Consider the following 41,341-nt stretch of genomic DNA (forward strand, 5'->3'; position numbering starts at 1 on the left):
CGCCGAGGAACAGCCCGGCTGGTCCGAGGGGCACCCGTTGTCCGAGGCCGCCAACCAGCTCATCGGCTCCATGATCCGCAAGGTGGGCGGGTTCTCCTTCCAGGAACTGAACCTCACCATCGACGACATCAAGGCAACCTCCGAATCCGGGCCTGACCTCTCCTACGACTTCATCACCCGGCCGGCGTACCACTACTCCCTGGTCACCGCCGACACCGAATTCCTGCGGCTGACGCTTCGCCTGTCCATGGAGATCGGGGTGGACCAGGCCTCGCTGGTCCACGCCCTGCAGAACCACGACGAACTCACCTATGAGCTCCTCCACTTCGCCGCCGGGCACCGGGATGAGATATTCGAGCTCAACGGCGAGGAACTCACCGGCGGGGAGCTCGCCGAACAGGTCCAGCAGACCCTGCGCGACAGGCTGACCGGCGAAAACGGGCCGTACAACGCCGTGTTCACCACCAACGGCATCGCCTGCACCACGGTCAGCTTCATCATGGCCGCGCTGGGGATCAAGGATCCTGCCGCTGTATCCCCCGAGCAGGAAGCCCGGATCCGGGACGTCCACCTGCTGCTGGCGATGTACAACGCCCTGCAGCCCGGCGTCTTCGCGCTGTCCGGCTGGGACCTGACGGGCATCATGGCCCTGGACCGCAGCAGCGTCCGGGAACTGACGGCGCAGGGCGACACCCGGTGGATCAACCGCGGCGCCCACGACCTGATGGGAACCAGCCCGGACGCCACCACGTCCTCGGCGGGCATGCCCCGCGCGCGGAGCCTCTACGGACCGTTGCCGGAGCAGCTGCAGGACCCCAACTCCTTTGCCCGGCGGCTGCAGCGGATCCTCGCCGTCCGCGAGGAGAACGGCATCGCCACCGGCACGCTGCTCGATGTTCCGGAGGTTTCCAACCGGGGTGCGCTGGTGCTGGTCAACCGGCTGAAGGACGGGGCCCTGCAGGTTACGGCGCTGAACTTCTCCGGGCAGGACATCGCCGGCAGCATCCAGTCCAACGAGCTGCCCTCCGGCACCAACGTCCGGGACCTGTTCAGCGGCGAAGCCGTGGGGCAGGTGGACGACCTGCACAGCTTCTTCCTCGAACTGCCCGCCTACGGCGGCACCGCGCTGCTGCTGACCGAGGCGCCCGCACCGGACGCCGAAGCCCAGGAGCCCCGAAGCCTGGGAGCGCCAAAGCCAGCCTAAGGGCGCGGAACCTGGCGCCCGGGCGGAAAGGCCCGGGTGTCAGCCCGCCATGGCGCCGGCGAGCGTGGCTTCGATGACGGCCGGGGACAGGACGTGCTGGGTCACCAGCTGGCTCGCCCCCAGGACCGCCGCCTGGCTGCCCGCCCGGGAGACGCTGATGCGCAGGTGCGAGGTGGCCAGCGGCGGGGAGCGCCGGTACACCACCTCGCGGATGCCGGCCACCAGGTGCTCGCCGGTCTCGCCCATGCTGCCGCCCACCACAATGACGGACGGGTTGAGCAGGTTCACCACGGTGGCGAGCACCTCACCAATATCCCGGCCCGCCTGGCGCAGCGCCTGGATGGCCTGCAGGTTTCCGTCGGCGGCCAGCCGGAGCACGTCGGCGCCCCTGGACACGTCCAGCCCCTGGCCATGCAGGAAACGGGCGACGGCGGGCCCGGACGCCAGCGCCTCCAGGCACCCGTAGTTTCCGCAGGCACACAGGACATCACCGCCCCGCGCCACCTGGACGTGCCCCAGGTCGCCGGCCGTGCCGTTGGCACCGCGCTGCAGTTTGCCGCTGCTGATGATGCCGGAGCCGATGCCGGTGGCCACCTTCACGAAGAAGAAGTTGCCGTGCTCGGGCCAGTGCGCTGTCTGCTCCCCCAGCGCCATGATGTTGACGTCGTTGTCCACCAGGACATGGACCGGCAGCGACCGCTGGACGTAGCTGACGACGTCGAACCCGTCCCAGCCGGGCATGATCGGGGGCTTCACTGGCTTGCCGGTGCCGTGCTCCACGGGGCCGGGCAGCCCGATGCCGATTCCGGCGAGTTCGGCAACGCTGCGCCCCGCGGACGCCAGCAGCTCCTTGCCCTGCGCCACCACCTGGTCCAGGACCGCTTCCGGGCCGTCGGCCACCTGCTGGGCCAGCCGGTGCTCCGCCAGGATCTTCCCGCCGAGGTCGGTGACCGCCACGATCACGTGCGTCGCCCCCACGTCCACCGCCAGCACCAGGCGGGCGGACGGGTTGAAGGCAAAGCGCGACGGCGGCCTGCCGCCGCTGGAGAGCGCCTCGCCGGCGGGGCCCACCAGGCCCGAGGACATCAGCGCGTCGATCCGGGAGGCGACGGTGGAGCGCGCCAGGCCCGTGCTCAGGGCCAGCTCGGCACGGGTGCGGGCCTTGCCGTCGCGCAGGAGCTGGAAGAGGTCCCCGGCACGCGACAGGCTGCCGACGTCGGAGTCTTTTCCGGCCTGCTTACCTGTCCCTTGAGTCATGTCTAAGTCATAACATCCAAACTTCCTGCTGTCATCACGGCAGAACTGTAACGCGACACAAACAACTTTTGCTTGACGCCCGTCAAAAGTGGTTCTAGGTTGTGATTCAGGGCACATCGACGGTTCCGATGCCGGACATCAGCCGCAGTGATCCTGTAGGGGAGACCACCCGCCAGCGCCTGACCCCTCTTCCTCCGAACAACCACTCCACAAAGGAAACCGATGTCTTACTCGCTGCAGCTGTACACCCTCCGCAACGCCATCGCCGAGGACCTTCCCGGCACCATCAGGAAGGTGGCTCAGATCGGCTTTACCCAGGTGGAGCCCTACAACTTCGTTGCCACCGCCGCGGAGCTTGGCGCGGCCCTGAAGGAGAACGGCCTCACCGCGCCGTCCGGGCACGCCCCGCTGCTGAGCCAGGACCAGGACGAGATCTTCGCGGCGGCGAGGGAACTGGGCATCAGCACGGTGATCGACCCCTTCCTGCCGGCCGAGCACTGGCAGAACGCCGGGGACATCCAGGCCACGGCCGCAAAGCTGAACGCGGCCGCGAAGAAGGGCGCGGAGTACGGCATCCGCGTGGGATACCACAACCACGCCTGGGAGCTGGAGTCCAGCATTGAGGGCCGCAGCGCGCTGGAGTACTTTGAGAGCCTGCTGGATCCGGAACTGGTGTTGGAGGTGGATACCTACTGGGCTGCCGTGGGCGGCCAGGACCCCGTGGACCTGCTGGGCAGGCTGGGTGACCGGGTCAAGTTCATCCACATCAAGGATGGCCCGCTGAACAAGGACAACAAGGCGCAGCAGCCCGCCGGCCAGGGCAAGGTGCCCGTCCTTGACGTGATCGCCGCGGCAAAGTCCCTGGAGGTGGGCGTGGTGGAGTTCGACGACTACTCCGGCGACATCTTCGAGGGCATCGCCCATAGCCTGTCCTTCCTGACCAGCAACACTGGCAACACCACCACCGAAGGAGCAACGGCGTGAGCACCCCCGCAGCATCCGCCCGCAAGGGCCCCGTCGGCGTCGCCGTCATCGGCGCCGGGGTCATCAGCAAGCAGTACCTGGACAACCTCACCGTCTTCCCGGACCTGAAAGTCCACGTCATCGCCGACCTCTTCGAGGACGCCGCCGAGGCCCGCGCCAAGGAATACGGCATCCCCGAGTGGGGCGGGGTGGAGAAGGCACTGAACCACCCCGACGTCGAAATCATCGTCAACCTGACCATCCCCGCCGCCCACGTGGAGGTGGCCACCGCGGCGGTCAACGCGGGCAAGCACGTCTGGACCGAAAAACCGTTCAGCCTGGACCGGGAGTCCGGCCTGGGCCTGCTCAAGACCGCCGACACGGCCGGTATCCGCCTGGGCTGCGCCCCGGACACGTTCCTCGGCGCCGGGATCCAGACCGCCCTGCGGTTGATCCAGCGCGGCGACATCGGCACCCCGCTGACGGCGATGACCACGTTCCAGACCCCCGGCCCGGAGTCCTGGCACCCCAACCCGGCTTTCCTCTTCCAGCACGGCGCCGGCCCCCTGTTCGACATGGGTCCGTACTACCTCACCACCCTGGTCCAGGCCTTCGGCTCCATCCGCAAGGTGGCCGCCGTCGGATCCAAGGCCAAGGACGTACGCGTCATCGGTTCCGGCCCCAAGGCAGGCGAGGAATTCAGCGTCGAGGTACCCACCCACGTCTCGGCGATGGCGCAGTTCGAGTCCGGCGCCTCCTCGCACAGCGTCTTCTCGTTCGAGTCCCCGCGGACCCGGATGGGCTTCGTGGAGATCACCGGCACCGAGGCCACCCTCTCGCTGCCGGACCCGAACTACTTCACCGGCGACATCAAGCTGTGGCGCGCCGGCGACGAGGACTGGACCACGATCCCGGCCACCGGCCCGGCGAACGGGCGGGGCATGGGCGTGCTGGACATGGCACGCTCGATCCGCGCCGGGGTCCCGCACCGCGCCACCGGCGACCTCGCCTACCACGTGCTGGACACGATGGTCTCCATCAGCGAATCCATCGACTCGGGCACGTTCGTCGACGTCGAAAGCTCGGCACCGGCAGCCGCGGCCCTCCCCGAGGACTGGGCCCCGGAAACCGACACCCTCTGACCCCGCTACACCCCTCCAGCAAGCAGGAAGCACGCAGGAACGCATCATGACCACACCCGCACACCCGACCGAATCCCCGGCTTCGCGCCCGGCCTCCCGCCCTTTGGGTGTCGCCGCCATCGGTTACGCCTTCATGGGCAAGGCCCATTCCAACGCGTGGCGGAACGTGGCCAGCTTCTTCGACGTCCCGGCCTTCGAGCAGAAAGTCCTCGTGGGCCGGGACGCCGGGGCGGTCGCCGAGGCCGCTGCCCGGTACGGCTGGGCCGAGTCCGCAACGGACTGGCGCACCGTCATCAGCCGGGATGACATCGACATCGTGGACATCTGCGCCCCGGGCTGGATGCACGCCGAAATCGCCGTCGCCGCCCTGGAGGCAGGCAAGCACGTCCTGGTGGAAAAACCGCTGGCCAACACCCTGGCCGAGGCCGAACTCATGACCGCCGCGGCCGCCAAGGCCCGCGCCCGGGGAGTGCAGTCGATGATCGGCTTCAACTACCGCCGCGTCCCCGCCCTCGCCCTCGCGAAGGAGCTGATCAGCGAGGGCCGCCTGGGCACCGTCCGGCACGTCCGCGCCGCCTACCTGCAGGACTGGCTGGCCGACGCCCAGGCCCCCATGACCTGGCGGCTGCGGAAGGAAACAGCCGGGTCCGGCGCCCTCGGCGACATCGCCTCCCACGCCATCGACCAGGTCCTGTTCCTCCTCGGGGACCAGGTCACCGAGGCCAGCGGCCGGCTGCACACCTTCGTGGGCCGGCGCCCCGGAGCGGAGGGCACCGAAGATGTGACGGTCGACGACGCCGCCTGGGCCACGCTGTCCCTCGCCTCCGGGGCCATCGCCTCAGTCGAGGTTTCCCGGGTGGCCACCGGCAGGAAGAACTCCCTGCAGATCGAGGTCTACGGCGACAAGGGCACCTTCCTGTTCGACCTGGAAAACCTCAACGAACTCGGCTTCCTGGACGCCACCGCCCCGGTCCGGGAGCAGGGCTTCCGCCGCATCCTGGTCAACGAACCCGACCACCCCTACCTGGCAGCCTGGTGGCCGCAGGGGCACATCATCGGCTGGGAACACACCTTCACCCACCAGGTCCGGGACTTCCTCACCGCCATCCAGGACGGAACCCAGCCCTCGCCGTCGTTCGAAGAAGGCCTGAACGTCCAGTACATCCTCAACGCCGTGGAGGAATCGGCCGCCGCGAAAAGTGCCCTCATCCAGCTGCCCTCCCCCACCCCATCCGGCACCACCACCGACCCCCTAGGAGCCTGACATGCCCCGCCCGTTCACCCTGTTCACCGGCCAGTGGGCCGACCTGCCCTTCGAGGAAGTCGCCAGGCTCGCGTCCGGCTGGGGTTACGACGGCCTGGAGATCGCCGTCTCCGGCGACCACCTGGACGCCTGGCGCTGGGACGAACCCGGCTACGTCGAGTCCAAACTCGAGCTCCTGGACAAGTACAACCTCAAAGTCTGGGCCATCTCCAACCACCTCAAAGGCCAGGCCGTCTGCGATGACCCCATCGATTTCCGCCACCAGGCCATCGTCGGATCCAAGGTCTGGGGCGACGGCGACCCCGAAGGCGTCCGCCAACGCGCCGCCGAGGAAATGAAGCACACCGCCCGGCTCGCCAAAGCACTGGGCGTGGACACCGTCGTCGGGTTCACCGGCTCCTCCATCTGGCAATACGTCGCCATGTTCCCGCCCGTCCCCGAAAAAGTCATCGACGCCGGCTACCAGGACTTCGCGGACCGCTGGAACCCCATCCTGGACGTCTTCGACGAAAACGGCGTCCGCTTCGCCCACGAAGTCCACCCCTCCGAGATCGCCTACGACTACTGGACCACCGTCCGCACCCTTGAGGCCATCGGCCACCGCGAAGCGTTCGGCCTGAACTGGGACCCCTCCCACATGATGTGGCAGGGCATCGACCCCGTCTCCTTCATCTGGGACTTCAAGGACCGGATCTACCACGTGGACTGCAAAGACACCAAGATCCGCCAGACCGGACGCAACACCGTCCTCGGCTCCCACCTGCCCTGGGGCGACCCCCGCCGCGGCTGGGACTTCGTCTCCGCAGGCCGCGGAGACGTCCCCTGGGAAGCCTCCTTCAGGGCCCTCTCCGCCATCGGCTACAACGGCCCCATCAGCATCGAATGGGAAGACGCCGGCATGGACCGCCTCCATGGCGCCCCCGAAGCCCTCGCAGCACTCAAGAAATACGACTTCCCCGCCTCCCAAACCAGCTTCGACGCCGCCTTCAGTTCCAAGGACTGAACCGATGCGCAGGCTTCAACCGGGCCAGCGCTGCGAAGTGTGGATTGTCTCGGCCGCCGGGGAATCGAGGCTCTTCTACGCCACGGACCGGCTGCTGCTCGAGGCCCCCAACTGGACCGTCGACGGCCAGGCGCTGGTCCTCAACGGGAACGGCAAGCTCTGGCGGCTGGGCCTGGCCGACGGCTCGCTGGAGGAGGTCAGGCTCACCGGCGTCCCCGACCTGAACAACGACCACGTCCTGGCACCCGACGGCGAAACCATCTACCTTTCCGCGAACGACGGCCACATCTACCGCGCCCCACTCGCGGGCGGCGCCGCGACGCGCATCACCGCGGACGACGGTTCCTTCCACTTCCTCCACGGCGTCAGCCCGGACGGAAAGGAGCTGGCCTACGTGGGAATCGAGGACGGAGACTTCACCCGTCCGGGGCGCCTCATGACCATGGCTTCCGACGGCGGTGCTTCCGCCACCGTGGACGTCGGGCCCGGCCACTGTGACGGGCCCGAGTATTCCCCGGACGGAATATGGCTGTACCTGAACACGGAGTCCTTCAGCACGGAGCCGGGCCACGCCCAACTCGCACGCGTCCGGGTGGACGGAACAGGTTTCGAGCAGCTCCTCACAAGCGGCACCGTGGACTGGTTCCCGCATCTCTCCCCCGACGGCCGCCTGGCCAGCTACGTCCGCTTCCCCGCCGGGACGCAGGGCCACCCCGCGGACCTGCCGGTCGACGTCGTCCTCGTGTCAACCGGGGCCTGGGACATCCCGCTGCACACCTGGCCGCTGTTCGGCGGCCAAGGCACCCTCAACGTCAACAGCTGGTCCCCGGATTCGCAACATTTCGCCTACGTGGCCTACCCGCTGACCGGCGCGGCGGGGACTTGGAATTGACACCGGTCAGATGTAGTCCTGCTTCAGGACGACGTCGTACGCCTCCACCCGCCGGGCAGTGCCGTCCAGAAACTGAACCCGCCGGCGTCGAACAGGCCGGGCCGGTCCTGCTGCCGTGCCCATTGTTCCGAAGATCTCCTGCCCACAGCCCACCTTCCTCATCCCGGACGCGGCACCGAAGGGGCGCAGCGCAGCAGTCGCGGCACGGCAAAGGCCCCCGGCTCCTGCCCTGCGTGAACTGGTCCAGCGGGGCGGCGGAGGCGGGGGCGCTGGCCTTCGTGCGGCCTATCCCGCGTCGAAGCTTTCGTCCTCGTCATTGGGCGACTTTTCCTTCGGCAGGTCGTTGCCGCTGCCGTCCGGAATGCCCGCAGCCTCCTGGTCCGGTTCCGAGGACACCGGTGCAGACCCCTGGGAGTCGTCGTTCGATTCATCGATCTCGGCCGCGCTCGAGGGGACGTCCATATCGTGGGGCACCTGTTCCTGGCCCACGCTGGCCTGCGGTTCGTTGGTCTCGGCCCCGCCGTGCGATGCGCCGCCGGACTGGGCCTGGCCGCCCTGCGTTCCTGCCGCTTCCTGCTCGGCGGTGGGGGTGCCGTAGCCGCCCGGGGCCGTCTCGGGTTCAGCCTGCTGGTTTTCCTGCGTCATGCTTCCTCCTGTTGTGCGTTGCCGGTGTTGCTGGTCTGGTGGTCTTGCCTAGAGTCCCTTGCCGCCGGTGACGGGAAGGACCGCGCCGGAGATGTAGGAGCCGTCCTCGGACGCGAGCAGCACGTAGGCCGCCGCGAGTTCCGCGGGTTGTCCCGCACGCTCCAGCGGGGTGTCCTGGCCGAACGTGGGCAGCTTGTCCGGCCATTCGGTGGCAGGGATCAGCGGCGTCCAGATGGGTCCGGGAGCCACGGCATTGACGCGGATTCCCTTGGGACCCAACTCCTGGGCCAGGGCCTTGGTGAAGGCAACCTGCGCCGCCTTGGTCATGGCGTAGTCGATCAGTCCGGGCGAGGGGTTGAATGCCTGGATCGACGCCGTGGTGATGATGGAAGCCCCGGCCTTCAAGTGCGGTACCGCAGCCCTCGCGGTCCAGAGCAGGGAGTAGAGGTTGGTCCGGAAGACCCTGTCGAACTCCTCCGTGGGAAGGGTCTCCAGGCTTTCACGGTTCTTTTGGTAGGCCGCATTAAGGACCAGGACGTCGAGCCGGCCGAACTCGGACACCGTCTGCTCCACGAGGCCGGTGCTGAAGTCCTCCTCGCGCCCGTCGCCGGGAAGCAGGAGGACGCGGCGCCCGGCCTTCCGGATCCAGTCGGCGGTGTCCTGCGCGTCGTCTTCCTCCTCAGGCAGATAGGAAATGGCGACGTCGGCCCCTTCCCTGGCGAAGGCAATGGCTGCGGCCTTGCCGATGCCGGAGTCTCCGCCGGTAATCAGGGCGGCCTTCCCGTCGAGCTTGCCGTGCCCTTCATAGCTGAGTTCGCCGTGGTCCGGTTTCGGGTCCATCGGCGCCGTCAGGCCGGGCTGCTTTTGTTCCTGCTCCGGGAACGGGCCCGAATGGTAGCCGCCGCGCGGGTCCTGTGGCTGGCCTGTTTGCTTGCCGCTGTCGCTCATAGTCCGCCTCCCTGTGTCGGTGGGCCTGTATAGGTTGGCCTGTGTCAGAAGCAGCCGTACTCCGGCTCTTCGAAGCTATCCCGGCCGAGGGCCCAAGTCCACCAGCACGGGCAATAATCAGTAAACTTATCAAATGTTGCCGGATGCGCAACGTACGGCCTTGTTTCTGGGTACAGGGGGAGTAGAAAGAAGACGGAGGCCGGCTGCGAAACGAAGGAGGGCCGATGCCCGGGGTGGAGGACTACACCGGCAGGACGGGACGCAACGAAACCCGCGAGGAGCAGCTTGACCGCAACTGGGCGGAGCTGCTGCAGGAGTTGCGGGTCCTGCAGACCGGGGTGCAGATCCTGGCAGGCTTCCTGCTGACGCTGCCGTTCCAGCAGCGGTTCGAGGAGCTGGATAATTTCCAGGTGGCGCTGTACCTCACGAACGTGGTGGTCGCCGCCTTAACCACGGCCTTCATTCTCCTACCGGTCAGCGTGCACCGCAGGCTGTTCCGGAAACGGCTCAAGGAAACCCTCGTTTCCAGCGCCGATTCCATCACCAAGATCGCCCTCGCGGGGATCGCGCTGCTCAGCGCCGGAACCGCCGCCCTGGTGTTCGATGTGGCCGCGGGCCGGTCTGCGGGCGTGACGGCCGGCGGCGCGCTCCTGGGCGTCATGGTGGTCCTGCTGGTCTTCGTTCCCCTGCGCCTGAACAAGCAGGCCAGCGACAAGAACCACTCTTCATTGCCGGGTAAGGAGTAAAGCATGCGCAAATGGGCGAAAGAACACGGGCTGCTGCTGGCGAATCTGGGCCTCTTCCTGGCGTTCTTCATCGGCATGGTCCTTTCCGGGGCCGCCTCCTACAGCGAGGACCAGCAGGCACACGGGGAGCCGGCCGTTTCGGTGTTGCAGTTCCTCACCACCGGGGCGTTCGTGGAAGCCACGTTCGAAAACTGGGAGTCGGAATTCCTGCAAATGGGCATGTACGTGGTCCTGACGGTGTTCCTGTTCCAGAAGGGCTCGTCCGAATCCAAGCCGATAGGCAGGAAAGCGCCGCAGGACGAGGATCCGCGCCAGGCCAGGCTCAGCAGCGCGGCACCGTGGCCCGCCCGCCGCGGCGGAGCGGTCCTCAAGCTGTACGAGCACTCCCTGTCGATCCTGTTTTTCGTCCTGTTCCTGGCGTCGTTCCTCCTGCACGCGGCCGGCGGCGTGGACGAGTACAACCAGGACCAGCAAAGCCACGGCGAGCCCGGGGTCAGTTTCCTGCAGTACCTGGGTACCAGCCGCTTCTGGTTTGAGTCCTTCCAGAACTGGCAAAGCGAGTTCCTGGCCGTCGGCGTCCTGGTGGGCGCCTCGGTCTACCTCCGGGAAAAGGGATCCCCGGAATCAAAGCCCGTCGCAGAGCCGCACTACGAGACCGGCGCCTGAGGCCCGGTCCGGATAAACCTAGGCGCCTTCAAGCACCTGGCTGGTTGCCCACGCCAGGTACTTGCCGGCATTGGCGACGGCGTCTTCCGGGCTTGCCGCGACGTCCAGCAGCTGCGCGGCGGCCACCACCCCGTGCCCCGTGAGATCCTCGAGGGTCACCAGGATCCGGCCGGCCACCACGATGACCGGGATGCCCAGCTCCCGGGCGGCGTCGGCGAGCGCGATCGGCGCCTTGCCGGTGAGCGACTGGGAATCCATGGACCCTTCACCGGTGATCACCAGGTCCGCGCCGGCCAGTTGCCCCGCCAGGCCGGTCAGGCCGGCCACCAGTGCGAAACCGCCTTCCAGCGTGGCGTTGGTGAAGGCAAGGAACGACGCCGGGAAGCCGCCGGCGGCGCCAGCGCCGGGGACGTTCACGTCCCGGCCCGTGACTTCCCGCAGGATGGACGCCCAGTTGCGGAGCCCGGCGTCGAGCATCTCCTCCCCGTCCTGGTCCGCGCCCTTCTGGGGCCCAAAAACGTGCGCGGCACCCGCCGGCCCGTACAAGGGGTTGCGGACGTCAACGGCAATGCGGAACGTGGTTGCCGCAAGGCGCGGGTCCAACTCGCGTGTATCCAGTGACACGATGTCCGCGAGTGACCCGCCGCCCAGCGGCACCATGTTCCCGGCGGCGTCGAGGGGCTTGAGGCCAAGGGCGCGCAGGGCGCCGCTGCCGCCGTCCGTCATCGCCGAACCGCCAAGTCCCAGCACGATCTCGGTGGCCCCGGCGTCAAGGGCGGCCGCGATCAGCTGCCCGCAGCCGTAGGAGTGGGCCCGCAGGGCATTCTCCGGCGTCGGCTCCATGTCCGCCAGGCCGGACGCCTGCGCGGTCTCGATGACCGCGGTGACCTTCCCGTCGCCGGCCTTGTGGATGGCCCACGCCGCGCCGGTGGGGGTGAGGATCGGCCCCACCACAGCGTTCAGCCGTTCCTCGTAGCCCGCCGCGACAGCTGCCTCCAGGGTGCCCTCGCCGCCGTCGGCAATGGGGAACTGCGTGGTGACGGCATCCGGGTACACGCGCAGTGCGCCTTCCGCCATCGCGGCGGCGGCCTCAGCGGCGGTGAGGGAGCCCTTGAACTTGTCCGGAGCAATAAGAATGCGCATGCGCTCCATCATGCCAGCCCACAACGGGAAAGCGCTTGCCAAATCCGCCATGCGGACGGACGGCAGCGCGTTGGCCGTCGGGAGCAGGCTGCTTAGGCCTCCCGCCATTCATGGCTGGTGATGTGGGAGCCGGCCTGCGGTCCCATTTGCAGCATCCCGCCGTCCACAACCCACGCGGCGCCCGTGACGTAGCTCGACGCCGGGGAGGCCAGGAATGCGATGACCTCGGCGATCTCCCGCGCGTCCCCGGGCCTGCCCAGCGGCACCCCGGGGCGCTCCGTCATCCTCGGGTCCTGGTCCTCCTGCCCCGTCATGGGGGTGGCGATCTCGCCGGGGGCCACAGTGTTGGCCGTGATGCCGTACTGGCCCAGCTCCAGTGCCAGGGTCTTCATCAGGCCGCCGAGGCCATGCTTTGAGGCGTCATAGGCGGAGGAGCCGACGCGCGGCTGGAATTCATGCACGCTGGACACCGCCACCAGCCGCCCGCCCCTGCCGGCGCTGACCATCCGCCGGGCCGCGGCCTGCAGGCAGAGGAAGGCGCCGTTGAGGTTGGTGTCCAGGATGCGCATCCATTCGTCGATGCCCATGTCCAGGAACTTGGCGCTGGCCCCGGTGCCGGCATTGTTGACGAACACGTCCACGCCGCCCAGCTCGTCTGCAAGCCCGTCAATCACGCCGGCCACCGCCTTGAGTTCGGTGGTGTCCAGTTGCCGGACCACTGCCTTGCGCCCCGCGCCGCGGATCTCTTCGGCTGTCGCTTCCGCCCCGGCCTTGTCGGAGTGCCAGGTGACGCCCACATCCATTCCCGCCCGCGCGAGCGCGACGGCGGTGGCTTTCCCGATCCCCGAGTCGGAGCCGGTGACGATGGCGGTGGCGGGCGTGAAGGTGCTCGTGTCTGGCATGGTGCGGCCTTTCGGTTGGGTCAGGCTGGATGAGCTGGGTCAGGCTGGGCGGCGGAGTTCCGCCTCGTAGGGCCCCTCATCCGGCAGCCCGGCAGCTTCCCGCGGGGCAGGCGCGTCCGGAACCGCCGCCACGGGGGGCGTGTCCGGCACCATCAGCGGCACGGCGAAGGTCACCACGGGGCGGCCGGGATCGTCCGCCGCCCGGATGGTCAGGCTCCTGGTGCCGGGAGGCACCGACGGTGTGAACACCTGCAGGTTCCTCGAATCAACGATTGCGGACTCCTGCAGTGAATACGTGGTGCCGAAGTGGTCCTCCAGCGTCAGCCGGGGCGCGGGTCCGCCTTCCCTGGCCAGGTGGACGTTGACCACCAGGCCCGAGGCCCAGACCTCCACGGAGAGGATGGTGAATTCGCTGGCGGGGGTGACGTGCCGGCCGTAGGTGGGCGGCAGCAGCATCCGGCGCAGTGCGCCGGACGGGATGAGATTGCTCATGGTAGTTCCTGTAGGTCTTGCTCCAGCGGTCGGCGGAAGGCGCCGGGGGTGGCCGGGCGGCTTTGCCAAACGTTGGGGCGGTGCGGCTGGGGCGCGTTCCCGGCCGGGGTTCTCCCGGCGCAGGAAATGCGATGGCACGCCGTCGCTGCGTTGTTACTGGTGGATGACATTCAATGTCCGGGAGGCCCGTGGGCGAACCACTCCTCCCGGGTGACGCGGCGCAGCTTATCGCCACTGCCGCCGTCGCTGCGCAGCACCTTCCCTTCCCCGCTAGGTAGTAAGTCTACTTACCATGTAGCCTCCGGGCCCCGGGGCCTGTCAAGGGGCGCGGCGACACCTGCGGGGAGTCTGCGGGGAAGTCTGTGGTTCTGCGGGGCGGTCCAGGCTAAGCCCGCGGGCGGAGCACCGCGTAGTAGCCGGGAACGCGGTCCTGGCCCACGACGCCGGTCACCGGGTTTGTCTGGATGGCAACGTCGCCGTCCTCAAGCAGTTCCCAGGCCGACGGCGCGAACACCCTTTGGCGTTCTTCGGGACCGAAGTGGCCGGGCATCGGCAGCCCGCGGATCGCCAGCTCCAGGGGCGCCGGGATGCTGCGCGTGGTGGCGCCGAGATGGGAGACGTACTCCAGCGGATTCCCCTGGAAATTGGTTTCTGCCAGAAACACCGTGCCCCGCGCCCCGGCCAGGGTGCGCAGGTTCTCCACGAGGGCCGCCTGGTCGGCGTCGTCCAGTACGTGCAGCACGCCGCGGATGAAGACGTTGGCCCCCCCGCCGTCGACCAGACCCGAGGCCGCCGCTAGCGCCGCGCCCGCACCGGGCGCCGTCATGTCGCGTGCTTCGAACCTGATGTTGGCGATGCCCTGGGACTCCGACCGGGCCCGGGCCACTGCGTGCTCCGAAATGTCGACGCCGATGGCCTGCGGGAAGATCCCGGCGAGCGCCCGGGTGAAACTGCCGTGGCCGCAGCCGGCATCGACGACGGGAAGCCGGGGATCCACATGGCGCAACAGGGTTTCCTTGTAGCCGAGGAACTCATTGTCGGTGCCCGAGTCCCACAGGACCTCGCCGCCCTCGCCGGTCGCGGTGATGCCCGCCCAGTAGCGGTCCCAGGCCGTGGGCCGGTCCTTCGGAGCGCGCCGGGCAAGCCTGATGATTTTGGGCAGCATCAGGTACTTCTGCCAGGCCGGCTCCGCCGGTTTATCTGTGGTGGGCACGGCTCAAATATATGTTGCCCGGGTGAACGGCCGCCGGATCAGCGCGATATTACGCCGCGTGCCCTCCGCCGACGGGATAAGGGGCGGGAACCTGTGGAACCCCGGGCGCCGCATCCCCCTAGAATGTACACAACTGGGAGGGAAGGGGGCACTGTGACGGCTGTGCCAAGTGAGGTACCCGCACCGCGCACGGCGGTCGTCGCCGATCCCGACCAGCGCCGCCTGGCGATGAATGCCGGCGCGCTGCGCGACGCCGGTTACACCGTCCTTGAAGCCCGGGACGCTGACGGGCTCGCGGCCCTGCTCGAGGATGCGGAGCCCTCGGTCATCGTGGCCGACGCCTTCCTGGCGGCGGTCGCGTCGGAGGCGCCCGTCCTGGTGATGGTGGACCTGGACAACCCGGCGGAAATCGGGGCCGCCACCCCTCCGGGCATCCACGACTGCATCACCAAACCGCCGCTGCCCAGGGAACTGGTGCACCGCGCCACCCTGCTGATCGACCAAGTGGCCCGGCGGCGGGCGTCGCGGCAGGAGGCAGAGGGCCTGCGGGAGCAGCTGCGGGAAGTGTCCGCCGCCGTCCGCGCCACCAACGACCCCCAGGAAATTGCCGATCACGTCGTTTCCGGCTTCGGCCGGACCTTCCGGGCAGACCACGTTATCCTGGCCACCTTCGAGGACCCGAGGGTGCCCCCGATTGTGGCCTCATGGCATCGGTCCGGGCTGGCGGAACTCGCCCCGGGCGCCCTTCCCGGCGAGGAGGAGGCCCGGCAGTTGGCGGACGCCCTGTGGGCCGGGACGGAGACCCCTTCCGCGGACGGGCACGCAGCACAGCCCGGCCCCCGGGACAGGCCCGCCCCTGCCGTCGCGGGTGCGGCAGCTACCCTTGCCGTCCCGATCGGGGAGGGCAACTCGTCCCTGGGCATCATCTGGATCGCCATGATGGACGGGCCCCGGACCTGGTCCAGCGCCGAACTCGGCCTCATCCAGCACGTGGCGGGCAACGCAGCCTATGGGCTCATCCAGAGCCACCTCATCAGCAGCCAGCAGCAGGTGGTGAAGCGCCTCCGGGAACTCGACAAGGCCAAGACCGACTTCCTGGCCACCGTGAACCACGAGCTGCGCACCCCGCTGACCTCGATCATGGCGTACCTGGACATGATCCAGGAAAGCACCCAGCACCCCGTGTCCCAGGAGGTCCACCAGATGCTGGACATCGTGGTCCGCAACACCGAACGGCTCCGGACACTCGTGGAGGACATGCTCAGCGTCTCGCGCCATGGGCCGGACGACGGCACCATGCACCTGGCGCCGGTCCGCCTGGGACAGACGCTGGACCTCGTGGCGGCGGCGCTGCGCCCCCTGGCGACATTGCAGAACGTCACCATCGACGTGGACCCGGTCCCGGAGGATCCGGAGATCCTTGGCGACGAGGTGCAGCTGCAGCAGGTGTTCACCAACCTGGTGTCCAACGCCATCAAATTCACGCCCAGCGGCGGACGGATCGAGGTGGGCAGCGAATCGCATGCCGCGTCCGACGGTTCCAAGTGGGCCACCGTGCGGGTTGCCGATACCGGGATCGGCATCTCCAGCGACGAAATCGACCATGTGTTCACCCGGTTCTACCGCGCCTCCAACGCCATGTCCGGCGCCATCCCCGGGACCGGCCTGGGCCTGGCCATCTCCAAGGACATCGTGGACCGGCACGGCGGGCGGATCAACGTCGCCTCCACGCTGGGCGGAGGCACCACGGTCACCGTCAGCCTTCCCCTTGGCACCGACCGCATCCAGGCCAACTAGGCGGGCGGGAGGACAGCCGATGTTTGCCGACGACGACCCCCGGCTTTCGCAGCTGCTGGAAGGCATTGTCCGGCTTGCCTCCGGAGACTTGACCTCCCGGATCGAGGTCTCCCCCGCCCGGGATGAACTTGATGCCATCATCATGGGCACCAACCTGCTGGCCGAAGACCTGCAGGTCATCTACCAGGAACTGGAGCAGCGCGTCCAGGTCCGCACCCAGCTCCTGCATGAGGCGCATTTGGAAATGCAGAAGATGGCCATGCAGGACCCGCTCACCGGCCTGGCCAACCGTTCGGCGCTGATCGAGGCGCTGCGGACCGCCCTGGCTCACCACGCAGGGCCGGACGAGGCGGCGCCGGACGAAGGTCCGGCCATCCTGCTGATGGACCTTGACGCCTTCAAGTCCATCAACGACAGCATGGGGCACACCGCCGGGGACCAGGTCCTCGTGGCGGTGGGCGAAAGGCTCCGCGGCGCGGTGCGCACGTCCGACGTCGTGGCCCGGCTCGGCGGTGACGAATTCGCGATCGTCATGCCGACGACGTCGCCGGACCAGGCAGCGATCGTGGCATCGCGCATCCTCGCCGCCCTCAGCGACCCCATCGAGCTGCCGGGCCGGAGCGTGCGCTGCGGCGCCAGCATCGGACTCAGCATTGCCGACGACGGCCAAAGCCCCGAGGACATGCTGATGCAGGCCGACGTCGCCATGTACGCCTCCAAGGCCGAGGGCCAGAACCGGCTGCACCGCTTCGAGCCGGGGCTGCTGCTGATGCGGCGCCTGCGGAGCCAGCTGGTGGAGGACCTGCGCGCAGCCATCAAGGACGACACCCTGACGCTGTACTACCAGCCCGTCGTCGAGCTCGGCACCGGACGGATCGAAGGCGTGGAGGCGCTGATCCGCTGGAACCATCCCACCCGCGGATTCATCATGCCGGACGAGTTCATCCCGCTGGCCGAAGAAGCGGGCCTGATCTCGCAGCTCGGCCACTGGGTCCTGCAGACGGCGGTGAAGCAGTTGCGGGCCTGGATCGACGCCTCCCTGGTGGACCGCCGCTTCTCGGTCCGCATCAACATCTCCGCCACGGACCTGCAGAGCCTGCAGTTCATCGAGGACGTCCGGAACGTGCTGCAGGAAACCGGCGTGCAGCCCCACCAGGTGGTCCTGGAGCTGACCGAAGTGGCCATCGTCAAGGGCAACGAACTGGACCGATACTCGCTGGGCGGCCTCCGGGGGCTGGGGGTCGGCATTGAGATCGACGATTTCGGCACCGGCTATTCGTCCATCAGCTACCTGCGGCGGCTTCCGGTGGACAGGGTCAAGGTTGACCGCTCGCTGATCGCGGGGCTGGAAACCGACCCCAGCCAGCCGGCCCTGGTGGCAGCCGTCCTGCAGCTGGTGCGGGCGTGCGGGCTGGAGGCGGTGTGGGAAGGCGTCGAGACGGCGGAGCAGGCGGAAATCCTCCGCGGACTGGGGTGCCTCAGCGCCCAGGGCTACTACTTTGGCCGCCCGGTTCCCGCCGACCAGGTGCCCGGCCTGCTGGCCGGCCAGCCGGAAAGCGCTAACCAGTAGCGCCTAAACTACTGCGCTTTTAGTGCCGCCGATATACGATCAACGTGCGGTGTCTGGTTTTCGTCGCGCGGAAACCGGATGGTGCAGCAACAGCGGACTTTTATAGGGCGTTTGGAAAATTTGAACATTAATTGGGCCATAGGGTCATTACTTCGTCAACTGGGGGCGTAGCTAATGTCGGTTCGAGTACAGGCATGGGGAATTATTGCCGCCGTTTTGGCGGATACCGATCCCGCGGGTGCGGCCGTCCGGCAGCGCCTGAGCAACAGCCTCGATGAGAATCCAGGCGTGCCCGAAAGGGCATTGCTCGAATACCTCTTGGAATCCCGCGGGAGCAGCGCCAAGGGCGGGGACGCCGTGGAGAACACCCGGGAGACGCGCCTGGCACCGCCCGCCCTGCCGCCGCAGTTCGCCGAACAGCTCGATGCCATCCGCAGCCAGTCCCGCATCAGCGCCCTGCTCGAAAACCGGATGCTGATGACCGCCTTCCAGCCCATCTACGGCCTGGAAGGAAAAGGGGTGGTGGGAGCCGAAGCGCTCTCCCGCTTTGTCAGTGACGACGGCGCTGCCGCCGAGCTGTGGTTTGCCGAGGCAAATGCGGTGGGCCTGGGCGCCAACCTGGAATTCTCCGCCCTGGGCTCCGCCGCTGCCGCTGCGCGGGACCTGCCCGGGAACCTGTATGTGTCCCTGAACATTTCGCCGACGTCCTGCCTGGATCCGCGGCTGCCGGAGTTGTTCGACCATATCGAGCTCCCCATTAACAGGGTTGTCCTCGAATTGACGGAGGACATTCCCGAAGAGGAGTATCTGCAGTTTATCTCCGCGATCAATCCGCTCCGGGAAAGAGGGCTGCGGATCGCCATGGATGACACCCACAGCGGGGCCGGCGCGCTCAGCCGGATGCTCCACCTGCGCCCCGACTTCCTCAAGGTGGGCCGCAACGTCATCAGCGACGTCGACAACGACGGCCTGCAGCACGCCCTCGCGGCCTGCCTGGTGGACTTCACGGACCAGGTGGGAATCACGGTGGTGGCCGAAGGAATTGAAACGGTGGGCGAGCTCAAGGTCCTCACCGAGCTGGGGGTCAGCGCAGGGCAGGGATACCTGCTGGGGCGGCCTTCGGTGCGGCCGGAGGACTGGGCCAACTGGAACAGCAGGCTGGACCTGGATGGGCTCAAGCGGCACCTCCCCGGTCCCGATGAGTCGAGGACCGTCCGGAACGGCAAGGATTTTTCCTGATCTGCACGGGCGGAGCAACGGGCCCGGTTCCCGGCCCCGCCCGCACTTGACCCGTTATTCGGAGTGGCCCTGGTCCCGGCTCATCTGGCCTTCCGCGGGCGGCGTCTCCCCCGGCGGGACTCCCCCGCCCGGTTCCAAACCCGTGATGTTGCCTTCAGCAGGATCGGGGTTTGGCGATCCTCCGGCTTCCCTGCGGCGCTGCTGGTCGAGGCCGGCCTCGGCGCCCCCAGCGTCGTCCTTTCCCGGGCGGTCAGGGTTGGCGGGGTCTTTTTCCGGATGGTAAGTGCTCACGGCGCTGCTGTCCTTCCTCTCCGGCTGCGGTTCGGTTCCCCAGCTCTGGACTAATCGTAAGCATGCTGATAATTCTGGGTGAGTAGGGCCGCGCACCGCTGGGGTGCCGGCGGTGATCCCGGAAGGAGCAGTCACATGGGAATCGGCGACAGCATCGGCAAGGCAGCGGAGAACGCCATGGAGGACTTGGCCGGGACATCCAGGCCCACCGAGAAACTGGACGTGCCCGACCCCACGGACCCCAACGACGACGTCGAGGTCCACTCGTCCCTGAGCGAGGGCTCCAACGCCATGGAAGCGGAGAAGCAGAAGGCGCCGGGCCTCAAGGCTGGCCCGGCCCCGGGTCCGGTGTCCAGCATCCCGCTGGGCGGGGACACTGACGAGGCAGACGCCGGCGAAGGGAACGACGACGGCGGCCTGGCCGGGGACGCCACGGGACCGGCGAAGGGGGACCGGAGCTAGCCCTCCGGCCCGGCGGGCCACTCGCCCCGCTCCATGAGCACGCCGCGCAGCAGGTCCGCCCTGTCCGTGACAATGCCGTCGACGCCCAGGTGGAGGAGGCGGTGCATCTCGTCCGCCTCGTTGATGGTCCAGACGTGCACCACCAGGCCCAGGGCGTGGGCCCGCCGGATGAAGCCCGGCGTCACAACGGGGATGCGGCCGTAGCGGACGGGCACCTGCAGGGCATGGACGTCGTGCAGGATCCGGCGCATGAGCGGCCGGAAGAGCGGCGCGGGAAGCAGCGGGCCGAGGAAGGTGAACAAGGCGTTGGAGGCTACGCCCCCCGAAGACGCCACCGGCTGGCTCAGCAGCTTCAGCACCGCCCGCCGTCGCCGGTCCGAAAAGCTGGCAACCAGCACCCGGTGGTGCACCTGGTGCCGTTCGATGGCCGCGGCGGTGCTTTGGACCGAGCCCCAGTCCTTGACGTCGAGGTTCAGCCTGGCGTCGGGGAGCTCAGTGACCAGCTCATCGAACGTGGGGATGGGTTCGCGGCCGTTGATCCTGGCCCGTGCCACGTCCGCCGCCGCGAGTTCCGCCACGCGGCCGCGGCCGTCCGTGACACGGTCCAGCGTCTCGTCGTGGAAGAGCAGCAGAACGCCGTCTGCGGTGGTGTGCACGTCTGTTTCGAGGTAGCGGAAGCCGAGGTCGGCGCCGGCGCGGAACGCCGCCATGGAGTTCTCCAGCCCCTCAGCCGAAAACCCGCGGTGGGCCATGGCGATGGGAAGCCGCCGGCCGCCGTCGTCCGCATGGTCAAAGAAGGGCAGGGTCACACTGTGAGCGTACCCCGGGCCCGGGACGCCAGTCCCGGCACGTCAATCGCGGCAGTCGGTCTCGCCGCACGGAACGATGTCCACGCCGTCGCCGCAGTGCAGCAGGGTCCGGCCGCGGCCGCCGTCCAGGTGCACCCAGACGGCAGTGTGGTCCGCGGTGATGGTGTCCACGATGCCGCCGGCCTCAAAGCCGGGCGAGAGCACCACACGGACCCGGTCGCCCTGGCGCAGCTGCTTCCAGTGCGGAGCCGGAATTGCTGTGCGCAGCGGCGCATCCGCTGCATGCTGCCTGGTATTCCTTGCCATCGGTAACCCCCTTGAGCCGCAGGAAGGTGCCTGCTCCGGTTCACGCTACGGGGGAAAGGTAAACGCCAGGTGAGCGCCAGCTGGAAGTATGGTGGCGGGGTTCAGGAAGACTGGACCCCAAGGGAAGCGAGCCGTGCCTCCAGGACCTGCGCCACGCCGTCGTCATCAAAGTGCGGTGCCTGCAGGTTTGCCGCGCGGATGGCCTCAGGGTGGCCGCTGGCCATCGCGTAGCCGTGCCCGGCCCAGCGGAGCATCTCGATGTCGTTGGGCATGTCGCCGAACGCCACAACGTCGGCGGCGTCGATGCCCAGGGCCGCGGCGTACTCGGCCAGCGTGACGGCCTTGTTGACCCCCGGCGGGCACAGTTCGAGCATGGCGACGCCGGGCGAGGAGTGGGTGGCGGCGGCCAGGTGCCCGACGGCGGGACCCACCTCGGCGAGGAATTCGTCAGGCGTGCCGTCCCGGACAATGGCGAGGAATTTCACCACGGAATCGTCGTTGGCCAGGGTTTCCGCCAGCGGCGCCGGAGTGAATTGGGCCAGCAGCTCGCTGGATTCGTTCTCGATGAAGCCAGGTTCGAGGTGGAACCGGGTGAGCGTTTCGGCGGCGAACAGCGCGGCGGGGCGGAGCTTTTTGATGATGCGGCGCGTTTCCAGGACGGCGTCGAGGGAGAGAGTGCGGGCGGAGACCAGGCGGTCCGCTTCCAGGTCCCAGACCACGGCTCCGTTGGAGCAGATCACGCGGCCGGTGTGGCCCAGCTGTTCCTCCAGCGGGTGGAGCCACCGGGGCGGCCGGCCGGTGACGAAGACGAGTTCGACGCCGGCATCGCGGCAGGCGTGGAAGGCGCGGACGGTGCGGGGGCTGATTTTTCCATCGTGCCCGAGAATCGTTCCGTCAATATCGCTTGCAACCAGCCGCATCCTGCAAGTCTACGTGGGGTTCCGCCGCCGTGGCGCGGACAGCGCGGAAGCACCACGCCGTGGGGCCGGCCCGGGAAAGGCGGGGGTGGGGTGCCCGTTGTCGGGGCTCGGCGCTACACTGAACTTATCGAACAAATATTCGAATAAAGGTGTGTTGTGGGCGTTATTGTCGGTCCCCGCGTGATAGACGCGGGCGCCTCGCTGTTCTCGGTGCTGATCTCGCCAGTGGCGGTCGCGGCGGGCTTCCCCTCCCCCGCGCAGGACTATTTCGACGGCCGCATCGACCTCAACGCGCACCTGATCAAGGACATCACCAGCACGTACGTGGTCCGGGTGACCGGGAACTCGATGGAAGGTGCCGGCATCAGCGACGGCGACGAACTGATCGTCAACCGGGCGCTTGAGCCCAAGGACGGTTCGGTGGTGGTTGCGGTCCTGGACGGGGAGCTCACAGTCAAGCGGCTGCGGATCACGGCTGCTGGAGTCATCCTCCAGGCGGAGAACCCTCAGTATCCGGACATCCAGGTCGCAGCACTGTCGGAACTCACCATCTGGGGCGTGGCCACCAGGTGCCTGCACCATGTGTGAGGAGCATGATGGCTAAGCCTGCTCCCATGCGGCAGATGCCGCAGATCGCGCATGTTGACGTCAACTGCTTCTATGCCTCCGCGGAGCGGGCCTTCGATCCCTCCCTGGAGGGGAGGCCGCTGGTGGTGCTGTCCAACAACGACGGCTGCGCGGTGACCCGCTCGCCCGAGGCAAAAGCGCTCGGCATTGCCACCGGCGAGCCATGGTTCAGGCTCGCGCCCCGGGCCAGGGAGTGGGGGCTGGTGGCAAGATCCAGCAACTACGAACTGTACGGGGACATCAGCTCACGGGTGATGGAGCTGCTGGGCAGGTACTCGGCCTGGCTGGAGGTGTACAGCATCGACGAGGCCTTCCTGGGCGTCAAGGGCGGGCCGCCACAGCTGCTCGCCCTGGGCCGGCGGATCAAGGACGCCGTCCGCCGCAACGTGGGCGTGCCGGTCTGCGTCGGCATCGCCCCCACCAAGACCCTCGCCAAGCTGTGCAACAAGTGGGCCAAGAACAATCCCGCCTTCGGCGGCGTGTGCCTCTGGGACGCGGTCCCCGCCCCGGTCCGGGAAGGGCTGATGGCCCGGCTCCCCGTGGACGAGCTCTGGGGGATCGCTGGTCGGCTGTCCAGACGGCTCAACGCCATCGGCATCTTTACCGTCCAGGACCTGGTGCGCGCAGATCCTGTGGCCATCAGGGACAAGTTTTCGGTGGTCGTGATGCGCACGGTCCTGGAGTTGCGCGGCACACCCTGCATCCCCATGGAGGAGGAGCGCATCGGGCGGGACCAGCTCATCTTTTCCCGCTCCTTCGCCACGCCCGTAACCACCGCCGCCGGCCTCCGCGAGGTACTCAGCATTTACGGCCAGCAGGCAAGCGCCAGGCTCTCCAAGCATGGGCTGCAGGCGAAAGTCCTGACCGCCTACGCCGCCACGTCGCCGTTCAGGGACCATGAACAACATTTTCCGTCCGTGTGCGTGGCCCTTCCCATGCCCACGGCGGATCCGCTCCTGCTCACCAGGGCTGCACACGGGCTGCTTCCCAGCATCAGGGAGGGGCTCAAGTACGCCAAGGCGGGCCTGATGCTCACCGACCTGCGGCCCACCGGCAACCAGCCACCCCTGGAGCTGTTCGAAAACCGGCACGAGGAACGCGGCATCGGGCCCCTGCTTGAGGACGTGAGCCGCCGGTTTGGCCGGGGGTCCATCGGGCTGGGGCACGCGGGCATCAGGTCCGGCCTGGACTGGACCATGAAACGGGAGATGCGCTCGCCGCGGTACACCACGCACTGGGACGAACTGCCCCTGGTGAAGGCGGCCTGAACTCCTGACGCATCCCGCCGCTGCCGCGCCGGTCAGCGGCGGGAACCGGAGCGTGTTTAGACGCGGGTCCTCCCACGCAGGAAGTGGAAGATGAGGACGACCACCGCCACGACCAGGAGGATGTGGATCAGGCCGCCGCCGATGTTCGCGAGCAGTCCGAGGAGCCAGAGAACGGCGATGATGATAGCGATCCAAAGCAACATGAGCGTCTCCTTGCGTTAGTTTTCCATAGCCCCCATGCCGGATACGTACCCAGCGGTGCGCCAAACAATCAGGGCCGGCTTTCCGGAGGACGGCGCCGGCCGGCCCGGCACGAAGACGCCAAGCGACGATTCTTGACGCCCCGCGACGCCGCGTTGAGCGTTCGCGTCGCCCGGTGAACCACTGCGACAAGGACGATTGTGGGGGTGCCGGGTGCTCCGTAATCTCGTCTCAGCATCCGCCCAACAAAGGATTTCCCCATGGCAAACCCGCAGGACAAGAGTCCCCAAAACCAGCAAGGCTCCACCCGTATCGTCGCCGGCCAGGCGGCGCAGGCCAAGCGCCCCCTCGGGTTGAAGATCGGCATCGCGGCAGCCGTCGTCGCCCTGATTGGCGGGGGTGCCGCCGTCGCCTCCGCCGTCAACGGCGGCACGCCCGCCGCCGGCCGGGAGGCTGCCCCCGCCGGCAGCCCCGCCGCCGAGCTGAAGCTCGGCTACTTTGGCAACGTTACGCACGCCCCGGCCCTGGTGGGCGTCAGCATGGGCTTTATCGCCGGCGAGCTCGGCAGCACCAGGCTCAGCACCCAGGTGTTCAATGCGGGTCCTGCAGCCATCGAAGCCCTGAACGCGGGCGCCATCGACGCGACCTACATCGGTCCCAACCCGGCCATCAACTCCTTCGTGAAAAGCCAGGGCGAGTCCATCAACATCATCGCCGGGGCTGCCGCCGGCGGCGCCCAGCTGGTGGTCAAGCCGGAGATCAACTCCGCTGCGGACCTCACGGGCAAGACCCTCGCGTCGCCGCAATTGGGTGGCACGCAGGATGTCGCGCTCCGCGCCTGGTTGAGCTCACAGGGCTACAAAACCAATGTCGACGGCAGCGGTGACGTCGCCATCAACCCGACCGAGAACGCCCAGACCCTGAAGTTGTTCCAGGACGGAAAGCTCGACGGCGCGTGGCTGCCTGAGCCGTGGGCGTCACGGCTGGTGCTGACCGCGGGGGCGAAGGTGCTGGTGGATGAGAAGGACCTGTGGGACGGCTCCCTGTCCGGCAAACCGGGCGAGTTCCCCACCACCATCCTGATCGTGAACCGGAAGTTCGCGGCAGACCACCCGGACACCGTCAAAGCGCTGCTGAAGGGCCACGTGAAGTCGGTTGAATGGCTGGACAGCGCATCCGCCACGGAAAAGGCCACGGTCATCAACGCAGCGCTCAAGGAAGCGGCCGGCGCCGAGCTGAAGGCCGACGTGATAGACCGCTCCCTGAAGAACATCGTGTTCACCGTGGACCCGCTGGCCGGCACCTACCAAAAGCTGCTGGCCGACGGCGTAACCGCCGGCACCACCAGGCAGGCCGACATCAACGGCATCTTCGACCTCCGCGCCCTCAACAGCGTCGCGACGGAGAAGACTTCTGCCGCCGGACTCGGCAAGGAGTAGTCCCACCCCCATCGATTGCTCCGTAAATGTCCTTTTGAGCACCCAAAACGGCATCTACAGAGCAATCGATGGGGTTAGCCCTCCCGAAGCTATCCGCAGCACTGATAGTTGATATCGAAAAGGTCGCCTTCCCCGGATATATGAAGTGCCTCACTGTAGTTACAGGACCTGCACCAACAACCCGCAGCCAGTAACCCAGAAGGACTTCATCGTGGAAACTCCCCTCTCCCATCTTGCCCACCTCGAGATCACCAGCCCGGACGTGGAAGCCTCGGCACGGTTCTACGAGGAAAAGTTCGGCATGCGCATCGTCGACCGCGTGGACGGCAACGTCTACCTGCGTTGCTGGGGCGACTACTACCGCTACAGCCTGGTGGTCATTGAAGGCCCCGAAGCCTCCCTGGGCCGGATGGCCTGGCGCACCAACTCCCAGGCCGCCCTGGAAGCCGCCGCCCAGCGGGTGGAAGCGACCGGCGTGCAGGGCACCTGGACCGCCGGCGGCCACGGCTACGGCAAGGCCTACGAATTCACCGGGCCGTATGGCCACCACATGCGCTTGTTCTATGACGTGGACAAGTTCGTGGCAGAACCCGGCTTCGAATCCACCTACCCGGACCGGCCCGAGCGCCGCAGCAGCCACGCCGCGGCACCGCGCTTCCTGGACCACGTCACAGTGGCCTGCTCCGACGTCCGCGGCTTCGCCAAGTGGTACAACGACGCCCTGGGCTTCCGCGTCATGGCCTTCGTGGACCTGGACGAAGCCCCCATCACGGTCTTCTCCGTCCTGACAACCAACGAAAAGTCCCACGACCTGGGCGTGGTCCTGGACACCTCCAGCCGCCCCGGCCGCGTCAACCACATCGCCTTCTGGGTGGACACCACCGAGGACCTGCTCCGCACCGCCGACGTGATGATGGAAAACGGCACCCCCATGGAATACGGCCCCTCCATCCACGGCGTGGGCGAGCAGAACTTCCTGTACTTCCGCGAACCGTCCGGCCTGCGCGTGGAGCTCAACTCCGGCGGCTACCGCAACTACGTGCCGGACTGGGAAGCCAACACCTGGAAGCCGTCCGAGGGCTCCAACAACTTCTACAAGAACGGCGCCATGCCGCACTCCATGACCGAATCCTTCCCGCTGGCGGAGGGCTTCACAGCCACCGAGGAAGGCGCCTCGCCGGAAATGAAGGAAGCCCTCCTCAACCCGTACGCCAAGCAGGGCCGGGGCTGAGCGCACCATGGCAGCAACACCGTACGCTCTCATCCGCTACCAGGAGCCCGGAGCCGGCAAGGCCCGCACGGGCCTGCTGGTTGATGACAGGGTCCTGCCGCTGGACGGGGACATCAACTCCCTGATTGAGCACTGGGACACCACGGAAGCGGAACTGGATGCTCTGGCCGCCTCCGCAGTTGAAGGCACTGGCCTGGCGCCGGCCGACGTCGAAATCCTTGCCCCCGTGGAACCGGCCCAGATCCTGCAGACCGGCGCGAACTACCGCAAGCACGTCATCGACCTCGCCGTCGCCCACCGCGAACCCGGCGAGGACGCCGAGGAGGTGCGCACCGCGACGGCGGCCATGATGGACAAGCGCGCCGGCCAGGGCACGCCGTACTTCTTCATCGGGCTGCCGACGGCGGTGGCCTCCGCCACGGACGACCTCACCCTGCCCTCCTACTCCAAGTCCCACGACTGGGAGCTGGAACTGGCGGCCGTGATCGGGAAGACGGCCTTCCGGGTCACCCCCGAGGAGGCACTGGAGTTCGTTTTCGGCTACACGATGGTCAACGACATCACCACGCGCGAGTACGTGTTCCGCAAGGACATGCCGGCCATCGGCTCGGACTGGTACCGCGCCAAGAACGCCCCGGGCTTCCTGCCCACCGGCCCGCTGCTGGTACCGGCCAAGTTCTTCGGCGACCCCCAGGACGTGCAGGTCACCCTTAAGCTCAACGGCAAGGCGATGCAGGACGAATCCACCTCGGACATGATTTTCGGCGTGGCCAAGCTGGTCAGCGAAGCCTCCCAGATCATGCCGCTGCGTCCGGGCGACCTGGTCCTCACCGGCAGCCCCGCGGGCAACGGCCAGCACTGGGGCCGGCTCCTGCAGGACGGCGACGTCATGGAAGGCACCATCACCGGGCTCGGCACCCAGCTCATCCACTGCAAGGACGAAACTCCAACCGAAAGCAGCACGCAGTGACCACCCAAGACACAGCCACCGGCACCGGGGAATCTACGGATTCCCCGGTTATCCGGCGTGACGATCCGCTTGGCAGCATCCGCGCCATGGCCGCCGCCCACAACAACTGGGGCCGCTGGGGCGCCGACGACGTCCTTGGCACCCTGAACTTCATCGACGCCGCCAAACGCGTCGAGGCCGCAGCCGTGGTGAAAACAGGCGAGGCATTCTCGCTGTCCCAGCCGTTCGACACCAACGGCCCGCAGAAGGGTTGGCGCCGCCGCACCAACCCCGTCCACACCATGACCGACACCGGCGTCGACGCCGAACGCGGCAACCAGGGCTTCCCGCACGGCTTCGGCGGCGCGGACGACGTGATCGCCATGCCGCTGCAGTGCTCCACGCAGTGGGACGGCCTGGGCCACATCTTCGACCAGGGCAAGGCGTGGAACGGCCGCGCCGCCGGGGACGTGGTCACCTCCGAAGGCGACCTGGTCACCGGCATCGAAACCGCCGCCGCCAAGATAGTCACCCGCGGCGTGCTGCTGGATGTCGGCCGCGCGCTCGGCCCCGAACTGGGACGGACCGACGGCGAACTGCCGGACGGCTTCGCCATCACCCCCGAACACTTCCAGCGGACCATCGAGATCCAAGGTCCCAGCTCCGAAGTGCGCCGCGGCGACATCTTGGTGATCCGCACCGGCCAGCACACCAGGGTCCGGCGTGAGGGCTGGGGCGACTACGCGGGCGGCCCGGCACCGGGGCTGTCCTTCACCACAGCCCCCTGGCTGCACCGCAGCGAAATCGCCGGAATCGCCACCGACACCTGGGGCTTCGAGGTCCGCCCCAACGAGTTCGACGCCGCGTTCCAGCCCCTCCACCAGATCGCCATCCCCAACTTGGGACTGTTCCTCGGCGAGATGTGGGACCCGGACGGACTTGCGGAGGCATGCGCGGCGGACGGCAGGTACGACTTCCTGCTCACCGCCGCACCGCTGCCGATCACCGGGGCCGTCGGATCGCCGGTCAATCCGATCGCCGTCAGGTAGTTTTCACTTCAACAACCCAGCAGTTACGCCGTCACACCAAAGGAGTCAGCGATGGCAGCAGTACAGAACGTCGGAATCGTGGGGGCGGGAGCCGCGGGGCTGGCCGCCGCCATCCTTCTGGCCGACGCCGGAATCCAGGTGGAAGTCCTCGAGAAGGCCGCCGAACCACAGACACTGGGTTCCGGCATCACGCTGCAGGGGAACGCCCTGCGCGTCCTGCGCCAGCTGGGCGTCTGGGACCAGGTGGCGGCCAAAGGTTACGGCTTCAGCACCCTGGGCCTGCGCGCCCCGGACCCGGACGGCACCGTCATCGCGGTCCTGGAGGACATCCGCACCGGCGGTGACGACCTGCCGGCCACCATGGGCATGTACCGTCCGGACCTCACGGCCATCCTCCGGGAACGCGCCGAACAGGCGGGCGCCCGGATCAGCTATGGCAGGACGGTCACCGGCATCACGGACGACGGCGGCTCGGTCACTGTGGACACGGCCGACGGCGGCACCTCGCGCTATGACCTGCTGATCGGAGCCGACGGGCTGCACTCAACCGTCCGCAAAACCATCGGCATCGACGTTGAACCCCGGCCCACCGGCATGGGCATCTGGCGCGCGTTCGTGCCGCGGCCGGAGGATGTGGTCCGCACCGACCTCACTTACGGCGGCCCCTGCTTCATCGCCGGCTACTGCCCCACCGGCCAGGACACCATCTACGCCTACCTCGTGGAGAAGGCGCAGGAACGCCGGCACGAGGACGGCCCCCGCATCATGGCCGAACTCGCCGCAGCCTACGGCGGGCCGTGGAACGAAATCCGCGAAAACCTGGACCACAGCGCGCGCATCAACTACACGTGGTTCACCACCCACCTCGTCGATGGTCCCTGGAACCGCGGCCGCACCGTCATCATCGGCGACGCCGCGCACAGCTGCCCGCCCACGGTGGCCCAGGGTGCTGCCATGGCCCTGGAGGACGCCGCCGTGCTCGCCGAACTGCTGATCAACGCCGACGACGTCACCGAAACCCTGTTCAAGGAATTCACCGACCGGCGGCTGGAGCGGGCCAAGGCAGTGGTCAGCGCGTCGGTCCAGCTGGGCCAGTGGATGCTCGACGGCGTCCGGGACGCCGACGTGCCGGGCCTGATGCACGGGCTGTCGGTCATGCTGAAGGAGCCCGCATGAGCACGCCTTCTGTGCGGGCAGGGGAAAACCCGGTCGTCGACGTCCACGCCCACGTCCTGCTTCCAGCCCTGCAGCAGCTGGTGGCCGTGGCGGATCCCCAAGGTTTCGAAGCGCAGCAGGCCCTGGAGGTGCGGCGCAACGGACCGGAGTCGATGGCGGCCTCGGGCAGGATGATCAAGGAGCGCTGGCCGCAGCTGACGGACCTGGACCGCCGGCTGGCGGACATGGACGCCCAGGGCGTGGATGTGCAGCTGGTCTCGCCGTCGCCGTCGCACTTCTACTACTTTGCCGGCGAACAACTCGCCATGGAGGTGGCTACGCAGGCCAACCAGGCGGTGCGGGCCCTGGTGGACCGCGCGCCGGAACGGCTCAACGGCCTTGGCCTGGTCCCGCTCCAGCACCCCGGCCTGATGGTGGGGGCGCTGGACCACGCCGTGCTGGAGTGCGGGCTGCTGGGCGTGGAAATCGGTTCCTACGCCGCCACCCCCGGTGGGGAACAGAGCACCGTTGAGCTCTCCGACCCCAGGCTGGAACCGTTCTGGACGCGCGCGGAAGAGCTGGGCGCCCTGGTGTTCCTGCACCCGTTCGGTTGCTCGCTGGATGAGCGGCTGGACCGCTTCTACCTGGCCAACACCGTCTCCCAGCCCGCAGAAAACGCGGTGGCCCTGTCCCACCTGATCTTCAGCGGCGTCCTCGACCGGCACCCGGACCTGCTGATCCTTGCCGCGCACGGGGGCGGCTACCTCCCCACCACGCTGGGCCGCTCTGACCACGCCTGGAAGGTGCGGCCCGAGGCACATGGGTGCGCCGAACCGCCGTCGTCCTACCTGAAGAGGCTGTACTTCGACTCGCTGGTGCACAGCCCGGCCGAGCTCCGCGCCCTGGTGGCTGCCGCCGGACCGGAGCAGGTGCTGCTGGGCTCGGACTACCCGTTCGACATGGGGTCCGACACCCCAGTCGCGGAAGTCATCGACGCGCAGCTTCCGCCGGGGGACGAAGCCAAGGTGCTGGCCGGCAATGCCGCAGCCCTCGGCCTCACCCCCGCTTCGGTCCCCGCCAGCCACACATCCTAAGGAACAGATTCATGGTCAAGATTGCCCGGTGGAAGCACGACGGCGGGACGCAGTCGGGTTTCGTAGACGGCGGTGCCTGCTGGGCACTGCCTGGTGGCCAGGACGTCCCGGCGCTGCTGGACGCGGGACTCGACGAAACCCTCGACATCGCCCGGCGGACCATCGGCTCCGGCACAGGCGTGCCGCTCGTGGACGTGCAGTTGCTCGCCCCGCTGGAACCAGTCACCATCCGCGACTTCGTCGCCTTCGAGGAGCACGTGGAGGGGGTGCGGAAAAGCATCGACGGCGCCGCAGGCGTGGTGCCCGAATGGTACGAGGCGCCCACGTTCTACTTCACCAACCCGCACACCGTGACGGGCACCGGCGAGGTGATCGGGATACCCGCCGGCTGCACGGATCTGGACTTCGAGACCGAGGTCGCCGCCGTCGTCGGGCACATTCCCGGAAGCGACGGACGCAACCTGTCCGCCACGGAGGCCCACCGGCACATCTTTGGCTACACGGTGCTCAACGACTGGTCCGCCCGCGACCTGCAGCGCCGCGAGATGAAGGTCAGCCTGGGCCCCTGCAAGGGGAAGGATTTCGCCAACACCCTGGGGCCGTGGATCGTCACCGCGGACGAGTTTCAGGACCGGCACGATGCCGAGGGGTTCCTGCCGATCTCCATGGCCGTCGAGGTCAACGGGAAACTGATCGGGCAGGACCTGCTCTCCAACATGGGCTGGCCGTTCGCCGAGCTGGTGGCCTACGCCTCGCAGGATTCCGTGGTGAAACCCGGTGACGTGCTGGGTTCCGGCACCTGCGGCAGCGGCTGCCTGGCCGAACTCTGGGGCCGCAACGGATCCCGGACTCCCCCGCCGCTGGCCACCGGCGACGTCGTCCGGATGACCGTCGAAGGCATCGGCACCATCGAGAACACGGTCGGGACGCGGCGCGAAGCCGTCACCCGCGTCCCGGCCCGCACCCGGCCCCGCAACCGCAGCATCCAGCCGGCCCCCGTGGCTTCCCCATGAAGGAGACTGAGAATGACAGGTCAACCGTTGAGGGTCGGAATCTTTGGAACCGGCGGCATCGCCGAACGGGCCATGGTGGAACCCTCCACCCTGGTCGACAGCGTGCAGGTCATCGCGGTCGGCTCCCGCGACCCGGAGCGCGCCCGGGCTTTTGCCGACCGGTTCGGGATTGAGGCGGCCGGTGACTACGCCAGTGTGATGGCGAATCCCGACGTCGACCTCGTGTATGTGGCACTCCCGCCGACGGTCCATGCGCAGTGGGCGGTCGCCGCGCTGCGCGCAGGAAAACACATTCTTTGCGAGAAGCCGCTCTCAGCCAACGGAACCGACGCGCGCGCCATTGCCGACGCTGCCGAGGCCAACGGCCGCTCGGCATTCGTCGGATTCCATTATCGGCTTCACTCGTTCACCAAGCGGCTGCTCGACGTGATCGGATCGGGTGTGCTCGGCGACATCGACGACGCCGCGATCGACTTCAGCATCCCCCACTTCGTGGTGAAGCCCGGCAACATCAGGCTGAACGGCGACCTGGGCGGCGGGGCAGTGATGGATGTCGGCTGCTACGCAATTGACCTCCTGCGGGCGGCGTGGGGCGAGGCGCGCGTCGTGTCGTCGTCGGCCCGGCTGTACGACGGCGATCCCCGCGTCGATCTGCAGACCGATTTCGTGTTGGCGTTCGATACCGGCGTCAGGGCACGGGTCCGGGCCTCGTTCCTGGGCGATGATAAAGGGCAAATGTCGCTGACCATCGTCGGCTCTGCAGCCACCCTGCAGGCAACAAGCGTCATCGTTCCGCAATGGGGAGCCACGCTGCGCGTCACCGCAGGCGAAGACTTGCTCATCGACGAAAAGGCAATGGAGGGTGAGTCGAGCTACGTCGCGCAGCTTGAGCACCTGGTGGACGTGCTCGCCACTGGAGGCCCGTCACCGCTCACGGCAGCCCAAGCCACGGCAACGATGGCCCTGGTCGACGACGTCTACCGCGCTGCGGGGCTCCAGCCCCGCTGAGGTGCAGCTGCCGCGGCACCCCACCTTCGCCGAGGTCATGCGGTGCCTCTGCACCCCACCTGTCAGCCCGGGAGCACGGCGGACCAGCCGCCGTCGACCATCAGGTTGGCCCCGGTCACGTACGAGGCCTCGTCCGAGGCGAGGAACAGCGCACACTTGGCCACTTCCTCCGGCGCACCGATCCGGCCCAGGGGAATGCTTCCGGCGATGGTCCGCATGGGATGGTCAGGAGCGAGCAGGTTACCTTCCGTGGCGGCGGTGCGGATCATGCCGGGGCTGACGGCGTTGACGCGGAGCCCGTGTGGGGCACCTTCGGCAGCGAGCTGTTTTGTCATTGCCACCACCGCTCCCTTCGTGGGCCAGCCGGCCGTTGGTCATCGATCCCGTCACGCCCGCCGTGGAGCCCACCAGGACGATCGCCGCATTCCCCGCCCGGATCAGCTGTGGCCAGAAGTACTTCACCGGCAGGAACACCACGTCCATCTCGTGCTCAACGTTCCACTTCCAGTCCGCGTAGGTGAGCTGCCCTACCGGCGCGAAGCGCGTGACGGCGGCGTTGGCATACAGGATGTGCACCTGGCCGTGCTGCGCGGCAACGCCTGATGCCCAGGCCGCTACGGCCGCCTCGTCCGTCAGGTCCACCCGGCTGCTGCTCATCCGGCCACCGGCCGCGGTGACCTGTTCGACGGTGGCGGCCGCGCCGTCGTCGTCCATGTCGCAACCCGCCACAAAGGCGCCTGCTGCAGCGAACGCGAGCGCGGCGGCCCTGCCCTGGCCGCTGGCCGTTCCGGTGATGACGGCGGTCCTGCCGGCCAGGCGCTGGCTGGAATCGGGCATGGGTGTTCCTTCCGGGAGTCGTTGCTACGACTCTGGCAGGGAAGGACCGGACCCGGAACCGCGGCCTCCGTCTACGTGGTATCCGCTCCGTGAATGGTCAGCGGGTGCGCGCTGACGGGGAAGAGTTCGTGCAGCCGCGCGCAGGAACGCTGCACCACCGACCGCAGCCATGTGTTGGCCGGGTCCTCGGCCTGTGACGGGTGCCAGTACATCGCCTCCACCAGGGACGCCTCTGCATCATCGGCAAACTGGAGCACCGCGATGTTGGCGCCGCGCTGCGCCCGCGCGGCAAGCATGCCGGGCACCAGCGCCACCAGGTCTGTTCCTTCCACCAGCAGGGGCAGGGACAGGAACCCGGCCACCACGGCGGCAACCCGGCGCTGGAGGCCGCGCGCCTCGAACAGTTTGTCCGCCGGGGTGCTGATGCCCTCGCCGAAATAGCCGACGGCGTGCGGCACCGTGGTGAGGTCCGCCAGGGTGAGCCGGGGCTGCTGGAGCAGGGGGTTGCCGGCGTCGGCCACGGCCACGAAGCTGTCCCGGAAAACCTGTTTGCTGGCCCCCTGCATCCGGTACCCGGTAGGGCCCACCAGCAGGTCGATCTTCGCGTAGTCGGCAAGCTGGCCCTGGAACCCGGTGGTGGGCACGAAGTCCACCGAAACCCCTGGCGCCTCCTCCCGCAGGAAGCCGCGCAGCGGGCCAACGATCAGCGCCGCGGCGTAGTCGGAGGCGGCAATGACGAATTCCCGCTCGCTGGTGGCCGGGTCGAAGCCGGAGCGGATCCGCGTGGCCCGCTGGATGTGCAGCATGGCCTCATCGACAAGGGGAACGAGGGACTGCGCGAAGGGCGTGAGTTCGTAGGTGCGGCCGTTGCGGACCAGCAGCTCGTCGTCGAAATGGCGCCGGAGCCTGGACATCGCCGCGCTGGTGGCCGGCTGGCTCAGCTGGAGCCGCTCCGACGCCCTGGTGATGTTCCGCAGTTCCAGCAGGACCTGCAGGTGGGGCAGCAGGTTCAGGTCCAGGTTCTTCATATCCACAGGTTATCCATGCGGCGGCGCCGCATCGTGCGCCGCCGCATGCTCCTGCCGGCCTACGACAGCTCCTGGGCTGCCTTCCGGGCACCGCGGACCGCGATGGCCACGCTCATCAGGGTGGGGTTCATGGCCGTGGCCGTGGGGATCAGCGCGTTGCCGCCCACCACGAGGTTTCCGTAGCCCCATACCCGGGACCAGGGATCCGCCACCGAGGTGCCATCGTCGGTTTCCCCCATCCGCATGGTGCCCTGGTAGTGCAGGCTGGAGCCGTTGGGCATCAGGCGCGGCTCGGCGACGAACGCCCCAAGGGCCTTGCCGGCACGGCGCAGCCGCTCGGTGGCCTCCGCGATTTCCGCTTCCTCCCGCTCCGTCAGCGCGTAGTCGATGGTCATGTTCGGGAACCCGCGGTAGTCCGCCTCGTTGTCATCGAAGGTCACGGCGTCCTCGTAGCGGGGGTGCTTGCGCATGCCGTAGCCCATGTTGACGTAGCCCCACCGGTTCTCCGCGTACGGGGTGCCCGGCTCCATGGGGAACGGGGTCGACTCGGAGTACATCACCTGCACGGAGAAGGGGTGCTCCGGCTCAGAGAAGGGGATGCGGTTCACGGCGGCCACCGGATCGGCGGGGTTCTGGGCACGGCGGGCCAGCTCCACCTCGAGGTCCGACTCGGTGGCGAAGCGGCGCATCTTGTCGGCATCGAGCGCCACGGTGGAGATGACCACGGGGTGCTCGGTCAGGTAGTGGCCCAGCGCCTGCGGCCGGACGCCCGAGGCCCACAGGAGCTGCGGCGAGCGGAAGGCGTCGGCGGCCACCACCACCAGGTCGGCGGCAACAAAGGATTCCTCGCCCGTGCGCAGGTCCTGGACGGTGACGCCGGTGGCCTGGTGCCCGTCCAGTTCCACGCGGCGCACCAGGGTGAGGTCCCGGAGCTCGAACCGTCGGGAGAGCGGGCTGTCCTCGTCCACGAGGGGTCCGAGGACGACGTCGGCGCCCGCCCAGCGCACGGACCCGTCGGGCTGGGGGTCCCCGGCGACCGGAAGGGTGCCCACTCCGTAGCCTTCGGGCAGCTCCGCCCCGAACTCCTCGTCCAGGAGTGAGCGGATGGCTTCGCCCACCTTCGAGTCGGCGAACGCGGCACTGTGGACGTGGAGCAGGCCCTTGGCCTCCTCGATCAGCCCGTCCCATTCCACGTCCGGGATGAACGGGACCTTCTCGCTGAAGGCGGGCGACGGCGTCGCGCAGGTCCAGTGCGCGCCCTGGCCTCCCACGTTGGTGGCGGCAGCCGCGGCCGGGAATGACGGGGCATGGGCGGAGCCAGCCCCGCCGAAGTCCAGGAGGTGGGTGCCCTGGCGTGCGGTGAACATGCCCTCGGTGACGGTTGCCGCGGGGATGCCGAGCGATGCCCGGTAGGCGCCGGCCTGCGGCCCCTGCGACATTTCCCGGGCGCGTGCCTTCTCGGCCGGGTCCGGAATGTTCCGGACGCTTTCGCCGGGAATGGCGGTCAGCTGCGGCCCGGCCTCGAACATCACCACCCGGGCGCCGGGGACGTGTTCCAGCAGCAGGCGGGCATAGGTGGAGCCGATGGGTCCGCTGCCGACGACGGCGATGGTGGGGTTGGACATGATGTCTCCTTTGAGATCAGGCCGGGAGGGTTTCGGAGGGGGCGTGCCGGGCTGCTGCGGGTTCATCGGAGAGCCGGCCGTGCGGAAGCAGGATGGCTGCGATGATGCCCAGTGCGTAGGCCGCGGCAAGGGTAAGGAAGATGGGTGTGAAGACGGTGCCATAGATCTGGGCGACGCCGGCCTGGACCGCGGGCGAGGCTCCGTGGACCAGCTGCGGGGTGAGCGTGGACGCGTCCAGCCCCGCGGGCAGGTGGGCCGCGACACCGGAGCCGATCACTCCGCCGATGACCGCCGTCGCCACAGTAGATCCCACCTGGCGCACCAGGTTGATGGTGGCGGTGATGGTGCCGGTCTGGCTGGCGGGTGCGGCGCCCTGGACCACGGCCACGATCAGGCTCATGAAGGCGCCGGTGCCCATGCCGACCGCGGCCATGACCATCATGGGTGCCCAGAGCGGCAGTCCTGCGGGCAGCAGGGCCATCGCCAGGAGGCCGGCGGCCCCGAGCATGGTGCCCGCAATGGGGAAAATCCGGTACCGGCCGGTGCGGCTGGCCAGCCAGCCGGTGAGCAGGTTGCTGGCCAGCATGCCAAAGACCGTGGCGATGGGGACAAGGCCGGACACAGTGGCGCTGGTCCGGTAGGCCATCTGGAAGTAGGTGGGCAGGTACGCGGTGATGGAGAAGAGTCCGACGCCGATGATCGCCGAGAGGGCCGTGCCCGCGGCTATGGTGCGGTTGGCGAAGAAATGGAGCGGAATGATGGGCTCCGGCGCCCGCCGCTCGATGAGGAAGAAGGCGGCAAAGCCCACGACGCTGGTGGCGAGCGCTGCTCCGGCGGCGGCCGCCTGTTCCGTGGCCCAGGAGGCGGCGAGCACCAGCCCAACCAGTGCCGTGGTGAAGACCGCGGAGCCGGCAACGTCGAAATGCCGGGGCGCTGCGCCCGGTGCCAGGTGGGGCACGGCCACCAGGGCCAGGGCGAAGGCGGCAGCGCCTACCGGAAGGTTGATCCAGAAGACCCACTGCCAGCCCCAGTAATCGGTGATGGCACCGCCCAGGACGGGGCCCACCAGGATGGCGATGGGAAAGGCTGCTCCGATGATGGCCATGTAGCGGGGCCGTTCACGCTGCGTGGTGACGCGGGCGATGATGGTCTGCGACATGAGCTGCAGGCCCGCGGAGCTCATTCCCTGCAGGACCCGGGCGGCGATGAGCCATGCGATGTCTGTGGCAAAACCGCAGGCCAGGGAAGCGGCCAGGAACACCACCAAAGAAACGAGGAAGATTTGGCGGGCGCCCAGGACGTCGCCCAGCTTGCCGAGTACCGGCAGCAGCACCGTACTGGCCAGCGTGTAACCCACCACAACCCAGCTCATCAGCTGCAGCGCGCCGAGCTCTCCGGAGATGGTGGCAAGGGACGTGGAGACCACCGTATGGTCCAGTGCCCCGAGGAAGGAAACAGTCAGCAGGGAGGCAACGAGGAGGCGGAGTCTTACAGGCGAAAGTTGCATGTGATCTACCCGAACGATCGGGCCGTCGACGCGACGTGGTGTGCCTCCGCCGCGGCATCACGTCGGAGAACGGGTTCCGGCGGAACCCCGGCGCCACGAAAAGCATATCGGCACTTACGTCTGAAAGCAACAAAAGATTGCCTGGTTTCAGCGTTCGCTTTTCGTTTCCGCGGAGTCCGCCACCTCGCGTGCGAGCAACATATCCTGCAGCAGTTCGCCGAAGTCAGGCACGGCTTCCCCCGACGCAGCAGCCTCAACGGCCCGGCGGAGCGCCAGCCGGGCTGATGACTCGTAACGCAGCGGCGAGTCCAGGGTGCCGTCCGCCGTCGATGTTTCCACCCGGATCGGTCCGGCGGCAAGGTCGACCACAACCTCCGTCCGCACCTCCGCGAGCGCCAGCACCTTCAGGTTCGCACCGGCGTCGGGCCCGTCCAGGACCGTCCCCAGCAGGGTGGCGGACGTCGACCCGCCATTGGGTGACGGCGATTCCAGGAGTGCCATCCGGTTAGGGCCGGTGGAAGTGCCGGCCCGGAAGACCGCCGGACCCCGGACCAGGGACCGGATCCATCCAAGTCCGTCACGGACCACCCCGTCCAGCGCGGCAGCTGTGGCGGCGCACTCAACGGTAATAATCCGGGCGCGGCTCCCCTGCCCCGCCCGCAGCGCATCCGACACCACATCGGGGCGCAGGCGGGGACGATCCACCACGACAGGGATATCCGCCGGCCAGGCTCCGGGCCGGGCTCCGGCGTCGAAGGATCCGCGCGGAAGCATCTCCGGGCGCGCCAGCACCACCGCCGCAGCCCCTTGGGCCCGCGCGTCCACCAGGGCCTGCCACCAGTCGCCGGCACCAGGGACCACCGCCACGGCTCCGCGCGCGCTGCCCGCCTGGACCGTACTTGCGGTCAGTCCGGCAACGGCAGCCATGTAGCGCGGCAATTGCGTGAAGACACCGCGGGCAGGGCCATCCAGGGTCATCGCTGCACTCCTTCGAGCAACTTGGCGGCGGCGCCATCGGCGAGGTCGATGGCATAGTGGGCGTCCGCCAGCAACCGGCCGTACTCCACAGGCAGGGTGCCCCCAAGGAGGGACGCAAGCAGGCGCCACCCCGCCGCATAGCCATCCCCGGGGTCGCGCGGGTAGTGCGTCCACCGGCCGTCGACGCTCCGCACCCGCAGGGCGGCGCTGCCGGCGTGGACGAAGGCCGGCGGGTAATCCACCTCCATGCGGTCCGTGGAGGTGGCGATAGCCATGCGCCAGAATGCGTCCGGCCCCGCTGGAAGCATGGTGAGTGCCAGCTGGACCAGGACCGCGCCGGCGCGGTAGCCCACCAGGTAGCCGATGGGCGGCGCGATCTTCGCGTAGACCACCTCATCGATCCCCGGCGCAACATCCCTGACCGCGGGCAGGTCATGGATGGCCAGGCCGGTCAGCAGCTGCCGGAGGACGCCGGCCGCCGCCACCGGATTATCCAGGTCCGGACGCCCGCGGCGGGCGTCCTGGAACGGGCCGCCCTCGGCCACCAGGCGGTGGTACCGGTCATTGGGCGGCAGCGCCAGCGTGACGGAGATGGCTTGCACCGTGCCCTCCAGTGCGGCAAGGTGGCGCCGCGCGCGTCCCCATGCAGCATCAAACAGGTGATTGGTGCCCACCACGAGAACAGTCCCGGCGGCCTGGCAGGCTGAGATGATCCTGTTGGCTTCCTCCCTGGTGGAAGCCAGGGGCTTCTCGCAGAAGATGGCCCGCCTTCCCGCGGCCACCGCCGCCAGGACCTGCCTGGCATGCTCCTGGGGCGGACTGCAAATGGCCACCACGTCCACTGCCGGGTCAGCCAACAGGCCCGACTCCCCGGCCGACCACCGGGCACGCGGGCCTTGGGCGAGGGCCCGTGCCCGCCCACTGCCGGCATCGGCAATATGCACCACGGCAAACAGGTCCGCCAGCCGCCCGAGCACCGGAAGATGCAGGGCGGCAACGCCGGGCCCGGCCCCGAGAATCCCTACGTTCCACGGCATGTGAGCCCCCCTTCTTATGTTTCTATTATTCATAAGTCCGGGCTTTTTTAGCGATAGTAGCCGCAAATCCATACTTTAGTGGGCCCCCGTGTGGAAGAATTGCCCCCATGACGACAGACTCCACCCTCCGCTTCGGGGCACAGACGGATGAAGTGACAAGCCTTCTTCGGATCGTCAACCTGGTGCGGACCGGCGAGGCCACCACGCGGCCGGAAATCGGCAGGGTCACCGGCCTGGGCCGGGGAGTGGTGAGCCAGCGCGTTGACCAGGCCATCTCCATCGGATTCCTCGGCGATGGCGAGTTTGGCGCCTCGTCCGGCGGCCGCGCGCCGCGGACCCTGCGGTTCCGCTCCGAGCAGGGGCGGATCATTATCTGCGCCCTCGGCGCCGCGCACATCAGGGTGGGCGTCACCGCACTTGATGGCGACATCCTGGACCACGCGCACCGGGCGTGGGACATCGCCCAGGGGCCGGAAAAGACCCTTGATGCCGTGATGTCACTGGTCGACGACATGCTCAAGAACCATCCCAGCGTGCCCGCGTGGGCAGTGGTGGTAGGCCTCCCGGGGCCGGTCGATTTTGCCACGGGACAGCCGGTAGCGCCTCCGATCATGCCGGGCTGGAACGGGTTCGACGTCCGCACGCCGTTCGAGGAGCACTTCAATGCCCCGGTGTGGGTGGACAACGATTCCAACCTGCTTGCCCTTGGCGAACGCGCCCGTCGGCGCGATGCGTACACGGACCTCATCTACTGCAAGATCGGCTCTGGAGTCGGGGCCGGCCTGCTGTCCAAAGGCAGGATCCACCGCGGAGCCAACGGAGCAGCGGGGGACATCGGCCACGTAAGGGTTTCCGACTCGGATGCCCAGTGCCGCTGCGGCAAGAAAGGCTGCCTGGAAGCGGTGGCCGGCGGCTGGGCCCTGGTGCGGGACGCTGTGCAGGCCGTCAAGGACGGCACATCCACCTCCCTCGCCGCGAAGGCGAACAAGGGCACACTGACACTGGAGGACATCACCCGGGCCGCCCAGGCAGGTGATCCGCTGGCCATTACCCTCGTCCAAAAGTCGGCCCACGTGGCAGGCGAGACCATCTCCGCGCTCGTCAACATGTTCAACCCCGGCGTCATCGTCATCGGGGGTGCCATCGCCTCTGCCGGCGAGGTCTTCCTGGCCGAGGTCCGCCAGCGCGTCTACGAGCTGTCGCTGCCCCTCGCAACGCGCGACCTCACCATCACGCTGTCCGTCAACGACGAGCGCGAACCGCTGCGCGGCGGAGCCGAGCTCGCCCGCGAACAGCTGTTCGACGTCACGTTCCCGCGCTGGTTCGCCGAGGGCCACCCCTCACCGGAGCGGGTGGCCGTTCCGGCCTAGGAGACTGCTGAACTAAGTGCTTCGTGGGGCTGGTCCCGGGCGTTCATTGGC

At 68.2% G+C, this 41,341-nt stretch carries 42 protein-coding genes (1 of these 42 running past the window's edge); 23 read left to right on the forward strand and 19 right to left on the reverse strand.

Annotated elements, in window-relative coordinates; translation table 11 throughout:
* Positions 1–1,204: the 3' portion of a maltose alpha-D-glucosyltransferase gene (gene treS, locus ACYSM9_RS02490; protein WP_461855414.1), read on the forward strand. The gene continues 1,109 nt to the left of window position 1, outside the view; 1,204 of the gene's 2,313 nt are visible here — the last part of the coding sequence; its start codon lies off the left edge, out of view; its stop codon occupies positions 1,202–1,204.
* A 39-nt stretch (positions 1,205–1,243) separates the two neighbouring features.
* Here treS and ACYSM9_RS02495 read toward each other — a convergent pair whose 3' ends face one another.
* Positions 1,244–2,461, reverse strand: coding sequence for an ROK family transcriptional regulator (locus ACYSM9_RS02495; protein ID WP_461855415.1), 1,218 nt, complete (start codon positions 2,459–2,461; stop codon positions 1,244–1,246).
* A 222-nt stretch (positions 2,462–2,683) separates the two neighbouring features.
* On the opposite strand from ACYSM9_RS02495, the gene ACYSM9_RS02500 reads away from it, so the two are divergent.
* From ACYSM9_RS02500 to ACYSM9_RS02520, 5 genes are read left to right on the forward strand one after another with little or no spacing between them, the layout of a single operon-like run.
* The gene (locus ACYSM9_RS02500; RefSeq protein WP_461855416.1) at positions 2,684–3,445 is read left to right on the forward strand and encodes a sugar phosphate isomerase/epimerase family protein; all 762 of its coding nucleotides are present in this window, start codon (positions 2,684–2,686) and stop codon (positions 3,443–3,445) included.
* The gene (locus ACYSM9_RS02505; protein ID WP_461855417.1) at positions 3,442–4,566 is read left to right on the forward strand and encodes a Gfo/Idh/MocA family protein; all 1,125 of its coding nucleotides are present in this window, start codon (positions 3,442–3,444) and stop codon (positions 4,564–4,566) included. The genes ACYSM9_RS02500 and ACYSM9_RS02505 overlap by 4 nt, the downstream gene beginning before the upstream one ends.
* A gap of 46 nt (positions 4,567–4,612) precedes the next feature.
* The gene (locus ACYSM9_RS02510) at positions 4,613–5,830 is read left to right on the forward strand and encodes a Gfo/Idh/MocA family protein (protein ID WP_461855418.1); all 1,218 of its coding nucleotides are present in this window, start codon (positions 4,613–4,615) and stop codon (positions 5,828–5,830) included.
* A 1-nt stretch (position 5,831) separates the two neighbouring features.
* Positions 5,832–6,833 carry a sugar phosphate isomerase/epimerase family protein gene (locus ACYSM9_RS02515; RefSeq protein ID WP_461855419.1) on the forward strand — a complete coding sequence of 334 codons (1,002 nt, stop codon included), beginning with the start codon at positions 5,832–5,834 and terminating at the stop codon, positions 6,831–6,833.
* A 4-nt stretch (positions 6,834–6,837) separates the two neighbouring features.
* The gene (locus tag ACYSM9_RS02520; protein WP_461855420.1) at positions 6,838–7,725 is read left to right on the forward strand and encodes a TolB family protein; all 888 of its coding nucleotides are present in this window, start codon (positions 6,838–6,840) and stop codon (positions 7,723–7,725) included.
* Between the two features lie 285 nt (positions 7,726–8,010).
* Here the strand turns inward: ACYSM9_RS02520 and ACYSM9_RS02525 are convergent, their stop codons facing one another.
* Both ACYSM9_RS02525 and ACYSM9_RS02530 read right to left on the reverse strand, forming a co-directional pair.
* Complete coding sequence (locus tag ACYSM9_RS02525; RefSeq protein WP_461855421.1) at positions 8,011–8,370, reverse strand: hypothetical protein; 360 nt, start codon at positions 8,368–8,370, stop codon at positions 8,011–8,013.
* Positions 8,371–8,418: 48 nt separating this feature from the next.
* Positions 8,419–9,318, reverse strand: a complete 900-nt coding sequence (locus tag ACYSM9_RS02530; protein WP_461855422.1) for an SDR family oxidoreductase — start codon at positions 9,316–9,318, stop codon at positions 8,419–8,421.
* Between the two features lie 224 nt (positions 9,319–9,542).
* Here ACYSM9_RS02530 and ACYSM9_RS02535 point away from each other — a divergent pair, with 224 nt between their 5' ends.
* Positions 9,543–10,064, forward strand: coding sequence for a DUF6328 family protein (locus ACYSM9_RS02535; RefSeq protein WP_461855423.1), 522 nt, complete (start codon positions 9,543–9,545; stop codon positions 10,062–10,064).
* A gap of 3 nt (positions 10,065–10,067) precedes the next feature.
* The gene (locus ACYSM9_RS02540; RefSeq protein WP_461855424.1) at positions 10,068–10,730 is read left to right on the forward strand and encodes a DUF6766 family protein; all 663 of its coding nucleotides are present in this window, start codon (positions 10,068–10,070) and stop codon (positions 10,728–10,730) included.
* Between the two features lie 18 nt (positions 10,731–10,748).
* Here the strand turns inward: ACYSM9_RS02540 and ACYSM9_RS02545 are convergent, their stop codons facing one another.
* The 4 genes from ACYSM9_RS02545 to ACYSM9_RS02560 all read right to left on the reverse strand — a co-directional run bounded on the left by ACYSM9_RS02545 (position 10,749) and on the right by ACYSM9_RS02560 (position 14,432).
* Positions 10,749–11,873: a glycerate kinase gene (locus ACYSM9_RS02545; RefSeq protein ID WP_461855425.1), complete on the reverse strand. Its 1,125-nt coding sequence runs from the start codon at positions 11,871–11,873 to the stop codon at positions 10,749–10,751.
* A gap of 92 nt (positions 11,874–11,965) precedes the next feature.
* Positions 11,966–12,775 carry an SDR family oxidoreductase gene (locus tag ACYSM9_RS02550; protein WP_461855426.1) on the reverse strand — a complete coding sequence of 270 codons (810 nt, stop codon included), beginning with the start codon at positions 12,773–12,775 and terminating at the stop codon, positions 11,966–11,968.
* Between the two features lie 39 nt (positions 12,776–12,814).
* The gene (locus tag ACYSM9_RS02555; RefSeq protein ID WP_461855427.1) at positions 12,815–13,267 is read right to left on the reverse strand and encodes a hypothetical protein; all 453 of its coding nucleotides are present in this window, start codon (positions 13,265–13,267) and stop codon (positions 12,815–12,817) included.
* Between the two features lie 385 nt (positions 13,268–13,652).
* Positions 13,653–14,432 carry a class I SAM-dependent methyltransferase gene (locus ACYSM9_RS02560; protein WP_461855458.1) on the reverse strand — a complete coding sequence of 260 codons (780 nt, stop codon included), beginning with the start codon at positions 14,430–14,432 and terminating at the stop codon, positions 13,653–13,655.
* A gap of 171 nt (positions 14,433–14,603) precedes the next feature.
* Between ACYSM9_RS02560 and ACYSM9_RS02565 the strand changes: the two genes are divergently transcribed.
* The 3 genes from ACYSM9_RS02565 to ACYSM9_RS02575 all read left to right on the forward strand — a co-directional run bounded on the left by ACYSM9_RS02565 (position 14,604) and on the right by ACYSM9_RS02575 (position 19,086).
* Positions 14,604–16,277: a sensor histidine kinase gene (locus tag ACYSM9_RS02565; RefSeq protein ID WP_461855428.1), complete on the forward strand. Its 1,674-nt coding sequence runs from the start codon at positions 14,604–14,606 to the stop codon at positions 16,275–16,277.
* A gap of 19 nt (positions 16,278–16,296) precedes the next feature.
* Positions 16,297–17,847, forward strand: coding sequence for a putative bifunctional diguanylate cyclase/phosphodiesterase (locus tag ACYSM9_RS02570; RefSeq protein ID WP_461855429.1), 1,551 nt, complete (start codon positions 16,297–16,299; stop codon positions 17,845–17,847).
* Positions 17,848–18,021: 174 nt separating this feature from the next.
* Positions 18,022–19,086 (forward strand): EAL domain-containing protein, encoded by a 1,065-nt coding sequence (locus ACYSM9_RS02575; RefSeq protein WP_461855430.1) that lies wholly within the window; start codon positions 18,022–18,024, stop codon positions 19,084–19,086.
* 54 nt (positions 19,087–19,140) lie between these two features.
* Here the strand turns inward: ACYSM9_RS02575 and ACYSM9_RS02580 are convergent, their stop codons facing one another.
* Positions 19,141–19,377, reverse strand: a complete 237-nt coding sequence (locus tag ACYSM9_RS02580) for a DUF6480 family protein (RefSeq protein ID WP_461855431.1) — start codon at positions 19,375–19,377, stop codon at positions 19,141–19,143.
* A 135-nt stretch (positions 19,378–19,512) separates the two neighbouring features.
* Between ACYSM9_RS02580 and ACYSM9_RS02585 the strand changes: the two genes are divergently transcribed.
* Positions 19,513–19,839: a hypothetical protein gene (locus tag ACYSM9_RS02585; protein ID WP_461855432.1), complete on the forward strand. Its 327-nt coding sequence runs from the start codon at positions 19,513–19,515 to the stop codon at positions 19,837–19,839.
* Here the strand turns inward: ACYSM9_RS02585 and ACYSM9_RS02590 are convergent.
* The 3 genes from ACYSM9_RS02590 to ACYSM9_RS02600 all read right to left on the reverse strand — a co-directional run bounded on the left by ACYSM9_RS02590 (position 19,836) and on the right by ACYSM9_RS02600 (position 21,874).
* On the reverse strand, positions 19,836–20,648 hold the full coding sequence (locus ACYSM9_RS02590; protein WP_461855433.1) for a glycerophosphodiester phosphodiesterase: 813 nt from the start codon (positions 20,646–20,648) through the stop codon (positions 19,836–19,838). The genes ACYSM9_RS02585 and ACYSM9_RS02590 overlap by 4 nt on opposite strands.
* Before the next feature lie 42 nt (positions 20,649–20,690).
* Positions 20,691–20,954 (reverse strand): hypothetical protein, encoded by a 264-nt coding sequence (locus ACYSM9_RS02595; protein WP_461855434.1) that lies wholly within the window; start codon positions 20,952–20,954, stop codon positions 20,691–20,693.
* Between the two features lie 101 nt (positions 20,955–21,055).
* Positions 21,056–21,874 carry an HAD family hydrolase gene (locus ACYSM9_RS02600; RefSeq protein ID WP_461855435.1) on the reverse strand — a complete coding sequence of 273 codons (819 nt, stop codon included), beginning with the start codon at positions 21,872–21,874 and terminating at the stop codon, positions 21,056–21,058.
* A 156-nt stretch (positions 21,875–22,030) separates the two neighbouring features.
* Between ACYSM9_RS02600 and ACYSM9_RS02605 the strand changes: the two genes are divergently transcribed.
* Both ACYSM9_RS02605 and ACYSM9_RS02610 read left to right on the forward strand, forming a co-directional pair.
* Positions 22,031–22,462 (forward strand): LexA family protein, encoded by a 432-nt coding sequence (locus ACYSM9_RS02605; protein WP_461855436.1) that lies wholly within the window; start codon positions 22,031–22,033, stop codon positions 22,460–22,462.
* Between the two features lie 8 nt (positions 22,463–22,470).
* The gene (locus tag ACYSM9_RS02610; RefSeq protein ID WP_461855437.1) at positions 22,471–23,769 is read left to right on the forward strand and encodes a Y-family DNA polymerase; all 1,299 of its coding nucleotides are present in this window, start codon (positions 22,471–22,473) and stop codon (positions 23,767–23,769) included.
* A gap of 56 nt (positions 23,770–23,825) precedes the next feature.
* Here ACYSM9_RS02610 and ACYSM9_RS02615 read toward each other — a convergent pair whose 3' ends face one another.
* Positions 23,826–23,972, reverse strand: a complete 147-nt coding sequence (locus ACYSM9_RS02615) for a lmo0937 family membrane protein (RefSeq protein WP_454483459.1) — start codon at positions 23,970–23,972, stop codon at positions 23,826–23,828.
* A gap of 258 nt (positions 23,973–24,230) precedes the next feature.
* Here ACYSM9_RS02615 and ACYSM9_RS02620 point away from each other — a divergent pair, with 258 nt between their 5' ends.
* The 8 genes from ACYSM9_RS02620 to ACYSM9_RS02655 all read left to right on the forward strand — a co-directional run bounded on the left by ACYSM9_RS02620 (position 24,231) and on the right by ACYSM9_RS02655 (position 32,908).
* Positions 24,231–25,409 carry an ABC transporter substrate-binding protein gene (locus ACYSM9_RS02620; RefSeq protein WP_461855438.1) on the forward strand — a complete coding sequence of 393 codons (1,179 nt, stop codon included), beginning with the start codon at positions 24,231–24,233 and terminating at the stop codon, positions 25,407–25,409.
* 211 nt (positions 25,410–25,620) lie between these two features.
* A complete protein-coding gene (locus tag ACYSM9_RS02625; RefSeq protein WP_461855439.1) occupies positions 25,621–26,640 on the forward strand; it encodes a VOC family protein in 1,020 nt (339 codons plus the stop codon).
* 7 nt (positions 26,641–26,647) lie between these two features.
* The gene (locus ACYSM9_RS02630) at positions 26,648–27,610 is read left to right on the forward strand and encodes a fumarylacetoacetate hydrolase family protein (protein WP_461855440.1); all 963 of its coding nucleotides are present in this window, start codon (positions 26,648–26,650) and stop codon (positions 27,608–27,610) included.
* Complete coding sequence (locus ACYSM9_RS02635; RefSeq protein WP_461855441.1) at positions 27,607–28,638, forward strand: cyclase family protein; 1,032 nt, start codon at positions 27,607–27,609, stop codon at positions 28,636–28,638. The genes ACYSM9_RS02630 and ACYSM9_RS02635 overlap by 4 nt, the downstream gene beginning before the upstream one ends.
* 51 nt (positions 28,639–28,689) lie before the next feature.
* On the forward strand, positions 28,690–29,814 hold the full coding sequence (locus ACYSM9_RS02640) for an FAD-dependent oxidoreductase (protein ID WP_461855442.1): 1,125 nt from the start codon (positions 28,690–28,692) through the stop codon (positions 29,812–29,814).
* Positions 29,811–30,887 carry an amidohydrolase family protein gene (locus ACYSM9_RS02645; RefSeq protein ID WP_461855443.1) on the forward strand — a complete coding sequence of 359 codons (1,077 nt, stop codon included), beginning with the start codon at positions 29,811–29,813 and terminating at the stop codon, positions 30,885–30,887. Before ACYSM9_RS02640 ends, ACYSM9_RS02645 begins: the two co-directional genes overlap by 4 nt.
* Positions 30,888–30,898: 11 nt before the next feature.
* Positions 30,899–31,900: a fumarylacetoacetate hydrolase family protein gene (locus ACYSM9_RS02650; protein ID WP_461855444.1), complete on the forward strand. Its 1,002-nt coding sequence runs from the start codon at positions 30,899–30,901 to the stop codon at positions 31,898–31,900.
* A gap of 12 nt (positions 31,901–31,912) precedes the next feature.
* On the forward strand, positions 31,913–32,908 hold the full coding sequence (locus tag ACYSM9_RS02655) for a Gfo/Idh/MocA family protein (RefSeq protein WP_461855445.1): 996 nt from the start codon (positions 31,913–31,915) through the stop codon (positions 32,906–32,908).
* A 62-nt stretch (positions 32,909–32,970) separates the two neighbouring features.
* Here the strand turns inward: ACYSM9_RS02655 and ACYSM9_RS02660 are convergent, their stop codons facing one another.
* The 7 genes from ACYSM9_RS02660 to ACYSM9_RS02690 all read right to left on the reverse strand — a co-directional run bounded on the left by ACYSM9_RS02660 (position 32,971) and on the right by ACYSM9_RS02690 (position 39,920).
* Positions 32,971–33,243, reverse strand: a complete 273-nt coding sequence (locus tag ACYSM9_RS02660; protein ID WP_461855446.1) for an SDR family oxidoreductase — start codon at positions 33,241–33,243, stop codon at positions 32,971–32,973.
* Positions 33,149–33,745 (reverse strand): SDR family NAD(P)-dependent oxidoreductase, encoded by a 597-nt coding sequence (locus ACYSM9_RS02665; RefSeq protein WP_461855447.1) that lies wholly within the window; start codon positions 33,743–33,745, stop codon positions 33,149–33,151. The genes ACYSM9_RS02660 and ACYSM9_RS02665 overlap by 95 nt, the downstream gene beginning before the upstream one ends.
* Positions 33,746–33,816: 71 nt before the next feature.
* Positions 33,817–34,773, reverse strand: coding sequence for a LysR family transcriptional regulator (locus ACYSM9_RS02670; protein WP_461855459.1), 957 nt, complete (start codon positions 34,771–34,773; stop codon positions 33,817–33,819).
* A 59-nt stretch (positions 34,774–34,832) separates the two neighbouring features.
* Complete coding sequence (locus ACYSM9_RS02675; RefSeq protein ID WP_461855448.1) at positions 34,833–36,398, reverse strand: GMC oxidoreductase; 1,566 nt, start codon at positions 36,396–36,398, stop codon at positions 34,833–34,835.
* A 16-nt stretch (positions 36,399–36,414) separates the two neighbouring features.
* A complete protein-coding gene (locus tag ACYSM9_RS02680; protein ID WP_461855449.1) occupies positions 36,415–37,905 on the reverse strand; it encodes an MFS transporter in 1,491 nt (496 codons plus the stop codon).
* A gap of 147 nt (positions 37,906–38,052) precedes the next feature.
* Positions 38,053–38,883, reverse strand: coding sequence for a hypothetical protein (locus ACYSM9_RS02685; RefSeq protein WP_461855450.1), 831 nt, complete (start codon positions 38,881–38,883; stop codon positions 38,053–38,055).
* Entirely contained in the window at positions 38,880–39,920 is a 1,041-nt protein-coding gene (locus ACYSM9_RS02690; RefSeq protein ID WP_461855451.1) for a Gfo/Idh/MocA family protein, read from the reverse strand. The genes ACYSM9_RS02685 and ACYSM9_RS02690 overlap by 4 nt, the downstream gene beginning before the upstream one ends.
* Before the next feature lie 107 nt (positions 39,921–40,027).
* Between ACYSM9_RS02690 and ACYSM9_RS02695 the strand changes: the two genes are divergently transcribed.
* A complete protein-coding gene (locus tag ACYSM9_RS02695; RefSeq protein ID WP_461855452.1) occupies positions 40,028–41,290 on the forward strand; it encodes an ROK family protein in 1,263 nt (420 codons plus the stop codon).
* The last annotated feature ends 51 nt before the right edge of the window (positions 41,291–41,341 follow it).

The sequence above is a fragment of the Arthrobacter sp. C152 genome (assembly GCF_054890965.1).

What these genes read in the sequence shown, in the direction of transcription:
- ACYSM9_RS02495 (WP_461855415.1), bottom strand. Translation starts at nt 2,461, where the DNA reads ATGACTCAAGGGACAGGTAAGCAGGCCGGAAAAGACTCCGACGTCGGC.
- ACYSM9_RS02500 (WP_461855416.1), top strand. Translation starts at nt 2,684, where the DNA reads ATGTCTTACTCGCTGCAGCTGTACACCCTCCGCAACGCCATCGCCGAG.
- ACYSM9_RS02510 (WP_461855418.1), top strand. Translation starts at nt 4,613, where the DNA reads ATGACCACACCCGCACACCCGACCGAATCCCCGGCTTCGCGCCCGGCC.
- ACYSM9_RS02515 (WP_461855419.1), top strand. Translation starts at nt 5,832, where the DNA reads ATGCCCCGCCCGTTCACCCTGTTCACCGGCCAGTGGGCCGACCTGCCC.
- ACYSM9_RS02520 (WP_461855420.1), top strand. Translation starts at nt 6,838, where the DNA reads ATGCGCAGGCTTCAACCGGGCCAGCGCTGCGAAGTGTGGATTGTCTCG.
- ACYSM9_RS02525 (WP_461855421.1), bottom strand. Translation starts at nt 8,370, where the DNA reads ATGACGCAGGAAAACCAGCAGGCTGAACCCGAGACGGCCCCGGGCGGC.
- ACYSM9_RS02530 (WP_461855422.1), bottom strand. Translation starts at nt 9,318, where the DNA reads ATGAGCGACAGCGGCAAGCAAACAGGCCAGCCACAGGACCCGCGCGGC.
- ACYSM9_RS02535 (WP_461855423.1), top strand. Translation starts at nt 9,543, where the DNA reads ATGCCCGGGGTGGAGGACTACACCGGCAGGACGGGACGCAACGAAACC.
- ACYSM9_RS02540 (WP_461855424.1), top strand. Translation starts at nt 10,068, where the DNA reads ATGCGCAAATGGGCGAAAGAACACGGGCTGCTGCTGGCGAATCTGGGC.
- ACYSM9_RS02545 (WP_461855425.1), bottom strand. Translation starts at nt 11,873, where the DNA reads ATGCGCATTCTTATTGCTCCGGACAAGTTCAAGGGCTCCCTCACCGCC.
- ACYSM9_RS02550 (WP_461855426.1), bottom strand. Translation starts at nt 12,775, where the DNA reads ATGCCAGACACGAGCACCTTCACGCCCGCCACCGCCATCGTCACCGGC.
- ACYSM9_RS02555 (WP_461855427.1), bottom strand. Translation starts at nt 13,267, where the DNA reads ATGAGCAATCTCATCCCGTCCGGCGCACTGCGCCGGATGCTGCTGCCG.
- ACYSM9_RS02560 (WP_461855458.1), bottom strand. Translation starts at nt 14,432, where the DNA reads ATGCTGCCCAAAATCATCAGGCTTGCCCGGCGCGCTCCGAAGGACCGG.
- ACYSM9_RS02565 (WP_461855428.1), top strand. Translation starts at nt 14,604, where the DNA reads ATGTACACAACTGGGAGGGAAGGGGGCACTGTGACGGCTGTGCCAAGT.
- ACYSM9_RS02570 (WP_461855429.1), top strand. Translation starts at nt 16,297, where the DNA reads ATGTTTGCCGACGACGACCCCCGGCTTTCGCAGCTGCTGGAAGGCATT.
- ACYSM9_RS02575 (WP_461855430.1), top strand. Translation starts at nt 18,022, where the DNA reads ATGTCGGTTCGAGTACAGGCATGGGGAATTATTGCCGCCGTTTTGGCG.
- ACYSM9_RS02585 (WP_461855432.1), top strand. Translation starts at nt 19,513, where the DNA reads ATGGGAATCGGCGACAGCATCGGCAAGGCAGCGGAGAACGCCATGGAG.
- ACYSM9_RS02595 (WP_461855434.1), bottom strand. Translation starts at nt 20,954, where the DNA reads ATGGCAAGGAATACCAGGCAGCATGCAGCGGATGCGCCGCTGCGCACA.
- ACYSM9_RS02600 (WP_461855435.1), bottom strand. Translation starts at nt 21,874, where the DNA reads ATGCGGCTGGTTGCAAGCGATATTGACGGAACGATTCTCGGGCACGAT.
- ACYSM9_RS02610 (WP_461855437.1), top strand. Translation starts at nt 22,471, where the DNA reads ATGGCTAAGCCTGCTCCCATGCGGCAGATGCCGCAGATCGCGCATGTT.
- ACYSM9_RS02615 (WP_454483459.1), bottom strand. Translation starts at nt 23,972, where the DNA reads ATGTTGCTTTGGATCGCTATCATCATCGCCGTTCTCTGGCTCCTCGGA.
- ACYSM9_RS02620 (WP_461855438.1), top strand. Translation starts at nt 24,231, where the DNA reads ATGGCAAACCCGCAGGACAAGAGTCCCCAAAACCAGCAAGGCTCCACC.
- ACYSM9_RS02630 (WP_461855440.1), top strand. Translation starts at nt 26,648, where the DNA reads ATGGCAGCAACACCGTACGCTCTCATCCGCTACCAGGAGCCCGGAGCC.
- ACYSM9_RS02640 (WP_461855442.1), top strand. Translation starts at nt 28,690, where the DNA reads ATGGCAGCAGTACAGAACGTCGGAATCGTGGGGGCGGGAGCCGCGGGG.
- ACYSM9_RS02645 (WP_461855443.1), top strand. Translation starts at nt 29,811, where the DNA reads ATGAGCACGCCTTCTGTGCGGGCAGGGGAAAACCCGGTCGTCGACGTC.
- ACYSM9_RS02650 (WP_461855444.1), top strand. Translation starts at nt 30,899, where the DNA reads ATGGTCAAGATTGCCCGGTGGAAGCACGACGGCGGGACGCAGTCGGGT.
- ACYSM9_RS02655 (WP_461855445.1), top strand. Translation starts at nt 31,913, where the DNA reads ATGACAGGTCAACCGTTGAGGGTCGGAATCTTTGGAACCGGCGGCATC.
- ACYSM9_RS02660 (WP_461855446.1), bottom strand. Translation starts at nt 33,243, where the DNA reads ATGACAAAACAGCTCGCTGCCGAAGGTGCCCCACACGGGCTCCGCGTC.
- ACYSM9_RS02665 (WP_461855447.1), bottom strand. Translation starts at nt 33,745, where the DNA reads ATGCCCGATTCCAGCCAGCGCCTGGCCGGCAGGACCGCCGTCATCACC.
- ACYSM9_RS02670 (WP_461855459.1), bottom strand. Translation starts at nt 34,773, where the DNA reads ATGAAGAACCTGGACCTGAACCTGCTGCCCCACCTGCAGGTCCTGCTG.
- ACYSM9_RS02675 (WP_461855448.1), bottom strand. Translation starts at nt 36,398, where the DNA reads ATGTCCAACCCCACCATCGCCGTCGTCGGCAGCGGACCCATCGGCTCC.
- ACYSM9_RS02680 (WP_461855449.1), bottom strand. Translation starts at nt 37,905, where the DNA reads ATGCAACTTTCGCCTGTAAGACTCCGCCTCCTCGTTGCCTCCCTGCTG.
- ACYSM9_RS02685 (WP_461855450.1), bottom strand. Translation starts at nt 38,883, where the DNA reads ATGACCCTGGATGGCCCTGCCCGCGGTGTCTTCACGCAATTGCCGCGC.
- ACYSM9_RS02690 (WP_461855451.1), bottom strand. Translation starts at nt 39,920, where the DNA reads ATGCCGTGGAACGTAGGGATTCTCGGGGCCGGGCCCGGCGTTGCCGCC.
- ACYSM9_RS02695 (WP_461855452.1), top strand. Translation starts at nt 40,028, where the DNA reads ATGACGACAGACTCCACCCTCCGCTTCGGGGCACAGACGGATGAAGTG.